Origin of the sequence: Halorubrum amylolyticum, assembly GCF_004114995.1 — an archaeon.
GTDB lineage: Archaea > Halobacteriota > Halobacteria > Halobacteriales > Haloferacaceae > Halorubrum > Halorubrum amylolyticum.
The window spans coordinates 1-54846 of record NZ_SDJP01000004.1; the positions used below are offsets into that span (position 1 = coordinate 1).

Below are 54846 nucleotides of genomic sequence, written 5' to 3' on the forward strand. Positions count from 1 at the left end.
GGCGGATGTCATTCTCGTGCAGAACAACCCGATGGATGTAGTGCGACTCGTGAAACTCAGTAAGGCGAGCTACCGGAAGATGCAGGAGAACATCGTGTGGGCCGCCGGATACAACGTCTTCGCACTTCCGCTTGCAGCAGGCGTCTTGGCACCGATCGGGATTCTGCTCTCCCCCGCTGTGGGTGCGCTCCTGATGTCGTTGAGCACGGTCATCGTCGCCATCAACGCACAGCTGCTCCGCCGCGTGGACCTGTCCATCCCCGAGCTTCCAAGCGGGACACCAGCGACTGACGCACAACCTGCAGACTGAAACGCTCCCGATCGCTTCGGAGCTTCTTTCAATTGAATTCGGTTGCTGGACAGCAGATGGCGACCTGCGTAATTTCGGTGGGTATCGCAATGCGGTCACCGGTTCCACAGTTTTCCCGAAGGGTGTATAGTTCGGTATACACAAACGCTTCCTCTGATGGGCGACACTGCTGCGTCAGCACTAGGTTTATACCGTTAGACGGACTTTATTCCGATATGAGCCTCGAAGAGACGGTTGACTACCTCGCCGAGGAACTCGACCTCGAGCGAAGTGAACACGTCCGTGAGGTTGGTCAGTCGGTCGCCGAGCTTCGCGACTGATCAAAACATTTCTCTGAAGTCTCGTTCGACCAGTCCGTTCTCCAGATACGTGATGAACTCTTGTTTCGTTGGTCCTTGACGGTCAAGTAGATCGTCCCGTCCTGCTCGTTCGAGAACTGCCTGCGCGAAGTCCGTACAGTGAGATTCGTGCTGCCCAGCATACTCTGTGAGGGCTTCTCGCCAGTGCATATCCAGCTCGAACTCGGCTAATCGGATTTGGATCCCGTCTTTCCGTTCGACGAGGTCGACGTCCAGCTCTTCGAGTTGCTTGAAACGGAGGTTGTTCCGGCGGACCGTGATGAGCCGCTTGGAATCGACGATATAGGGATCGACCCACTCTCGCCAGGAATCGTCGTCGACGTGCGTTCGTGGCATCTCAAAATCTGGGTCCACACTCTCAATACAGAACTGCAGCATCGCGATGCCAGTTCGATGATTCGCATTCGGGAGGGAATGTCGGAGGATCAAATTCGACATCACTTCGCCGGCGACTTCAGGAACTGATGCTCCCCACGTGACGTGGTCGAGTGCCTGTTGTATCTTCTGCGGTTCGAACTCCTTGTAGAGCCGGAACTCATCCGCGTCCCGAACATCGACAGCGGCCTCAAGCAATTCCACCAGTCGGAATGCGACAACTTGCCCAGCACGAGGGAGGTCACGAATACGGTCACTCAGTCACTCCCTGTCGAAGTCAATATCTTGGGCAGATTCGATCTCTGTATCGCCCTCATAGAGTACATAGACCAATGTTTCAAACGGGTAACCAATCAGCTTGGTCGACTCGTCAGACTGCTCTCGTCGAGACCGGATATCTGCTAGTGATGCCGAGCTATATCTGAGTGAGAAATTTTCGGCTTGTGGATGATGATAGAAGACGAGCCGGTCCATTTCACTCTACCTTTGTGAGGAATCGGTAAAGCAGTCTTGCTTCTTCTACCCTAATCTACTGACTCGGCTCTACGATGTCGTGGCTGCTTGCTCATCCTCAAGATACTGGTCTTCCCACTCTCGTCGCGCCTCGATCTCCCGTAATCCACGTTTCGTGACCGTATACACGTTCGTCCGTTTGTCGAGTTCGCCTTTCTCTAGGAGCCCTTTGTCGACGAGGTCGTCCAGATTTGGATAGAGCCGCCCATGATTGATCTCTTGTTCGTAGTAGTCGTCGAGTTCGTCCTTGACTGCGAGCCCGTGTGGCTCTTCGAGCCCCGTAATCACGTACAAGATATCTCGCTGGAATCCGGTTAAATCGTGCATCCGTCTGTTTCCCTACTTTTGACGGGGTGATTAAGTGCTCTCTGGTATCCTGAGTGCGTCTCGGCAGCACTATGGCCGAAATCCCGGCGAGAAACTTCGAACCTTTATATGGTGGACAAGAGAATCCTGTGATGGAATGTCTGACCTGATTGTCAAAGCAGCTGTGAAGGATGCACTGTCGGATCACAACGTCTCGGCCGATTTCTACGACGCCCTCAACGAAGAGGCCGCCGAACTCCTCGACGACGCTGCCGAGCGTGCCGAAGCGAACGATCGGAAGACGGTCCAGCCCCGCGACCTGTAGTCCGGGGTACCACAGTCGACCTCATCACTCGAACGTAGCTTTTTGAAGTTGCTCTTCAGTATTAGAAGACGCACATGGCGGAAGCACCGGATACTGAACGGCAGGCGGTCAACCCCGATTCGAGAGCGGTCCTCAGCGTTTCACAGCTGAACGACCGAATCGCGTCTGTCGTCGAGGAGACGCCTGCCCTCCACGGTGTCCGCTGTATCGGAGAAGTCACAGACCTCCACCAGAACAGTACGGCACTCTATTTCACGCTCACCGACGGTAACGCCGAGCTCCCCTGTATGCTCTGGGCGAACCGTTACCGCAACATGGACGTCGACCTCGGGGACGGGACCGAGGTCATCCTCGAAGGCGACATCGACTACTGGGTCGAAGGCGGGAAAATCGACCTCAAGCCGTGGGAGGTGATCGTCGTCGGCGACGGCGATCAAGCAGCTGCCGTCGAGCGACTGCGAAGCGAACTCGAAGAGCGTGGGTGGTTTGACGACGAGCAGAAACAGCGCCCGCCGGCGTTCCCAGAGCGGGTTGGGGTCGTAACCTCCCTCCGTGGCGATGCCCGCTATGACATCCAGAACGCGATCCACGAACAGGACCCTACCGTCGACATCCTGGTGAAGGACGCCACCGTCCAAGGGTCTGAGGCGCCCACGTCCATCGCGAACGGCCTCCACCATCTGGACCGCTCCGAGGAGGTCGACTCGATCATCGTCGGCCGTGGCGGCGGGAGTGATTCGAACCTCCAGGCGTTCAACACCGAGCGGGTCGCGGAAGCTATCTTCACCGCGAACACCCCGACCGTCACGGCGATCGGGCATACTGACGACCGGTTAATCGCCGATCAAGTCGCGGATGTGGCGACGATCACGCCGACGGCCGCTGGCGAGTATATCGTGAATTCCAGCGAGGAGTTCTTCGCGGGCGAGGTCAAGCCGTTGGCCCAGCAACTCGACGCCGCGTACGAAACCTTCCAGCAGGAGCACGAACACGAACAGGAACTCGCCGAAGCAGTCGACGAGGCGGCCGCATCCGAGGGGCTCCCGCCGGTCTACTACAAGGCCGCAATCGCTGTGCTGCTGTTGCTGTTGTTGGCCATCACTGGGCTTTGGTTGGGGGTGATCTAAACGTGGCAAACGACCAAGAGATCCACGACCGGCTGGCCCGTGTCGAAGAAATCATTAAACAGCTCGATGCGGACGAGTGTGACCTCGATGAAGGAACAAGGCTCCACGAGGAAGGTCAGGAACTCTTGGCCGAGGTGCGAGAAATCCTCGACAACGGGCGTGGAGAGGTCGTGGAACTCGAGTAGAGCGCGATTTCAGTCTTAACCAACAGTCAACGGAATCTAACCCCATTGTTGGTTAACGGTGCCTTTGCGAGGTGAACGAACTCTCCGGTTATAATTTACTTTAGATTTTTGCGCCAGTTGGTGGCCAGAAAGCATATACCGATCTTCTAGCTATCGCACCACCATGGACCGGGGCTCAACCGGTGCATACCCACCCCGCACATATGATCACACGGGCAGTCACCATCGAAGACATCGATGATCTGTACCTGACGTGGAACAGCCATATCAACGGTTCCGCCCTCTATCGCCGCGCCCTCCGAGATGAGATGGAGCTTCGCGACGTCGACCCCGACGAGCTTCGAGATCTCTTCGAACGGGCCCGCGAACAGGGCTACACGAAAGACGAGATCGTCGACGAGACCAACCGCTACGCTGATCTGAAAGCACTCGTCGACGACGCAGAGGAGTAACCCGCTATGTCACAGGACAATACGCCCTCCGAGACGGCTTCGAATCGCCCCGACAGCCAGTCCACGGCATCGAGTAGGCTTCCCAGGCAAGCTGTGTTCATCGTCGTCGTCCTGAGCCTGTTCGCTGTGGAACCCGCCGCCGCACAGACGAACGCTGTCTGTAGCGCAGACAACCTTCCCAGCATGATCGAGGGCTTCTTCCAGCTTACCACGGCGCTGGGCATTGTCGGCCTCGCAGTCGTGTGGCAGGCTGACTCCCTTATCGAGATGTTCACGATTACGCCCGAGCAGAAGAAGGGCCTCAAGCGCCACAAACGGTCGGCGATGAAGTCCGCGGTCGTCCTCGTCGCCCTCGGGCCACTCTACACCGTCGCTGGGTCGATGATGAACCTCCCGCTGGCGCAGTGCGTCGACCTCGCCCCCTGGTAGGTGACTACCACCCCCGTCGCGAGCCCCCATGACACAACGAGAGCTCTCCGTGCTAATGGCCGCCCTGTTCGTGACGAGTTTAGTCACGGGTCTCGTCACTGCAAGCCCGCCACGGCCAGGCACGGAGGGGAATGGGCTCACTGAGAATGAATCAGCGACGCTGTGGTCTCGCGACGCGGACAACTACATCACCCAGGAGGAGTACCAGCAGCGCTACGGCGAGAGCCGGACCGCGATGCACCAACTCGCAAACGGGACGGACATCACGTTCACGCGCCCGCCGGCGACAGCTGCAACGTGGACGCGAAACGATTTCGCTGATCTCGAACCCGGTGGGTCGGATACGTCTGTGTATCCGCGCCACGCGTCGCTCGAAGACGGGGTGTTCATCGAGGACGCCCACGCCACGGTGTTCGCAGTGCAGCCGTCGACGCGAGGTCACTTGGAGTCGGGTGACACGCCGCTCTATATCGCGCCGAACGGCACGATGCGGGGGTTCGTCGACTATCGCGTTCGCGTCCCGAACGGGAGCTCTTCGGGGAACACGACGATCGAGTGGTCGCTCGCGAGCAACGAGGTTGAGGAGGTTCGATTGCAGAAGGACGGCGAAACCATCGTCGAGCGCGACGGCTCGCACACGCCGGCCCTCGACTACCAGATCGAGGATGACTGGAGTGCAAACCTCACGCTTGAAGCCGAGATCAGCGTCCGGTTGAAGAAGACCACGCGAATCGACCGAGGCGACGAGACTGATGTCGAGGTCACGTACCGAACCGAATCGCTCAACGTCTCGGATTCGATCGCCGTCGAGATCTACGACCTCTCGGCGTACCCCTACTACGCCGAGTATCCCAATGGTGACGCCGGTGTGGCCATTTTCCAGTCCAGACCGTGGCAGGGGTACACGCTGACGGAGAATGGAAGCGCACGAGTGCGTGGCGTCTGGCGGTTCTACACCGCTCGGAACACCAACTGGGATACACTCGTCAGGTCGAACCGAACCGACAGCGCCACCGTCGAGTCGGATGCGATTCCGGTCTATATTCACGCGTACCCGTCGCGAATCGGCCCGCGTGCTGAACCAGTTCGCGATGGCCCAGAGATTATCGACACCTGGGGCACTGACCGACCGTCTCCGGACGGAACGCTCGGTGAGAACATCAACATCGACATCGTCAACCAGTCGTACACGACGACGTACGGTGTTGCGGTTCGCGCGGAGAACGTCGACCGCGACGCGCTCCAGGTGGCGGGGATCGTACGGGGCGTGAACGCCTCGATTGTGGCACCTGACGCTAGCTCAGAGCGGCAGCTCCGGCGCAGTAATCTGACGGTTGAGGTGCTCCAGCAGAACGAAAGTCAGGCCACACTCCGCATCGAACTCCGAGACAACGAGACCGGCGCACCGATCGTGCTCAGCGATCCCGACCGACGATATCCAATTGGCGGGAACACTCGCAACGGCTACATCACCATCGCGGAGCAACGCGTCGAGACCAACGCCTCCGGGGTGGCGATTGTGACGATCGACGAGCCGGGTATCTACACGGCACGGTACCATCCGGGTTCGTGGCTCGGGCACAACCCCGCATATGTGAGTGCGACGGCTACTGCTCGCTGGCATCCGCTCGGCACCATCGACGGTTGGTTCGCATTTATTTTCGAGGTCGGCTGGCAGCTCATCCCGTTTCTTGTGATGTTCTACGCAGGCAAGCGGCTCCTCCGAATGCTCGGTCCAGAAGACATCTTCCAACGGAACCCATAGTCCATGACTAGAAACCACCCACACATCAGTCGGCGAACCGCCCTCCGAACAGTCGCAGGTGCTGCGCTCGTAAGCGTCGCTGGCTGTCTGAACGACAATGGCGGTTCTGGGACGCCTGGTGATGGAACGACCTCTCCAGATGGCAACGGCCCACTCACGCGCATCGCTGTCGAGGAGACAACACTCGTCGTCGAACTCTCCGAAGAGGCCGACGTCGACCAAGTCAACCTCATCCAACCGAACGGCGAGTTATTCGGGAAGCGTGACGTAGCCGCAGGTGCTCAGCAGGTCTCATTCGAGATCGGCACCGCATATGCGCCCGGTGAGTACCGCGTACTCGCGTTGAAAGGCGAGGAGACAGTAGTTGAGACCACGACTGAACTGCGTCCAGAGATTCAGATACAGGATGTCGGACTCTATCGGAATAACCCAGATAAGCCGTGGGACGAAGTCTATGGTGAGAGCGAGACGGACCGGATCAAGAATGGCGAGGCATTCGTTACGGTAGAGAACACAGGAAGCGGTCCGGAAGCGATAACTGAACTAATCTTCTCCGGGGACGTTCCCAATCCAATTGAGAACCCCAGAGGCAGTGGAATGCACGAAACCGACCGGGTAGTAGTTTCCCCCGGCGAGACGGCCGACCTGTTCAGTAGTTCGTTTCCGTTCGGTACAGAAACTGAGGACGGGATGGGATGCTCCCCAGACGGGAATAGTGGCCAGTTTACTGTTATCGTTGAGACACGGGTCGGTGGAAATCAGGTCTCAAGCACCTACAACGTTCAATACACTGGTTCCGACGATATGACTGATTGTGAGGTCACGATCACTGAGGTATAACGATGGTCGATCTCATTGATGTCGTCCTTGAGGGTATCAAGGGCGTCGTTGAGTGGTTCATTGGGCTGTTCATGGACGGTCTCAGATCAGGGTATGAAACTCTGACTGAGGGAATGTTCGGGACACCTACTCCAGAGACGAACGGAGCTTTTGTCTTCGGTGAACCAACCAATGCACCCTGGCCAGCGATTCACGATGCTCTCATCGGCGGCGAAATCATGCTGGTTGCCCTCTTGCTCCTCGTGATGAGCGTTCAGGGCCGTCACACGGTTCGGATATTCAATATTGGAAGTACCTACGAAGCCCGAAAAACGAAGAAGACGGCCTGGGTCGGTGCTTTTCTAATCATTACGTGGTATTGGGTTGGAACTCTTGCACTCTACCTCGTTGACGGATTCACTATCGCCCTGATGCCGGAGCTTTCCTCGGTTACGGAGGCGATGATTGGATTCTTGGAGGTATCTATCACAAACCCAGGGCTGGGACTATTGTTCGCCGTGATTGGTGGAATCTCGATGTGGGCGCTGGAGGCGCTGTTCTACATCCGGATGATTCTGCTGTATGTCTACCTGTACGGAATGCCGATTGCATTTGCACTGGCCTACGGAAACATTCCGGTCGTATCCGATATCGCGATGGGGTTCTGCAAACGGTTTGTCCCGTTGGCTGTCCTCCCGCTCCCAGCAGCGATGGTCCTCAAGGGGTACGATTTGATCTACGGCGGTGGAACGCTCACACCCGGAACAGCGTTCCTCAAATATCTCGTCGCGGCGTCGCTTCCACTGGTCGCCCTCTACATCACGTGGAAGACGTTCAAATACGCGACGCCGCTGACGGCCAAAGTCGTCGGCGGTGCGACGAAAGGCGCAGCACTCGTTGGTGGTGTCGCCGCCGGTGCCTATGTCGGTGGCGCCGGCGTCGCGACGACCGCCGCTCGGTGGGGGCCGAAAGCCGCCGCTGGCCACGCCGTCGCACAAAAGGCAGCTGCCCGCGGTGGGCATGGAGGAGACGATGGCGGGACGCCATCGTACCGTCGAACAGAGAATGACCCTGGTGGAGCGACAGCGGAATCGGCGAGTGACGACCGTGGGATGGAGTTTGATCGAGGAATCCACTAACAATGTCAGCAGATCAAGACGCGGCCGCACGGCGCATCATGGATCAGTTCGGCGAGGAGAGTCGCATCCCGTATCTCAATATCGAGGAAGGAGACGTCGGCATGCTCATCGCCTTCCCCATTATTGGGCTGTTTATCGCTGGCCTCACCGGGATCGAGTCGCTTGCCCTCCCGTTCGTCGCTGGCGGGCTTGGCTTTGGCGTTGCCGTCATCTACGTCTCACCAACCCACCTGAACGCTTGGACGTGGACCAAAGACGTCTATCGATACCTCAAACGGCCTCAGATCACGTTCAGTGCGCCCGCCGAAGCCGACACGAGTACCAACGAGTCAGAGCGCAACGAAGGCGGACTCGCGAACTACACGCCGTTCAAGCCGGACGAGCGGACACAGGACCTCACGAACATCAAGCGGGCGTGGCCGGGTGCTGGTGCCATCCAGCGTGAAGACGGCGCGATGGAGGCGTTCATCGAGATCGATCCGGCCAACATGGACTTCGCGATGTCCGACGACTGGGCGCAGCTGCAAGACGCCGGCGAAGAGTTCGCCAACAAAGAGCTGGACTCGAAGCTCAAACTCCACGCCACAACTCGTTCCTTCCCGGTCGAGCAGATCACCGAGACTATCGAGGATCGGCTCACGGACGAAGACGTCACGGAGAACCCGATCTTCCGGGAACTCCTCGAAGAATATCGGGAAACACGGCCGAAGGAGATGCGTGACCGGGGCATTCAGCAGGTCCGGTACTACATCGGCGTTGAAGTCAGCCCGATAGAAGTGTACGACCGCTTCCGCGACGAGGGCACCCCCGCCGAGAAGCTGACCCAGTTCCCCGTCATCGGGTTCCTGTTCAACCCGTTCGTCACCCGCCGCGAGGACCTCACCGACGTCGAACGTCGTGCGCAGATGTTCGAGAAGCTCGACAGTCGCGTGAACGACGTTCGCTCCGAGTTTATCCAGCAGGCGTCGGGGTGGTCCGCACGTCGACTCAGCACGGTCGAGCTGTTCGTTCTGAATATGGACTTTTGGAACGGCCGCGAACATGACTACGACGAGGCGGAACGTGTCGTTCGCGACCAATCGATCATCGGCCACTCGCGCCGGGAGGACCCACACGATGCGTAACGTGATCCTCCAGACTGGTGGTGGCGCGCTTGGCTCCGTCGCCGGGTGGCTCCAGAATCTGACACCAGCAGAGAGTGCAGTACTTGCCCTTGCAGTGGGTCTCGGCCTTGGCGTCGGCAGTAAGTACCTGTGGGACCGCTTCACTGCGGATGATGAACCAGACGTGGACTTTACCGATGTCCTCGACGAGGAGACACTCGAAGAAGGCGAGGCCGAACGCAAGCTCCTCGACGACATCTCCGAGTCGCACAAGACCGTCACCGCTCCCGGAGCTGTCGAGTGGGAAACGCGAGCCGCACGGGTCGGCGAACAGTGGACGACGACACTCTACATCGCTAACTATGCCGACTATCCCAACGACGGGTATCTGAGCGACCTCTTCGAGATGACCGATGTCCAGTTCGATTTGACGGCCCACATCACGCCGAAAAATCAGGAGCGGGCCCGGAACGAACTGCAGGACATCGCTGACGACCTCCAGGTCGATGCTGACCTCGAACAGAGTATCCGGAGCGCCTATCTCCAAGAGCGCGCCAACGAGGCCGCAGCGACGTACAAGGCCGTCGAGAACGGCGCGAACGTCTTCGACCAAGGGATGTTCATCACCGTGCGGGCCGACGAGAAAGACGAACTCAGAGATGCCGTCCAGACGGTCAAGAGCGCGCTCCGCGACGACCCGGCGAACCTCACGCCGAAGACGGCTATCTGTCGGCAGGATCTCGCCCTCCAATCCGCCGCGCCCATTGGTGACAACGAATTCGGGCGGACATCGATTGCGCTCGGCGGCGCCGTCGGCGCGTTGCTGTCCTCGCCGCACAACGCGACGATTCTCGAGGAGGGCGGCGTCGAGTTCGGGATTCACAAAGATAACCAGAGTCCCGTGGTCATCGACCCGTTCGCGCGGGACAACGGGTACGCGATGTTCACCGTGGGCGACACGGGGTCGGGGAAGTCGTTCAGTTCGAAGCAGAACTTCATCCGCTCCATCGAGCAGAGTAAGGACCGTATCGGCATCATCCTCGAGCCGCTGAACAACTGGGCCGGTGTCTCGGAGGCGCTCGACGCCAAGCGGATCACAGTCGGCGGGACGCTCGGGCTGAACCCCTTGGAGATTCGGGAGACGCCCGAACACGTCCAGCGGGCGATGGGCGAGGACGCGAGCCCGTTCAACGAGAAACTCGACGACGCGATGAGCTTCCTGACGAACTTCTTTGCCCTCCGGGGCATCTCACTGGGAGACCGGCGCACTACGCTCGAACTCGCCCTCAAACGTGCCTACCAGCGCAACGGCATCACCGACGACATCTCGACGCACAGCAATCCGAGTCCGACCATCCGTGATATGATGGACGTCTTCGAGGACATGGTCGACGACCCTGAGGAGTTCGTCGTTCGATCCGACGAAGAGGCAGGGAAGATCAAAGAGGACGCGACGTGGCTCCTCGATCAGCTGCGCCCCTTCGAGGACGACGGTCGCCACGCCAACCTCGGCCAAGAATCGGATTTCGACATCCGGGACGAGAAGGTCATCTACCTCGATCTGGCCCAGCAGGAGGGCAGCGTCGACAGCAGCACGGCACTGACGATGCAGCTACTCATCTCGCTGGTGTACGAACGGGCGAAGGTCTCGGAGAAGGAGGTCGTGTTCTACATCGACGAGGCGCGCTACATCATGCAGGACGCCGCGAGCCTGGCGTTCCTCGAGACGGTGTTCCGCCACCACCGCCATCACGACCTCTCGATTCGACTGGTCACGCAGACCGTCGACGAGTTCTTCGAGCACGCCGAGAGCGAGGCCATTCTGGACCAGTGTGCAGTCAAGCAGTTCCATCGGCTGGACGGAATGGACAAGGAGTGGGCCGACGAGTTCGGGCTGAACTACGCGCAGATGCGGTTCGTCCAGGACGCCGTCCCCGGCAACGAGGACGCCGGCTTCTCCGAGGCGCTCGTCGGCGTCGACGGCGAGTGGCGCGGCATCCAAGTCAAAGCGATGCCCAAAGAGAAGCAAGTCATCGACTTCGAGCCAACCGAGCAACGGCGATCCTCACTCCCCGGGACTGGTGAGAACGCCGTGAACGCGGACGTGCAGGCGTTCCAAGACGAGATTGAACGCCGAGGGACTGACAACGGACAACTCCAATCTGAGCGGGCGCCAACAGAGACTGATGGCGGTGAAACGGGAGGTGGAGACGATGCGTGAGTATCTTCGCGTGACGCCAACCTCCGAACGCCTCAATCCGGAGCGTCTGCCGCAGGCACTGGAGAGCCTCCACAAACTGACCTCAACGGACTCGACAGGGCTAGCTGACAAACTCAATCCGCTACATAGCGACACACCGCTACGCTTCGAATTTCTCGCGCTGAGCGAGGGGAAAGATGACCCCGTCGAATTCTACTACGGTGCCGACGACCATCTGGATACCCTGGAGAAACGGCTCCGGTCGATCTATCCAGAGACGTTCGACATCGAGCGTACCGAGGTCGACGTCGCATCCCGACTCGTGCAGCCTGTCGAATTCGACCGCGAGACATTCGTCGAGCACTATGAGTCAGGCGAGCTCACGTACGAGTTTGGCCCTGACGAGCACTACGAGCTCGAGACTGATGACGACAGTCAAGCGGAACTAACGGAAGCTGAATCAGCTGCGGATGGAGGGACGGTCACCGACCTGTCTGCCGACCACGTCATCGAAGCTGGGGATACTGCCCTCGAACTCGCTCCACCAGATGCGATTCTCGAGGATGAGCCACTCACGGCGCTAGCGAAACCAACGATGACGTCAGAGGGAACGATACTCGCCCGGCCAGCGACCGATACCGTCTCCCCACTCGGCGTGCGGTGGCAGGGCTCGGCGACCCGAAAGCAGGACTGGATGACCTCACTCTCGCCATTCACTGCCGACGACGTCGACGATAGCCCCGACGCTGTCGACCAGCCTGGCGGTGCGCTCGCATCACTCGTCGATGACTTGACGGAGGCGAGTGCGCCAATCGCGTTCCAGGTCGTCTTCCAGCAGCGAGATAGCTGGCAGGGCGATGCTGAACTTCGCAAGGAAGACATCATCGATGGCCGGGATACCTGGGCTCAGCGAGTTTTCGGGTCACTCTTCGAGTTTGACGACGAATCTGACCACCGAAGCCGGGAGGAGTTGAGTGGCCCACAAGCAAAACGCGTCGGGGCCATCGAGGCCAAAAACCCGAAGCGCTCGTTCACCGCGAATATTCGAGCACTCAGCGTTCCATCCAGTGACGGCGAGCGTGAAGCGCTCGACAAGCACCTGCAGTCACTCGCGCCAGTTTTCGATCCACTCGACGGGCCGTATTACGAGGTGGAGGCCGAACGGATACGCGACAGCGGCTTCCGGGCAGCCACGAAAGAACGGAACGCACGAGCGGCGCTGCAGCGGCTCTTGGATCGTGAGATCACGACCGGTCGTGGGACGACCCGACCAGAGTTCGTCCTGAGTGGTCGAGAACTCGCGCACTTCGTACTCGTCCCCTCCTCGGAGCAGCTTACTGTCGAGGGGGCACGTGGGACGCGTGCGGAACAGCAGAGTCGGAATCCGTTGCCCCGTCCGCACCAGGACCTTATGGGTGAGTTCCGAGACGGGATGGCAATCGGGTATGCCCTCGACGACACCGGCGAGGCCGAAGACGTGCCGACACACATTCCACCCGGACTGCTGCCCACACATTACGGCCGGTTCGGAACAACCGGCTCTGGGAAGTCGAAAGCCCTGATCAACGATATGCTGTCGCTGTACGACAACACCGAGGGGCCGACGATCCTCATCATCCCGAAGAACGACGACATGGCCCAGAATTATATGCGGGCTCACGCGCGTCGGTTCGGAATGACCGACCTCGAAGAGAACGTCGTCCACTTCCCGATCCCGGACGTGCTCCCCGGGTTCTCGTTTTTCGATCTCGGACCGTCGATGGAGAGCGGACGGCGCCGCGAAGACGCCGTCCAACGGAAGGCCGACCACTACGAAGAGATTTTGAAGCTCGTGATGGGAACCGACCGCTACGAGCGGGCGACTGTGGCCCCGACTCTCATCAAGACACTCATCAAGGCCCTGTTCGACGAGGAATACGGGCGTGAGAACGGGCTGTACCGAGCGTCGACGGACTACTTCGCCCACCGACAGCTCGAACACGTCGTCGACCAGCTCTGGGAGGCCGGGCCACCGAACGAAAACATCGGCGACGCCCCACGGTCGAGCGACGAGGAAGTCACGCGGACGATTCGACGGCAGCTCCAGTTAGATTCGAACACCTTCGCGAACGTGATGGGCGGTGTCGGAAACCGCCTTGCGTACATTTCACAGGATACGCACCTGCGGCAGATCTTCAACAATACCGAGAACCAGTTCGACTTTCGGGATGTCCTCGACGAGGATACGGTCATCCTCTTCGACCTCGGAGATCTCCGCGACGACGCTGCCCGGATTATGACCGGTGTGATCCTGACCAATCTCGATGCAGCTCTCAAGGACCGCAAACAGGCCCTCTCCCAGCACTCGGACGACTACGTCGTGAACTTGCTCGTCGACGAGGCAGCATCGGTTGTGGTCTCCGACATCATGAACGATCTCCTCGAGAAAGGCCGGGGATTCCGGCTCTCTGTTGGCCTGTCGATGCAGTTCCCCGAACAGATGGAGGCCGAAGGCGGGCGGAAGATCTACCTGAACGCTCTGAACAACATCGGTAGTTCGCTCATCGGGAAAATCAACGTCGACCGGGAACTGGCACGTGCGATGGCCCACGAAGAGATGGACCCTGCGGATTTCGCCAATCGGATCCGTTCGTTGCCGCGCGGAGAGTGGATCGCCAGCTTGCCAAGCCCGACGTTCGGTGAAACGGGGCCGTATCCGTTCAGTCTCGAACCACTCCCGATTCCACCGGGCCACCCCGAGAGCGAATCCCCGCTCACAGAGCGTGAAGAGGAGCAGTTCACTGAGACACTCTCCTCGATGCACGAGGACATCAATGACGAACACGGCGTGCCGGCCGCAACAGACGCCTCAACAACGAGAACACCGACCGACGGACACGGGGTGCTCGATATCGGGAGCGACGACCTGGACGTCGCGATTGCGAACGTGGTTCGGAGTCTGCAGCTTCGAGAGGGCTGCCGTGAGGAAAACGGCTGGGTGGCCGTCGAAGCAGTTGACGACGAACTCAGACGGCTCTTCGACGACGTCGACGCCGAGCCGCCATCGTATGATGCCCTCGCGGACATCCGAGAACGATCACGATACCTCGATACGACCGTCGATATCGACGCCGACGAGCTCCGCATCCGGCTCACTGAAGCCGGAGAGGATGTCTCGACACCCGATACTGGTGGCGTGCAGGCCGCTGGTGGGAGTGCCCACGACGCAGCACTCCTTCAGATCGAAGAAGAGCTCACCGCACTCGGCTTCACTGTCTCGATCCTCGCACAGGATGGCAGCGAGAAACCTGACGCGAGGGCGAGCCACCCCGACGTTGCCGACCGATTCGCCATCGAAGTCGAAACGACGACACCCGAGAATCCCGCAAAGGTGCTCACGAATCTCCGGAAAGCCCAAGAAGCAGGGGATATCCCGCTGTTTGTCGTTCGCCCAGGAAACGACGAAACTGAGTGGGCCGAGCGTGTCGACGGCATTCTCACACCACCCGTCCGTACCCTCCAGAATGGTGAGACACGGTTCTACACGACTGACTCGAATCTCACGTTCAACGGTGGAGCGACCGAAGAAGGTGGAGTGACGGCCGTGCGACCGGCGACCGACGACGAGAACGGGACCCAGAACATCTGGCAGCGTGATGGCGACGAGATCGTCCTTCGTGATGCCAGCGGGACGGAACACATCCGTCTCCCATCGCTTGGAAAACTCTCGAAAGATCGTGTTCCAGCCATCTACAGCTACGACCACGCTGCCGACGAGTACGTCGTTTATGAGCATGGTGAGCAACACATCTACGAGACGAAATCGGCGTTCGAGGATGACTGGGTGCGTATCAAGAAGCCATTCGTCCCCGAAGCCGGACTCCCCGTACCAGACTACACACGTTCGACGTACGGCATCGTCATCCTTCACGATGAGGCGAAATCGGTCGTGTATGAAGACGGTGGGAAGCGGCCACTCTCGGCAATCACTGACGGGGCATTCCGTCCCGCATCGCCTGAATCAGCGGCCGCTGACGAACCACCCAGTCAGAACGACCAGGCCGATGAGAAAGTCGAGGAAGACCAATCGCCACCGTCGTTCGAAGCGTTTGTCGACGAATATCTCGTCGAAGACGCGGATGAAGCCGTGCCGAAAGACGATGTATTCGGTCTCTACAACGACTGGGCAGAGGCACACGTCATCGACGATCCGCTGAATAAGAGTTGGTTCACCCGGAAGCTCAACACCCACATCAAGGTGGACTCCACGAAGAAGCGAATCGACGGGGAACCCGTCCCGCATTACACTGGTGTCCGCATCCGGTCTGAAGAGGACTTTCAGCCATGAAATGGACGTACACGGTCCAATTCCCGATATCATCGGGACTTCTTGAGACCTGTTCCACCCAAGCTGAATCATGACCTCATCCAATCAAACTCGAAGGTCGGAAATCACCCGACAGCGGTATGTTCCACCCAAATTCCCAATGGGTGGAACACCAACGAACCGAGCGAAATGGGTGGAACACGCTCACGTCCAGCGATTTTTAACCTGCTATAGCGGGTGTTCCACCCAACAACCAACTAAGATAGAACGGGGGGTCCCCGTTGGGACCAAGGGATTGGATCGCGACGTACAGCAGAGAGCGTTCTGTGCTGGCTCAGAGCCAGTGAGAGCCATGCGAGGTGCTACGTGAGGATGAGTGACCCTATCGTCAACGAGCCGGAGGCGATTCCGGAGACGTTACGCGAACGCGACCAGTGGGTGTGCTGGCGCGAGGAGGAGCGAGACGGCAAACCGACGAAGATTCCGGTGACGCCAGGGGCTGGGGGGTTCGCGTCAGCAACAGAGTCGGAGACCTGGGCGAGTTTCGAGGCAGCACTCGACTACAGCGAGACAGAGCACGCCGATGGTATTGGGTTCGTGTTTACTGACGACGATCCCATCGTCGGCGTCGATCTGGACGACTGCCGCGACCCGGAAACCGGCGACGTCGACGACGCAGCGCTGGACATCATTGAGCGACTCGACTCCTACACCGAGGTGTCACCGTCCGGTACCGGCTATCACGTCCTGATCACTGGCGCACTCCCCGAGGGGCGGAACCGGCGCGGGAGCGTCGAATTGTACGACACAGCACGCTTTTTCACCGTCACTGGCGACCACGTCGAGTGGACACCAACGCGCGTTGCACGCCGGCAGGACGCGCTCACAGCGATTCACCGCGAGTACGTCCAGGACACAGAGCGTGACACAGCCTCCGAGTCCGAACAGCGTGATGGCACTGACGCCCGGTCACCGACGACCGACGCAGCTGACGTCGACGTCGACCTCGAAGACGAGGACCTCCTCGAAAAAGCGCGAAACGCATCGAACGGCGAGAAGTTCGAGCGGCTCTGGAACGGGAATACGGTCGGCTACGACAGTCAGTCCGAGGCCGACATGGCTCTGTGCTGTTTGCTTGCATTCTGGACCGGCGGCGACCAGACGCAGATGGATCACCTGTTCCGCCAGTCGGGACTCCACCGCGAGAAATGGGACGAGGTTCACTACGCTGACGGGTCGACCTACGGCGAGAAGACCATCGAGCGAGCGATTGCGACCACATCGGAGTTCTACAACCCGGACGCCGGCGACGACGCCGCAGATCCCCACGGCACACCTGACGAGGTCACAGCTGGCGGGACACCTGACGAGGCAGACCGGAGTCGTGCATACCTGACGGAGAAAAACCGACTGTTGAGCGAGCGCGTCGACGAGATCGAAGCAACACTCGAACAGAAGACGGAGCGGATCGAGACTCTCGAAGCAGAGGTCGAGCGGCTCACCGGCGAACTCGCAACCCGTGACCGGGAGACTGCGCAGTCTCACGAGGAAGACTCCGGTACTGCGAGAGAGACCGATGACGATTCAGAATCACCCTCTATGTTGAGTCGATTCTTCGGTGGCCAGTCCGAGTATTAGCGCCGCGTCACCTTCATCCGAGAAGTCCTCCCTCGAGCCTTCTGATTCTGCGAGCCGAGACGGTTTAACCAACAGACTCGCTATATCACGCTATTTGTTGGTTAACTACGCTCAATCCCGCCACAAACCGGGGACTACCGCAGGATCCGGTAGTTCAGGAAACTATTCCTCGAAGTAAGAAATATATCCTTCGCGCTGCAATCCTGAATATGTCCGAGACAGACGCCCCCGATGGGCCGCCCCCCTTCGAGGAGCCGTTCAGCAGCGACGACGTCGAACAACGCATCTACGGCACCATCCTGCAGACCCGCGAGCCGACGACGGCGAGCGCGATCGCCGACACCGCCGACTGTGACCCCAAGACCGCCCGGAAGTATCTGGGGTGGTTCGACGACCTCGGCATCGTCACCCAACACGATGGCCATCCAGCCACGTACGAACGCAATGACGCGTATTTCGAGTGGCGACGCATCAACCAGCTCGCAGCCGACCACTCCGTCGAGGACCTGCAGAATTGCGTTCGTGAACTCACGACGCGCATCACCGAGTATGAGGAGGCGTACGACGCCGCGTCACCGGCTGCCGTCGACGCCGTTACCGCCGCGGAAGGCAGCGACGAGCGAACCATCGACGACGTGTACAGCGACCTCGGCGACTGGGCGACCGCCCGCGAAGAGCGAGACCGCTACGAACGGGCGCGCCAGCAACGCACGGGTAGCGAACGCGAACAGGCATCCGGGTAGCCCGCTCGATGGTGCCACCGACAGGCGATGGCGGGAGCCCGGCCCCCCATCGATCGCCCAATCCTCGAGTTCCTTCAGCAGTTTCGAGGCGGAGCCTCCGGCCTTAATGAGTGAGCGAAGCGAACGAGTAGGCCGGAGAGGAAGCCGACAACTCTGCAATAGACCACGGACTGTTGTCGCCCTTTCTCCCCAGCACTAATAAACCATCAACCATACATCTGACGTATGGAGGTGCGGCGCACTGTCCCGGTCAAACTCGACGTGGACAGCGACGATGCCGTACTTCTCCGCGAAACTGTTGACGAGTTTTTGTGGGCCGCTAACTACGTTGTGGACCACGCTTGGCGGGGCGACTACAAGACGACGAGCAAGGCCCAGTTGCAGGAAGAAACCTACGACGATGTACGCGACCAGACACGGTTGCACGCGAATCTCGTCCAGAACGCCCGCAACAAGGCCGCCAACGCCGTACAGAGCGTCGTCGCCCGCTGGAAGCAAGGTGAGTACGCTGGTAAACCACACTTCTCGAAGCCCACCATCGTCTACGACAAACGGTGCGCGACCTTCCACGACGAATACGTGTCGCTGGCAACCGTAGAGGGACGCATCGAAGTCCAGTACGCCCTTCCCGACGAGGGCCGCGACACGCCCCACAGCCGGTACCTTGACAGCGACGACTACGAGGAGACGGGGGCAGAACTCCATCACAAACATGGCGAGTGGTTCCTTCATCTCCGCACAAAGGCGGAGGTGGAGTCTGACACGCTGGAACAAGCAACGACCGGGCACAGCACAGTCCTCGGCGTTGACCTCGGCGTGAACCAACTCGCGGTCACGTCGATGGGCACGTTCTGGAGCGGTCACGAGTTCGACCACTGGCGGCGCGAGTACGAGAAGCGTCGGGCTTCACTCCAGCAGTGTGGGTCGCGCCACGCCCACGAGAACATCCAGTCGGTCGGTCGCAAGGAGACGGGTCGGTTCAAGATGATGCTCCACCGGATTGCGAACGGTATCATCGAGGAAGCCGTTGAGAACGGCTGTACGGTTATCGCCTTCGAGAAGTTGACCGGCATCCGCGACCGCCTCTCCGGTGCCTCGTGGGGTCACAAATGGGCCTTCGAGCGGTTGTACGAGTACGTCGAATACAAGGCCGAACTCCACGGTATCAACGTGGAGCAGGTGGACCCGGAGAACACGTCACGTCGTTGCTCACACTGTGGGTTCACCCACCCGGACAACCGCGACGGCGAGGACTTCGAGTGCCTGAAGTGCGGCTACGAGAACCACGCTGACTACAACGCCGCCAAAAACGTCGGACTGCGGTATCTCCGTCGTAACCAAACTGGGGACGGCGGAGGTGCACCCGTAGGCGTGCGCTTGAATCGCGGGATGTTGAACGCGAACGGAGAGTATGAGCCTCCTGCCGGGGATTCCGGCCAGAGCGGGAGTCCACGCGAAAGCCCCACCCGCAACGAAGCGAACGGCGAAGCCGTGAGCGAGTAGGGTGGGGTAGTTTACACACGGCTCCAAGCGACGAGGCAGGTCTCCGAAGCGGCCATCACGGATGCAAGCGGCCATCTCGAGCTTCAGGTCGTCTTTGCATCGTCATACTACCCTGCGCCCGTCGACGACGCAACCCTGACTGTCCGCTGGTACACGAACGACGACTTCACAATCCACTATCGAGAGGTCCATTCGGAGCACACCTGGAAATGCCGATGGGATCGGCATCCGAACCCCCACAATACGCGCGACCACTTCCATCCCCCGCCCACCGCCCCGACGCCCGGTGACGATGACTCCTGGCCGACCGATCATCGTGATGTCCTGCGACTCGTCCTCGACGAGATCGAAGACCGGATCGCAGTACTGTGGGACGACTAGACGACTCCCCCGCAGTGGCGTTTATCGCGCCGACCAAGGGTGACGGCGCTCAGCGCGATGGGCACCACCAGGAGAGCCGTCGTGGTGTCCAGCCTGGTGTCAGCTGAGTGCAGTCACAGGTGAATCCATGTCTACGTTCAGTAACTCCGAGACAGCGAGTGCATCGCCGTCAGAAAACCACACGAGGCCACCCCGAGAGACCGAGGACACAGAGCCACAGACATCCTGGCCAGACGATACGAGCAGCGAGGATGGAACACCAGCGCTCAGAATGAACCAATGTCCGGAGTGCGGTGCCCGTCGCTTCGTCTCAAAACTCCTCGTGTACGAGATCACCGGCTACGACGAGGGCGGCGAGCAAGAATTCCGCCGCCAGCATGTCCGTGCAGAGTTCGAATACACCTGCAGTGAGTGCCAGACGACACTCCGGACGCTTCCCGCAGAGCGCCGCGATTACTACGACGAAGTCGCGGTTCTCGAAACAGAACGGCGGGCAGCCCTCCGTGATCAACTCCGCCAGCTGGGGAGGCGGGTTTGGCAGCGCCTTGCACCGCGGACGACGTGGCTGGCACTCGGACTCGTGACACTCGTGACCGGCCTCGTGATCTGGCTCTAACGGCCCGCGAGAATAATGCACCCCCGCTATGGGCGTCCCCTCCGTGTCGCCTCAGTCCGCAAGTGACTCGAGTTTCTGAATGATCTTCGCATAGACGTCGGGGGCGCAGTACCACCCCTCGTCAATTATCGCATCAATCACGGTTCGGGCCTCGTCGACACTGATCGTCCCCTCGCTAGCGAGTTTCAGCACGAGATATGCCGTTCCCCGGGTTGTGATTCCCTCGGCCGCTGCGACGTCACGGCCGTACGTCTCATCCATCACGGCCACGCCATCGTGGGCGTCTGCGCAGGCGAGAACAGCGACGTCGGCGTCGCTGAGGTTGCTATTCTCTTGGAGGCGGGACAGCAGCGGGGTGGTCTCAACCGACACGATATCTAATCTGTCGGCGTCGACGCTGCGCTCGATGCGACGGGCGTCCGGATATCCCTGCTCAAGTCCAGTTTCGACGACCTCCTGGTAGACGCGCTCCGGGAGTACGCACGACGCTTCGAGATGCTGGACGAGCGCGAGACGGTCGACCTTCGCAAGGTAGATGAGCGGCGTGGCGTCGAAGACCCACATTCACAGTGCCTCGAGATCCGCGTCGAGATGATCGTCCGCTACCCAGGTGATATCACGCTCTTTGGCGAGCTGTGCAAAGTCCCAGACGGACATCCCTGCCAGCTCAGCCGCCTTGCTAAACGTGACAGTGCCTGCCGCAAGCTGGTCGAGGGCCCGTTCGCGACGCCACTCTTCGAGTCCCTCGGAGAGGAGTTTCCGAACGGCTGTGCTCCGGTCGAGCCTCTCGTCTTCGAGATACGCCTCGAGTTCGGCCTCCAACTCGTCGGGCACGCGTGTCGAGATCGTTCCCATACTGTTTACTTCGTGTGCAATGTATACAAACGCTTCGGTGCTTCCGATGGAGTGGCTCCAGCACGGTGAGGCCCCTCCACAGGGACGGAAAGAGGGCGGGAGGATACGAGAAATACTAACCAACAGAGCCGGAAGAGTTCGGCGATTGTTGGTTAATATAGAGAAAACTCGAGTCAGTCATCCGGCTGTCGGCACGCTCCAGCCAGTGAGTTTGTCTGCGCCGGAGGGCGTGAGGCGCGCTCGAAGCGCGTCCAGAGCGTGAGCTTCCATGACTGGACCTGATATCCTCGACGACACGACAGGCGACTACGACCGGCTCGAAACCGAACTCGTTGCACAGGACCGGGATGCGGCCCGGGTCGCGGCGGCGGACGTCGACGAGCGGAGTGCCCGCCGTCTCGTTGATGAACTCATTGAGGGCGATGTGGTGACGCCGATCCCTGACCACCGCATTCTCGTCCACGAGCCCAGTAGCAAGCCCTTCGAGTCGATCACCCAGCTCGCCGTGTTCCATCGTGGCTGGCAGGCCGCCACCGACGCCGACGCGGAGGACGACTGATGCAACAGACGCTTTCTGGGTGTGCGTTCTGCGATTCACCGCCCGGTGCAGAGATGGGCGAGGCGCATACGTGGAAAGACGAACGGGTGACGCACCCAATCTGTGTCGACTGCGCCACCCAGACGCGGTCGGATCCCGACGAGCGCGACCACCACGCCTGCGACGGGTGCGGACTGGTCGTCGACGCCCTCGCGACACTAACCCGGTTCCGTGTCGAACTCGGCCATCTCGAGGGGCCGGTCCAACTGTGTGCTCGCTGTAGCCCTGGTGGGCTCGCGACGTACTGGACGCGTGACCTCGAGGAACACCTCGTGGACGGGTGACGCTTGGCCGAGTGAGGCTCACATCGTACACACGAAAACGGCTAAGTGCGTTGGCTCACAATGTACACATCATGAGTACCGATAAGAAGCGCGTGCAGTTTCGGGCCCCCAATCGGCTCATCGACCGGGCCGACGCACTGGCCGCAGTCCTCGGGGAAGACCGAACAGACGTCCTCGTGACCGCGCTTCGGGAGTACCTCCAAGACGCCGCTCACGACGACGCACTCACCCAGGAGATCGCTGCCGCCTATTACGACGATGAGATCACCTTCGAGCAACTCAAAGCGCTCGTCGGCGCCGAGGAGGCGGCAAACCTCCGAGTGTTGAAACAGCAGTTGGACGAGGACTTCATCGACGAGGTCGCCGACGCTTAGATGTCGCGGCTTATCGCAGACGCCTCCGCTCTCGTGAGTCTCGGGATCGTTACTGACGACGATCCTGATCCACTCGCACTCTGTCTCTCCCGGTACGAGGTCGTCGTCCCAACGGCGGTCATCGATGAACTCCGAGAGATCGCCTCCTACGATGACGTCCATGGCCACGCCGCGTCCGCCGTCCTCGATCGAGTGGATGCATTCACGACACAGTCAGTGGACCTCGATACCGAGTTTCCGCTCGATGACGGTGAAAACGCGGCGGTCACGCTCGCGAATAATCTCGATGCTGCGCTCTTCCTCTGCGACGAGTTCAACCAACTTGGCTTGATCCACGCCTCCCTCGCTGATACCAGGCTCGTCACAACACCGACACTGCTCTCGGTTCTCGTTCGAACTGAACACCTATCAGCTGCTGATGCGCGGCTGCTCCTCGATGCGATCAGCGACGCCCGTAGCTGGGGAGCGAACAGCTACGTGCAGCGAGCTCGCTCGTTGCTCGAGGAGACCTAACACCGTGGAGGATCCTTCGAAGTGATTTGGAATGCCCGATAACGACGCTCTCTACGACGTTCGTGAACGAACGAAGAATCCCGAGCACGCATCAGTTGATGACGTGGTCGAACTCATCCTCGAACGCGCACAGCAACCCCGGACGGAGCACCGGGATGCACATCTCGACGAGATGATGGCGACTGTCGTCGACAGGTACGGGACCGATCCCATCCGCACCGTCGTTCACCGCGTCCTCGTCGACGGCACGCCTTTCCGGACCGCTACTCAAGGCCTCGAAATGTCCAACGTTGACGGTGTTCGTGTCGGGACGACCGCTGGCCAGTTCCTCAACGAACTGAACGCACAGGACGACGGCTGAAACCGACGTGAGCGAGTCCCGTCTCCCGAGCACTGATGTGCAAGCTCTGCGCAAACGCCGAAACGGTTATGCGTCTATGTGCAGAACTTGCACATAGAATGAGCGCAAGTGACGATCCCCGGCGGGTTCACTTCCAGTCGCCGGAGTACCTCGTCGACCGGCTGGATGCCATCGCCGACCTCTTCGACAAGGACCGGACAGATCTCCTCGTGGAGGCCATCCGCGAGTACATCGAAGACACGGCCGACAGCGAGACGTTCCAAGAGCTGGTCGCGACGAAATACTACGACGACCAGCTCGAGTTCGAGACGGTCAAGCAACTGGTCGGCGCCGAGACCGCCCAGCGACTCTGTCTCCTCAAAGCGGATCTCGAGGACGAACCTCTCGATCTTGCTGCGCCCGACGACGTCGACGTCTACGATGGGGATGTGACGACGGTCGACACCGCGGTCGACGACGATCGATGAGCGGTCCACGGCTGCGAACAGTCGTCGCCGATACGAGTGCGCTCGTTAGTCTCGCGGTGCCCCGTGCGGATGCAGCCATCGGTACCGATGTTCCGGACCCGTTCCAGTACCTGCTCACCTCCTGTGACGTGGTCGTCCCTCCGGAAGTGATCGCAGAACTCCGCGATATCACGCAGTATCAGGATATCCACGCCGCTGCGGCGAGTAACGTCCTCGCGGCCCGTGGCCACTATACGGTCGAAGATCCGTATGCGCGCGACGACACCCCGGATGCGCGACCGACGTTCGGCCTCGACGACGGCGAAACTGATGGCATCGTCCTCGCGAACGCGCTCGACGGCGACGGCTTTCTCACCGACGAATTTGGCGGCACGAACTTCCCGCTCATCCACGCGGTGCTCCAGGGCCCACGAATCGTCCCGACACCGCGGCTTATCTGCGACTACGCCCGGAACGGCCACATGACCCACGAGGAGGCGCGAACGCTACTGAGCGTGATCAGCCCCCACCGGAGCTGGGACAATAGCCCGTACGTCGCCCAGTTAGTCACGCTTCTGGAAGGGTAGATTCAGTCAGCTTCGAGGTCACGAGCGTCAAATTCGCCGGCGAGATACTGCTCTCCCGTTCGCGTGATGTCGTAGACGCCGTTTCCGAGGTGGACGAGGAGGCCGTATTCGACCAGCGTCTTGCACCGGGCGTTGATGTGCTGGCGAGAGAAGCGGACGCGATCGCTGTCCGCCATTTCCTTCGGGGTGTCGGGGCCGTCGTCAGAGAGATGCTCCAGAATGCGGTCATCGGCGCGAGACATCCAGTCGGCGTCAAAGCGCATAATCGCTTGTGGTTGCGCCGACGCTATCCCGAACGCGCTAAGTCAAGTAGCGGAGCGATAAGCTTCTATGGTTGACTCCCAACGTTTTAACGGCTACCCACCCTACTCCACGAGTATTGAAATGGATCAGTCCTCACCACAAACCCTCACTGTAGAGATTATCGAGACGTTGGAATCATGTGGAGTGGACCGCGACCAGTACCAGTTACACGACTATCTCGACGTCGAAGCATTCGAGCAGCTGGTAGCGGGATCCAGTGGAGCAGTCGAGGTTCGTGTCACTGTCGAGGGGATTCAGCTCGCCGTTACAGGTGATGCTGTCGAAATCGTCGATCCCCAAGGCGGACATTCGGAGGCCCAATAGCATGCTATTCGTGGAATATCGACTTCCGAACGTTCCAATTCCCGTTGTAGCTGATGTGAGGCGTGGAATTACGTCCGTTCCCCAATCAGGCAAATTATGAAGCTAGAATCTACTATATCTTTCAGATGAGGGATTGGTCTCGGGCGGTGAGTCAATGGTCGGTCACCATCCTTGGAGTGGTGCTTCTCCTGGTCACGCTCGCCCGAGCCGCGACAGACACCGACGAGCCACTTATCGACTTCATCGAGGTCGCGGCCCCGTTCGCCGTCGGCATCGGACTCATCGTCGGCGGGATATGGCTCGCTAGAACGTCACCAGTAGCCCGTGTCAGACAACTTTCGAAGTGGACGCTGGGTGGTGGCCTCGTCGGCGTGGCTGTCAATCTCTGGTTCGTCTTCATCATCTCGCTCGAACAGGTTCCATCCGGGGAACCGGTCGTGTTGAATCTCAATGGCGCTGGCATCTTCATGGCTGCCGGTGTGCTTCTCGGCTACTATGCCACAGGACTCCAAACGCGGGAGCATCAACTTGAACTCTCAGAAAATCGCTTCCGGGCACTCACGGAGAACTCGTCGTTCGCGGTCATCTCGATCGACGAGACGAGTACGATTCGCTACGCGAACGACGCGACCGAAGCCCTCTTCGGCTATCCCACGACGGACCTCGTCGGCGAACCGCTGACGAAGCTGATGCCGGCCCGCTTCCGTGAGGCGCATCTCGAGGGGCTGTCTCAGTACCTCTCTAACGATAGGCGAACTGTCGACTTGGATGGCCTCGAATTGGCCGGGTTGCGCGCCGACGGCGAGGAATTCCCTGTCGAAGTCAGTTTTGGCGAATACGTCGTAGGCGACGACCACCTCTTTACGGGCGTTATTCAGGACATTTCCGACCGAAAAGCAGCCGAGGAGCAGCTTCGTGACCACACGTCGAAAGTCACGCAGCTGCACGAGGTCGCGACCGAGATCACCAGGGCAGCATCCAAAGAACAGGTGTACCAACGCACTGCCGACGGGGCTGTTGACGTCTTTCCGGCCGCTGTCGCCCGCGTGGCGATCGCGGACGGGGACCAGCTCGTGCCGGCCGCCAGTTCGGACCACGAATCCCTCGAGGAGTGTGAGCCGGTGTCTGCAACCCTCGGCTACGCGGGGCAGAGCTACCAGTCAGGCGAGGTGCTCCGACTGGAGGATCTAACGGATACGCGCTCGGCAGCGCGATCCTCGCTCCAGGACGGGGGATCACTGCCGGACGCGGACCCAACGGAACCACGGTCGCTGTTGAGCATTCCTCTCGGGGAGTATGGGGTGGTGCAGGCGTTTGCGCCAGAGCCAGCAGCATTCACCGACCGCGATGAAGAGGTCGCCGAGATGCTCGCAACGCACGTCACGACGGCCCTCCAGCGAATCGAGGCCGAGTCGACTATCCGACGCGAACGCGACCGACTCGAAGAGTTCGCCAGCATCCTCTCGCACGACCTCCGAAATCCCCTGAACGTCGCCCAGGGTCGCCTGGAGCTCATACAGATGACCGGCGAGATAGACCACGTCGACGCCATCGACAGCGCGCTCGATCGGATGGAACGGCTCATCAAGGATATGTTGACACTCGCTCGCGAAGGCGATGCCGTCGGTGAGACGGAACCGGTTGAGCTTCGTGCGATCGCTAATCAAGCCTGGAACAACGTCGCAACGGAATCCGCTGCCCTCGAGATCGAATCGAGCGTCCGGATCGACGCTGACCACAGTCGGCTCATCCAGGTGTTCGAGAACCTGTACCGGAACGCCATCGAACACGGCGGCGGCGGGGTCACAATTCGCGTCGGCTCCCTCGACGGCGGCTTCTACATCGAGGATACAGGCCCCGGTATCCCGGAGGACGAACGAGACGATATCTTCGAGAGCGGATACACGACCCATCAAGAGGGTACCGGGTTCGGGCTCGCGATCGTCAAACGAATCGTCGAAGCCCACGGCTGGGAGATCGACGTCACCACCGGTCGCGATGGTGGCGCTCGCTTCGAGATCTCAGACGTTTGATTCAGCTCGGCATCAGGAGCGTGAGGAGACGATCTGAACGCCAGGTCCCTCCCGACATCCCACGATCCCTGCTACGTCTTCCGGGTCGCTTGCGACTGTTCGGCTATCAGGTAGCTAAGCTCCGGAGTGACGCTCGTGAGACAGCTGTAGAATATCGTCTTGACTGTGCTGAGACTACTCGTCAGCGGTTCCGAGCTCTTGGCTGACCTCATACGCTTCGTTGAGCGGCTCCATATTCCACGACGCCCAGTTATCTTCGGCAACCCACCGGTAGCGCACAGTGCGGTCGCCGTCAAGTAGGACGATCCCTCGTTTCTGGTTTCGTTTGCCCTCAATCGTCTCCTCGAGCATTCCGTACTGGTCATACACCTGCTTTTCCTCATCCGTCAAGAGCGGATACGAGAGGTTGTTTTGGTTGATGAACTGTTGGTGACTGTATGGGCCGTCGGGCGAGATACCGAGCACTGCGATCTCGTCGTTGAACGTTAACATCTCCATATCGTTCAGCTCGCACAGCTGGTCAGCACACACGGGACTGAAATCGTAGACGTAAAACACCAGCATAGCAGGTCGTCCAGCAGCGAACTCAGACAGCGAGAACTCCCGAACTTCGTCACCTTGGGTTCCTGTCAGTGTGAAGTCTGGCGCTGTGTCCCCTACTTGAACCATATTTGTATAACGGATGCGAGTCTGAAATCAGTTGTCACGCTTTTGTCGCACAGATTTTCAGAAACGTCTCTGTAACGGGCAAGTTGCCCACTACCGAGTCAACTCGGCGGAGTAGTGCGAGGATAGAGCCTTCGTTCGTCGGACGCGACCTCACCAGCTATCGAACCATCGCTTTTAACTGCTGTTCGTCCTTTGATTGGCTGAGATCAGGATGGATTCATCATCCCCGAGTGATACGGACCGGTGTTCGAATCTCCTTATCGAAATCGTCGAAACCCTGGAAGTCCACGGCCTGCCGAGCGATTCGTATCAGCTCCACGATGTCGTCGACATCGAGGCACTCGAACGACTTCTCGCATCGTCCTCCGGCGATGTCGAGGTTCGATTCACTGTCGAGGGGGTTGAGGTCGTCGTCACGAAGGACGGCGTCGACATCCCTCTCGACGAGCCGGTCGGCTCACCGAACTAGTAACGCGCTCGGATTCGTCCACAGAGACGACTTCTGAAAGCCCTCGGCCGCTCGGCATCCCGCGACCACCGCTGCGCGCCTCGTGCCTGCGGTGCTTGCGGGGTCGGGGGACGGCCGAGGCGGCCTCGCCCTTTCTGAGTCCACCAGGAGAGTAGCTGGATCGCCGAGTGTCGCGGCCGGCTAGACTGGTGTGTCCGTTATGGCCCGCCCCGCTCGCCGCGTTCCGCCCTCCGCGTCGCTCGCGACCGACCATTCCGGGCGTGCGGGCGCTCTCCGCACCGCCCGCGCCCGTTCCGGGCTAAAATGGATGTGCCCTCGGCGCCAGCGGGTATCCCCGTCGGTTGCGCCCCTTGCGGGCTTTCGCGTTCCAGCGCTTTGTGCCGCCTGCGCTGTCGCGCGCCACACCGCGGCGCGCGTTCTCGGCGACAGTCGCCCTGGACACGGACCCGCACATCGGGCCGGACACGAGCGGGCATATCCCGCTGGCCGCTCGCTCCGGGCGGGTCGGCGCGCGGTGCTGGATGATCGTCCGCCTCGGGCGCGCTCTCGCTCGCGCCCACAGGGCGCTCGCGAAGGCGCGAGCGAGAGCGCGCAGATGGTTCTGTCGGTTGTTGTCGTCGAGGAAATCCGCGATGTTGTAGCATCGCGGTGTCGGGCGCGTGAGCGCCTTCAGGAACCAGTGAGTTCCAATGTCAAGTAAGAACGTCTCCAGTGAAGTAGTTTCGGTCGATGAACAGGCTTTCGAGAAACACGATGAAGTTGAGGTCGACGAGGATGGGTTCGAAGTCGTCGACGAGACCCCGGAGTTCCGGGCGACGGTCGACATGGAAGTGCAGGCGAAAGTCGATTCCAACCACCCAGATGCGCGGGTCAAGGAAGGCCCGGATCACATGTTCGGGAAGACTCTCGAACAGGAGGAACGCATCGAGGCACGGGAGGCCGAGTTGGAGCACATCAGTGCCCAGGCGGAACTCAGTGAGCAGGAGGGACGCGCGAAGCGGACGCGGGAGGTCGTCGTAGAGCAGTGTGGCCGAGACGAGCCCGAACCGGTGGAGCGCACGGATCCCCGAGAAAAGCTGACGCAGGAGGAACTCGCGGCGGTGAACAAGCAGGCGATGCGGATCAGCGACGAAGTGCAGGGCGGCTGGTCGAGAGCGGTCGTCGCGAAGCAGTTGGCCGAGAAGGTGCAGCGCGGCCAGGACGTGACGAAGGCGGTGCTGGAGACGTTGGAGGAACTGAAGGCGGTCCCCGGTGCAATCGTGCCCATCGCGGATGTGCCGGACGTCCCAGTCGGGGAGGTGACGGTCCAGGGTGAAATCACCGAGCTCTGGACTCCAAGTGACAACTCGATTCAACAAGTCGGGCTCATCGAGGACGAGAGCGGGCGAACGAAATTCACGATCTGGGAGAAGAGCGGGAAAACGGTGGTTCGAGAGGGGCAAACGGTCAGATTCAGAGCGGTCAAGAAGAACTGGTATCAGGGCCGGTGCAGTCTCGCGATCACGGGCTGGTCGAGGATCGAATTCCCAGATCGCGGCCGCTGGTGGGAATAGCCGGGGCGACGCGCCCCTTTTTTGCTGGTGTGTAGCGGTCACCGCCACCTCCCACCACCTCCACGGTCCGGGCTGCTCACGGCGCTACGCGCCGTTGCGCGGCCGGGCTTTCGCCACCGCAGTCCATCGGTGTCAGCGCCGTCCTCCGTGGTGTGTATTTGCCCCCCTGATGGGTGAGGGGCATTCCGAGAGGCGCGATTTGCGTGTATCCCCTCGTGTGTATTCATGGCAACCAGAGACATCTACGAGACGGCGTTCGACGAAGACGTCCAGACGGAATCGAGTGCGAACCAGTGTCCCGAGTGCGACGGCCGGGTCACCACCAATGCGATTGAAACCATTTGCGAGGACTGTGGCCTGGTCATCGACGAACAGCGTATCGATCACGGGCCGGAGTGGCGAGGGTTCGACGAAGACGAACGGGAGCGCACGGGCGCTCCGTTGACGGCGGCACGACACGATCGAGGGTTGTCGACGGAGATCGGCCGCGGGACCGATGCGAACGGGAACGAACTCTCAGGACAGAAGCGACGGCGGCTCGCTCGGATGCGGCGTGAACAGACCCGTGGAAGGTTTCAGTCGAAAGCCGAACGCAACCTTGCACACGGGCTTAGTGAAGTCCGCCGGATCAGTAGTGCGCTCGAACTATCCGAGACGATCCGTGACCAGGCCTGCCAGCTATTCCGCAGCGCTCAGAACGAGGACCTCCTGCAGGGCCGGTCGATCGAGGCGATGGCCGCCGCGAGTGTCTACGGCGCGTGTCGGTGTAATGGGCGGCCGCGAACGCTCGACGACATCACCGAGTCGGCGCGCGTCGAGCAATCGCGGGTGACGAACGCATACACGACGCTGAATACGGAACTTGGCCTGCCAGCCCAACCCGTGACGCCGAGTGCGTTCGTTCCGCGGTTGGCCTCGGAGCTCGACGTCTCCGATCAGATCCGGCAGCGGGCTCGGCAGTTGGCGGAAGCATCCGAATCGACCGGAGCAATCACGGGGGTTCGGCCATCCGGATTCGCCGCAGCCTGTCTGTACAAGGCCGGACGCGAAGACGGGAGGTGGCTCACCCAATCGGACGTCGCTGACGTTGCGAACGTCTCGGTAGTCACCGTGCGGACCCACCGCGACGCGCTGGACGAACTGGCTGTCTAACGCCCACACTGCTGATTTCGGTTGTATGTCTGTAGGCTGATTGATGTGAGAGCCATTGTTTAAATCCGAAGACGAAGCATGATACGGCCAGATCACTCTATGACCGACCAGTACGCCGACTACGAAGCCCTCCGACCGCTCGGTGAAGCGACCCAAGTTCCCGACGACCAACTCGCCAGTAGTAGTGGCGAGCCCCGGCGGCAACGCTCTGGTGGCGTCGATACGGACTATCCAGACGGCCCGACAGCAGACGAGACCGAGTGCGCTTCCTGTGGAGCGTCGATCCCCGCTGGCCAGTCGAAGTGCCGGTTCTGTCTCACGAACCATCTCGAAGGAGCCGACGACCAGGACACATCGAATGCCGAACGGACTCTCCTCCACGTCATCCAGCTGCTCGTAGAGGCGTCGACGTTCTACTGCGCCGTCGGGAGGGGATCTGCTGCGGCCACCCTCCTCGCGAAGGGAGATGATGACCCAGTAGTCGATGACTGCAAGCTAATCTACGATCTCGACGAGGAACCGGCCCCACAGCTTGTTGATCAGTGGCCCTCGCTCCCCTCGGCGACACGGGTCACGTCTGAATGTGGTAATCAGCTGCTCGCGGCTGCTCGTGAGCGGACGGCGTGGACAGAGACGACGCAGTCCCGTCACGACGGCGAGCACGCGACGTTTCTCTACGACGAAACCGGGAGCGAGGTTCGCACCGAAGCTCGTCTTGCAAGCCTACGTGAGGACGCAGACGACGACCTCTGGCTGGTGCCAGCGATTGCGCTCCAGGAATCCGTTGACAAGACCGATACCGAACAGCCACTACGTGAGCGTCCAAACAGAACTCACCTCGAGTGTCGGGAGTGTGGTCGGGAGACTAAGCATCGATTTCGCGAATTCGAGACCGTCCACGATGACGAGTGGACCGGGCAGCCCATGTGGGAGTGTCAGCGATGCGGGACACCCCGCTATGGGCCCGAACCCGAAGCCAGTCAGTAGAGACGGCGTCAGTTTAACCAACGGATCCTGATATCGATTCGTTCTGTTGGTTAACTGGAGGTCAGTTCGTGATCACTCCCGAACCGCCCCGCTGACTGCCCGCCGGTGTTTTTTCGCGCCGTAAATTGGCGGAGGCGCACACATGGACCCACGAGACACCCCCGGCTATCGACTCCACCGCGCGCTCAGTAGCCTCACCAGTATCGACAGCGACCAATTGGAGCCCGCTGATCAAGAGCGAATTAGCACCGCGACGACGCTCCTCGAGCAGGTAGATTTTCTCACCCAACCGAATACGACGAGGGACGGTGACGTCAACAGAGAATCCTGACAGCTCGACGCGTCGGCAGCGCAACGTCATGTGGCCGTCACAGCGTGAGCAGTTGCTCGCCCCCTGAAGGGGTGCGGGGGCGCGAGACAGCTCCCGAGAACAATCCATGGCAACACTCCAAGCCGCAACGACATCGACCGGCGCGCTCGTATCGGATCCACAGGCAGTCCGCGAGCTCTGTGAGAACCACTGCTTCGGGACGCTCAACTGGGAGGTGGACGACGACGGCGAACTGATCATCTGGGGCTACGACAGCTTCGACGTGTACGAGGCTCGTGAGAACGGGCTTCCTGACTACGACGGTGGCATCGTCACCCACGAGTTCCTCCGGTCGCTCGCAGAATATCTCGAACCGGACGAAGAATTCGACATTCAGACAGCCGGATTTACCAAGTGCCGATTTCCCGTGCTGGCGAAACGGTACGTCGTCCGCGACGGTGAGGTCCTGTACGCGGACCTCAGTTCCCCCGAACCGATCGACGAGTAGCGTTGTTCGTCCCCCGGGAGGGGTGCGGGGCGATCCAGTCGTGGGTCGTCCTGCGAGGTGATTGTTCAATGGGCCACCGCGCACTCGTTGCGTACGAACGAACTGACGGACAGTACACGCTCCACTACTCTCATTGGGGTGCAGCAAATCTCAAGCTCAAGCACCGAATCTCGGCCGAAACACCGTTCGGTGGCGACGACACCGACTCAAAGTGGGCGAAACAGCTGCTGGCGGAACTGGCCGATGGCCTCGAGGTAGATGCCGTCGACGGCTACCTCGCCGGTGAAGATCGCCCGTCGACGGTCGTCGAGCCGAAGCCCCGCGCCACCGGGCTCACGCTCGAGGAGATCATCACCGACCATCTCGACTACCTCCATCACGAGGCGTTCTACGTGGTGTCACCGACCTTCGAGGTGACTGCCTACCGGACGCTGTGGTTCGGCCTGCAGTATGACTCGGAGACATTCGACCACGGTGAGACGGTCGGGAACGGCGCGCTCGCGACCGTCCGATGGCACGACGGCGAGCCGGTCGGCGACGGGCACCTGAAGGGACAGTTCCAGGCACTGAAGGACGTCGTCGGCGATATGGTCGACAAGGGTGTGTTCACCCAGTCGACCGCTCGCCAGTACCTCACACAGAAGCTCGGCGAGTGGGTCGGCGAGCGCCAGGAACTGCGCATCCCTGGTGGTGAATCACCGTCGAAAACTGCGTCAGTCGACCGATTATAACGCCAATCCCTTTCTGAGTCCCCACGAACGTCTGGATATGTCAGATCGGGCTGATGACGAGGTGCGAGTATGGCTCGTCGAACGTACCTACTCCGATGATGAACAGAACCTAATCATCCTCACCTACGCGACACCCGACGGCAAACAGTATTATCGGAAAGAGCGGGCACTCACGTCCTTCACCGATATTCGAGATACGACAGCGGCAGTCGATGCGGGGCCCGGCAATCTCGGCACGGTTGATGACCCCGATCTCCAGGACCAATACGCGGCCGAAGCGCAGCGAATGCAGGAGGTCCACGACCCGAACGACGTGATCTGATGCTCACCAGTAGACGTAGTCCCGTGCCATTGGTTATGTCGGAGGAGGCCGTAGACGGGGTATGCGCGAACTCGTCTTCGCCCTCGAATACGAGCCGGGGTGCAATAGGGTGGCGGATGCCCTTGCCGACTACCCCGACGCCCGTGTCCGCTCGCTTTCGTTGCACGCGACTGCCGACCAACTTTGGCGAGTCGACCATGCCACCGGCACTCCGGACGCACTCGACGCCATCGAGGACGCGTTTCGAAACAGCGACTACTACGCCGACTGTCTCGCCACCGAGGACTGCGGCGCCACCCAGACCACCCGCGTCCTTGACCGCACGGACGACACGCTCGTCCTCTACTCCGACTGGGAGCGAACCCCCACCTGCGCCTCGGTTCCCCACATCGCCCGCGACCATCTCGGGGACGGCGTGCTGTTCGAGACCCGTCATGAGGGCCGCCACTACACGTGGCGACTCATCCACTCGGGCGACGGCGACGTGGCGGCATTCTTCGACTCCCTCGAGGTTGCCGTCGAAGAATGCGCTCAGATGGAGATGCTCCGCACCGCGGACACGACGACAGCAGCTGGAGGAAGCGACGAAACACCGAGCGGATTACCCCCGGCGCAGGAAGCCGCCCTCCAAGCCGCCGTCGAACACGGCTACTACGAGTCGCCCCGCGAGGTCGATGTCGGCGAGTTGGCCGAGCATCTCGACGTGCCTCGGTCAACACTTACCTACCGGCTCCGTCGGGCGGAAGAACATTTGGCGAAGCAACACGTCGCCGGCGAGCGGGTAGCGGAAGAACGGCTGGCATCGCACTGACACCGCGGTTGGAATATTCCAACAAAGACATATCGAACTCCCGCTCCTACCGTGAGGTGATGACAGAGAATTCCGATGTGGATACAGCGGGACCACCGAACGGCGGCGGGCAGCGGGAGTTGACTGCCCGTCTCACGGTCCCCGAGATGGACTGTCCGTCGTGTGCGCAAAAAGTCGACAAGAGCCTCCAGCGCGTCGACGGCGTCGTTGAGGCCACGCTCCAGCCGACCACCGGGACAGCTACCATCAAGTACGATCCGGACCGGACTACCAAAGCCGACGTCGTCGCGGCGATCGAAGCCGCCGGCTATGACGTGATCGGCGGAGCAGACGACGAAACCGACGAGTCTGCCGACGGCGTCGATATCGCGCCACCTTCGGAGGTCTGGACGAGTTCTCGCGCGAAGAAGACGTGGCTCGGCGCAGCGTTCGTCATCCTTGGTCTAGTCTTCGAGTTCCTTCTCACCGGCCAGAACGTCGCGATAGCGAGCATCCTCGACTACCCGCTACACATCGCAGATGTCCTGTTCCTCGGTGCCGTCGCGGCCAGTGGCATCCCGGTCGTCCGCAGCGGGTACTACTCCGCGAAGAACCGAAGCCTCGACATCGACCTCCTGATGGGGACAGCGATCATCGCCGCAACCGGCATCGGCTACTTCGTCGAGGCCGCGACGCTGGCCGTCCTGTTCAGCATCGCCGAACTGCTCGAGGACTATGCGATGGACAGGGCACGGGATTCTCTGCGCGAGCTGATGGAACTCTCGCCCGACGAGGCGACCGTCCGTCGCGATGGTGAGGAAGTGACCGTTTCCGTCGAGGAGGTCGACGTTGGCGAGACCGTCGTCGTCCGCCCTGGCGACAAGATTCCGCTCGACGGGACGGTCATCGAAGGCGAGAGTGCAGTCGACCAGTCGCCGATCACGGGCGAGAGCGTCCCCGTCGACAAGACCACCGGCGACGAGGTGTACGCCGGCGCGATCAACGAAGAGGGGTACCTCGAGGTAGAGGTCACCTCGACCGCTGGCGATTCGACGCTCTCGCGTATTATCGAAATGGTACAGGGCGCACAGGCGAAGAAGACCGAGTCTGAGCAGTTCGTCGACAGCTTCTCCGGCTACTACACACCCCTCGTCGTCGTGCTGGCAATCCTGACCGCCGCTATCCCGCCGCTGGTTATCGCTGATCCGGTGGCGGTGGACCTAGCCGGTTACGGGTTCACCTTCGCGGGCGACTGGCAGACGTGGTTCATCCGTGGGCTCACGCTGCTGGTGATCGCCTGCCCGTGTGCGTTCGTCATCTCCACACCCGTCTCGGTGGTGTCGGGCATCACGAGCGCCGCGAAGAACGGCGTCCTGATCAAGGGCGGAAATTACCTGGAAGCGATGGGCGAGGTCGACGCCGTCGCCGTCGACAAGACCGGGACGCTCACCAAGGGCGAACTCGCCGTCACCGACGTCGTTCCGGTGGGTGACACTACGGAGGACGATCTGCTCCGTCGCGCCGCTGGGCTGGAGCAGCGCAGTGAGCATCCCATTGCTACGGCGATTCTCGCCCGTGCTGAGGAGGCGGGCGTGGGCAACCTGCCCGACCCGACGGGTTTCGAGAGCCTCACTGGGAAGGGCATCCGCGGCGAGATCGGCGGCGAGACGTACTATGCGGGCAAGCCCGCGCTCTTCGAGGAACTGGGCTTCGACCTCGCTCGGGCACGCCGCGAGACGGACGGCGGCGTTATGACGGAAGAGGCGACCGAGGGCGAGAACGGGGCGTTCGCCGAGGATGCCCTCTCCGCGCTGGAGCGGGAGGGCAAGACTGTCGTTATCGTCGGGACGGAGTCGAAACTGCTGGGTGCGATCGCCATCGCCGACGAGGTTCGCCCGGCCTCGAAGCGGGCCGTCGAACGCCTGCACGAGCTGGGCGTCGAGCGCGTGGTGATGCTCACCGGCGACAACGAGGGCACCGCCCGCGCAATCGCCGAGCAGGTCGGGGTCGACGAGTATCGCGCAGAACTCCTGCCCGACGAGAAGGTCGACGCTGTCGAGGAGTTACAGGCAGAGTACGGTGATGTCGCGATGGTCGGTGACGGCATCAACGACGCGCCCGCGCTCGCCACCGCGGAGGTCGGCATCGCGATGGGCGCGGCCGGCACCGACACCGCTCTCGAGACGGCCGATATTGCGTTGATGGGCGACGACGTCGGGAAACTCCCGTACCTGTACGACCTGTCGCATACGGCCAACGGGGTGATCCGGCAGAACATCTGGGCGAGTCTCGGCGTGAAGTTCCTGCTCGCGCTGGGCGTGCCACTGGGGCTGGTCAGCGTTGCGTTGGCGGTCGTTGTCGGTGATATGGGGATGAGCCTCGGTGTCACCGGGAACGCGATGCGGTTGTCGCGAATCGAGCCCGATCGGTTCTCCGACACCTGACTCTGCGGCGGGAAGTGCGGGCAGGACGCTCCTCTTTCGCGACTTTCCTGCGCTCTATCGAGACAATTTGCAGTTTGTCTGGGGCAGTAGAGACTGAGCCCCACCGCAGGCTCTGATTTGATGCCCGAGAATCCAGACGACGATCCACTCCACGATTGCGAGTTAAGTCCCGACGCAGTCCTCGGGACGCGCACCTTCCACGATGTCCTGTTCACTGACGATACCGAGACGCCGGTAAACGTGCTCACCGGCGAGACACCCGCACATTCGCAGGCGACCGTCGAGGAAGCGAAGGCGTTCGCTACGAGTATCGATACGGACACACCACAAATCGCGCTCCCGGCCTCTGTCGAGACGCAGATCGAAACCCAGAGCCAACCCTACACGGCGGCCGCGTTCTTCCACTTCAAGGCGACCGGGTCGCTCGAACTGCACCGTGCCTACCACGCCGCCTACGACTCCGACGCGTTCAGCACCGACTTCGAGGCCGACTACGAGTCGGGCGACCTGACGATCACCGTCGAGCAGACTGCCGATTCCTGAACGCGGTCTCCCGAAGCGAGGTTTTTCGAGCGCCGGCGATGGGTGCCGGCGCACCGAGCAGACAGCGCCGAGCGGCGCCCGGTGAGTCGGCACTCCGAGGTGAACCAGATGCATATGGTCATCTACGCGCTGGTGGAAGCACCGACACAGCACGACGCCCTGGTCGAGGGGAAAGCAGTCTTCGACCGTCTCGTCGGCGCGAATCCCCACGGCTGCGCCGTGTTTGATTACTACGTCACGTTCGATGAAGACGACACGACGGTCGCCGGGAAGGCCCGCTGGGGTGACCTGCCGACGGCGGCCCCCATCAACTCAGAGGAGGGCGGTGAACTGCTCGACCGGGCTTGGAAGGCCACGAAAGAGGAGTTTCAGCGGAATCTCGACCGCGTGAAGGAGGCGCTCGACGAGCTCAGCGACGAGGCGATCATGCGCGACGAGGACCTCGCCCGCCACGCGTTCCACCAGGTCGGCGCGTACGAAGGGCCCTCAATCCCGATGTACGACCAGCACGCCCAGGGGATTCGGCATCGAGGCCAGCTCGACCGAGTCCTCGAGGAAGACGAGGACAGCCAGACGCTCTGGATCGTCCCCGCAGACGTTCATTTCTGACCAACGATGCCACGAATCACCAACTGGTCACGAGAGAGTCGCTCACCAACACTCGCGTATCGAAACACCGAGACTGGAGCGCGAGCTGTTCTACACCGGGCGCCGGATTCATACCGGTACAAGTGGCGCGGAGCGATCCTCGTCGACGGCTACCCGATCTGGTCGCGAGGCTTCGAGACGAAGGAGGCGACAACGTTCCGGGATGCGCTTCGGGAGCGGCCAGCGCCCGAACTGAACTGTCCGGAGTGTCCAAACGACGACGTCCTCGTCGGTGAGAAGACAGCTGATGGAGCGACGGTACAGCGCTGGTACGACTGTCCGGACTGTGGGTACGAAGCCCCCTCGCGCATCGTCTACGGCCCTGAACGCTGAGGACGTACACACGCAGGGTGTTTTTCGGCCGGGGCGGAGAGAGTGACCCGGTCGAACCGGGTCGGTCCAACAATGAGTCTCGAAGTACTCGACCGACACAGCGAGGCACTGTTCGAGTTCCTCTGGTGTCCCGTCTGCGGGCAGGAAGTGTTCACCCACATTCCCTTCGAGGGAGTGTTCTGCAAGAACTGTAACACGCAGGTCGTCCTCCAAGAGTCTCGAGAAGACCGTGGCTACGAGGAGGCTGTGCTCGCGTGCTTCGACACCGACTCAACGTGGAACCTTCACGTCGACGAGAAGCTCCGCCGCGACCTGCCTGACGGCTCGGCACGGGCAAAAATCCTCGGTGCACCGGGTGCCTATGAGATCGACTGGTGGAGTCCAGCACCTGGGGAGGATTGGGAGCCGGTCGAGCGTGGTGAATTCGACGACGTGGAGGAACCAGACGAGGTGTCACATCTCGCGTAGCGGATTGCAATCCCGCTACGACTGTGTGGTGTTGTTTCAGCGCCGGCGATGGGTGCCGGCGCACACGCGCCGGCGAGTACCGATGTCGACACGGAGCCAACTCCGATTCGTCCAACGAGTCGAACAGACCGGTGAGACAGATGGCAGCGCCGACCGCGTCGCGCAGGTGTACCGGCATTCGGACGGGTATCCCGGGAGCGTCCTCCGGGATCTCGCACAACTGAAAGAGCTTCTCGATGCGACCCGCGCAGAGCGGGGACCGGGCTACACGGCGGCGACCTTCGTGTTCCTCGACAAGCTCTCGACGGTCGACCTCTACCTGGATGGCGACCCAGAGCGAACGATCGACGCGGCTCAGCCAGCGGATCTCCTCGAGCCGTCCAATATGGAGCACCTGGACCAGCCGCTGTTCCTGCTGGGCCACGGCGTCGAGAATCCGGCCGACGGCATCCACGGCGACGAGGAGTACCTCTACGTCGTCGAACTCCCGACGGAGAACCCGTTCGACGAGCCGACCGAGTGGACAGTCAAAGTGAGCGGTCATTCCGCATTCCCGCGCTGGGATGGGCCGACCGAGGAAGCCTTCGAGCGGGCTAGCTGGCAGTTCCACGGCCCGCTTGAGCACGCGCTCGAAGAGCTGGTCGCTGAGCCGGCGTGAACACCGAGGCCGCTTAGATGATGCCGCCGATGACGAGTAGTCCGACGATGAGCAGCAGCGTCGCGACCACGCTCCCCCCGGCCAGCCACTTGTTCTCCATCGCCTTTTCGTGAAGCGGCATTTCGGCGTACTCCTCGCGGAACGCCTCGAGATTCTCCTCGTCGTAGAAGTACTTCGTCTTCAGCGCGAACCGTTCCGTCACCGCACAGCCCGTACAGATCGACTCACCTTCCAGCCGCTCCGTTTTCGTGTGGCTGGTGCAGGCGATCGCCCCGCAGTTCGGACAGTACGTGTACGTTTCGTCGATGCCGCTCGTGTCACAGTGGACGCACCGATGGATGCCGTCCTCGGCGGTCATTCGTGAGGGGCCCGCCGCGTAGTACTCATAGGGATAGGTGTACTTCTGGTGGTCGGTGGTGTGCCGAACCTCGGGAAGGTACACCGGCTCGATCGACTGGACGGAGATGTCCGAGCGGTTCGGCTCGCAGGTCTTGTTGTAGGTGACGTTGTTGTCGCCGGTGTAGGTGACCGTTTTCGTGTGGTGCTGCTGGAGGCGCTCGACGGCCCACTCCTTGTACTCCGTCTGAGTCTGGCCGAACCGCCGCTCCTCGACGTCGTCGAACACCTCTCCGAACTGCTCGGCGTCGAGATCGACCGTCGCGTGGAGGTTCTCGGTGACCAGCGTCGCGACGTCCTCGTCGACGACCTGCGGCTGCCCGCGTTCGGCGTGGGCAACGAATCGCGTCCGATCGTTAATCCGGTGGATGACGCCCACCGACGTCTCGAAGACGACGTTCGTGTCCGCGGTGACCGCCACCACCGGCCGGAACGTCACCGATGAGTGTGGGTCTGGGAGGTCGGCGGCCTCGATGTTCTCGACGTCGCGGAACGCCTCTTCGACGGCCGCGTCGACGTCGGCGGCCGGGTCGTAGGGACGTAGCGTTTCGTCGCAGAGAATCTCGATGCGACCGTTGTAGAGGTCGAGGCCGATCTCGTCGGCGATCTCCCGGAGGTCCTCGCCATCGAGCAGCTCGATTGGATGGGGGTCGTCGTTCTGCTGGAGGCGGTCGGCGTACTCCTGAGCCGGGTTCGTGAACCGGCCGGTCGTGACGACCATCCCGCGTTTGGGGCCGTCGAAGTCGAAGGTCGCGATTGCTGAGTGGAGCTTCTGGACGACCGGCCGTCCGACCGTCCCCGTGTGCTTGCACTCCACGATGATCGCGCGCCGGGTGCCGTCGACGACCTCCTCCATAATAACGTCGCGACCCTCGTCGGCGGTTCGGTCGGCCTGACGGACGTTCTCGTAGCCGAGATTGCGGAAGACATCCTCTATTACGTCCTCGAACTCGAACCCTGAGAGGTCGTCCAGTACAGCCATTCCGATATACCTGGACAGTACGTTGCAACTGTCAAATACGTTGCCGAACGCTTCGCCGTCCTGTTTATGAACCCCCGAGAGGGGTGCGGGGGTGATCAAACGAGCCTCCCGCGAACCAACCTATGAGTGGAATCAGCGACCCACGCTCACACGTACAGTCACGGACCACGGCTGATCCCGACGTCATTTACGTCGGTTACCGTCGTCGAGGCCGCGCCATCGTCGAGAAGCAATCAGACCAACAACAGCTCACGCCAGAGCGGAGTCTCGAGCTGGCAAATCACAGTCCTTCGGGCTTCGAATGGGGATATGGTGGCAGCGGGCCGGCCCAACTCGCACTCGCCCTCCTGCTCGATTACACCGACGATGAGGAGGTAGCGCTTTCGGAGTACAAGGCGTTCAAGACCGAAGTAGTGAGCCAGCTAGAGTGTACAGGACCCGACGGCTGCTGGCGACTCACCGGACGCGAGATAGATGCTACCCTTCATGAGATAGTCGACGACCCAGTTGCACCGTCCGTCAACTAACGATCACAGAGCGCAATCAATGTCAGAACACACTCAGCAGCCTCGTGTGGACTCAGAATCGCAACAGAACCGTGAGCGTCAGGTGCCAACCGAGTACGTCGAGCGAAGCGATGTCGGCGTCTCACTCACCGTCAAACTCACTCGCGGTACTGGCACCCGCGATCAAGACAAGATCACGGCCAAAGTGAAGGGTAAGACGCTCGAAGACGCCCGCGAGGATATGGAAACCCTCCGCGAGTATATCCACGACCTCGCTGAGGACACTCGCCAGATCCAGCCAGCCGACCCACACGAATAGTACTTTTTTGACTATTGCACAGAATTGTGTAGCCGCAGGATGTACGAAGTGTGCGGTGAGAAGGAACTCAAGGTTATCCTCGCGCTTGATCCAGGCGATTCCATCTCAGGCGTCGCGCGGAAGATCGACGAGAACCGGGAGACGATCCGTCGCGTCGTGAATAGCCTCGAGGAGGCGGGATACGTCGCGTACGACGATGGGCTTCATCTCATCGATCAGACGCTCCGAGACGCCGGTCTCGAGTTCCTGACAGCGTCAGCGGACATCTCGCCGCCGTCAATCTCAGAAGCCTATGTCCTCCCGCAGTTCACGGGGATGGAGTATGCATACACTGGCATCGATGCGGTCTACGTCTGGACTCGCGGTGGCTACCAGGTCGCTCGCGACCCAGAGGACTATCCGCTGTTCATCGCCGTCCACGAGTCTGACCTCGATGCCTGGACGGCGTTCTTCGATCGGTTCGAAATCCCGACTGCGGAAGAACGCCTGCCTGCTGCCGACCTCGATGGTTCGATACAGGTGGTACTCAAGCCGCGGCCACAGATCGAGGCCGAGATGGTCGACGGACGGCCTGTCATCCCACTCGAAGAAACTGTGGCGTTCGCAAACGAGCACTACGCGCACTTCCAGTCAGCGCTCGACATGCTCGGCCGTATGTACGACAGCGTCGACACTGACGCGAACTACCGCCAAACTGACGTGGAGTTCTGACAGGAGATTTCTTCGACTGGGAGGGGCCTGGCCGCTGTTTGTTGCCGCCTTGAGAGAGCGGAGGCGAACAAAAATGAGCGATTCGTCAGATCTATCCGTCGAATCAGACGCTCTCACACCGAAACAGCGTCTCGAACCGCCAAATACCCGTCTCATCAATGCTGGTATCGCGACGATTCATGACATGGAGACGCTGCGAGCCTGCGTCGCCTACGAGAATGCGAATCAGCAACGGATCCCGATTCTTCGCCGGCTCAAAGATCGGGCCAGCGAAATTCGCGCAGAAGACAATTGACGCAGCACTCGGGGATGTCTGTCGGAGCCTCGGTGGGTGGAGGCTCGAATGAGATGAGCGATCAAGCCGAGATCGAAATTCAACGACAGACCGCATTCGGCGACGATGGCCAACTCGAAGTAACTGAAACGAGCGTCGAGACCTCACTCGAGGACTTCGGTGCTGACGTGGATCATCGCGACCGGGATTCACGTCTTGATCGGCCCGAGGCCAGTGTGTTCGGCGTCGACGATCGACCCGCAGTTGAGCAATCAACCGAAGGAGATCAGTCAACACTCTTCGCTGATACGGACGAGGATCAGCAGACCCTCGCTGGCGACGATGCAGCCGCTCGCTGTCTATTCGAAGAATAAACAGTCCCTATTGATTAGTTATCTGTAGAAATGTTATAGTTTGAACTATAATAGTCTGAGTTCTAACTTTGAAGCGACGCTGAGGGGTTAATAGCCGGTGGTAGTTTTTCGACCCCCAGCAGGGTGCGGGGAATCCGAACGCCCGCATGCAACCGATGGAGATGAATTCGACTACCGACCCACGAGCAGTCGTACAGGATGCGAGTGAGCGATGGCAGGCGAGTGCAGACTGCGTTGAGTACGTCGGAATGCGTGTCGACGGAACGCCAGTGGTCCTGAACCTCACCGCACACGAACGCCTCTCCCCAAATCGAAGTCTCGGTCTCGTGCGGCATAGCCCGGCGGAATTCGACTGGGGCTATACGGGAAGCGGACCGGCACAGCTCGCCTGTGTGCTCCTCCTCGATTACACCGACAACGAAACTGTCGCCCAGCAACACTACATCCAGTTCCGCAACGACGTGGTCAGTCAGCTGGTGTGTGATGGCCCGGCCGACTGCTGGCACCTCACCGGGGAGGATATCGAGGCGGCACTCGCCGAATTCGAAGAGTACCGAGCACTCACGCCAGATGGTGGGGCGCCGTCATCGTCACTGCCGGCGAATTGGAGTGCGGTGAGCCGGACAGATCGGACAGTCTTCCAACGTCGAGATATCGACCACTACGTCGTCCGCGCCAAAGGGAGCGAAGAGTGGTTGATCATACTTTGTGCGCAGGGGGACCGGGCGTATCCCGCCCCGCTTGACCATCGAACACTTCCGGTCGAGAACGACCCTGTCTCTGCCGTTCAGGCACTCGTCGCTGAGAGTAACGACCTCGTCGAGCCAGAGGAGGCCAACTGATGGAGAAATTCCGACTTTCGCGAGCAACGTACCAGCTCATCGAACGCGCTGTCACGGCGCTGGAGTGCATCGGCCGAGAACTCAAGCGATACAACGACCGGCACGAGCGAATAGCTGGGAAAGACACAGACGAGACGAATCCCGGCGAATCATGACTGGCGAAGCGACGCTTGATGACTTCGAGAGCGAGACATCATCCGGAGAGTCCGGCTCGCTCTCACTGGAAGAGCGACTCCTCACCCCGATCTCGCCGTCAGTGGGACTTCGGCTGATTCCCGGTCGTGGTGATCCGCTCTATCTCCAGAACCGGGGCACTGAGCGGTATCTGTTCCGCGACGAGCACAACCGATGGTTCATCCTTCAACCCTCGGCGAAGGACTCAGAAGAGGCGTTCGTCCGCTGGGTGTATCTCCCAGCAGACCGGCCCGAACGGCTGGCACAGTCGGCGCTTCGTCGACGGACAGTGATCGGCTATGATTACGTTCAGCGGTCGGCCGCACCAGATCCAGTCAGATCGACGGTGACGGCGATGTTCGTCACGGAACCGTGGTCCGACACCGCCTACGAGTGTGGGTCGTGTGAGGCGCTGTTCGACACGGCACAAGAGCACGCCCTGCACTGCTGGGACGCACATCCGTGGGTGCCGAATCCTGAACAGGTGCGCCGTCGACGCCACGCCGACGAGTGAATTGAAGAGCCGAAGCCAGGTGTCGAGACCGTCCAGATGTTTAACCAACAGTACTGGATTCGTGGGCGGGGCGTTGGTTAAGAGTGGTTGTTTTTGCGCCCGTGAGAGGGGCGCAGGGCGCGTGATGAGAGCGCCGTCGCGAGCGACGAATTCGATTTCGAGGTGACTGCAATGAAAGACCCAGAATCCAGAACCGTGTTCGCTGGCGTCGACGGACGAACCGATACAGAACTACCCGACTGGTACCGCCGGAAGAAAACGGTCGACGAACCGAAGTCCTTCGCCGAGACGATTCGTGACCTCCCGCAGGCCGTCGAGACGACAGTCGCATACCGGAATCCCTACTCCGACGAGTGGGTCGAAACGGAGCGCTTCAACGCCCTGGTCGAGCCGACAAGAGCGCGCGACCACGCGACAGACGGCGAGCCCGACGCAGACCCACTATTTCACGTCCCCACGGACAGTTACGCGATCATCAACCCGGTGGATGTGTACAGGCCCTTGGAAGAGGTCCTTCGCGAGGAGACCATCGACGGGTCGCCGCTCGGGAACGTGATGTTCGGCGAGATCCGGCGCTACCGGGGCGGCGGCGAGGTCCATATGGACGTGATGTTCGACGGCCTCGAAGTCCGGCTGCCCGGGCGGTCAGACCCGATCACGATGGGCGTGACCTCCGGCTACGACTTCTTCGGTGAGCACGCCGTCTACGTCGAGGGATTCGCTCAGGACGGGTACTGCTCGAATTCGATGCGCTCGCTCACCGACAAGGAAGTCATCAAGCACGTCGGGGACGTTCGGGACTTCCGGACCTGGTGGGAGGAGATTCTCGCCCAGGTCGAACTCGTCGCCGACGACCTCTTCGAATTCATCCGAGATGCGCAGGAGATCGATCTCGAGTTCTCCGAGCTCCCGTTCACCGTCACCGAGTTTTACAGCCTGCTGGGATTCCCGGACTATCTCGCAGAGCGTGCTGCCGAGGATGCCGAGGCGAACGCTGCGTCGCCGTTCGAGATCGATATGTGGACGCTGCACTCCGGCGCGACGTACGCGCTCACTCACTTCTTCCAGGGCAAGGAGGGTGCGTCGCTGGACGGCTACGTCCGCACGGCCAACGACATCCTGTTCAACCCCGAGGGTACCATCGAGCGCGTCGAGCGAGCCTACGAGGAGCAGCTCGAGGCGGACGGCGACGACGGGTCGCAGGCGTCGCTCGCCGGCGAGCGTGCGCTCGCGAGCATCGAGCGCGTCAGCGATGATCTACAGGAGAAGGTCGACCAGTTCGAGGAGCGTGAAGATGCGCTGCGTGAGCGGTTCCAAGAGGCGATGGGCTGATTGTCGGAGCGGCGTTCACTGAAACTGTCCTCAAACAGCCGTTTACGTGAGCGGTTCCGGTTCCTCGTTATATTCGACGACTAATTCGACATCATCAGGACCGAATTCATCGCGTTCCGCTTCCAGCGTATCAAGAGCGTCTTTAACCGGGAAGAAATCCGGCTTCTCGAGTGCATCTTCTGTGGCCCAAGCGTATCGAATCGTTTGCTCCGAATCGATGAGGAACACGGCACGCTGTGGAACGCGCTCGTGGTTCTCCCATTCGTCATAACAGACATCATATGACTCGGCAACCCGCCCGGAACTATCACTAAGTAACGGGAAATTGATGCCGTATTCCTCGGCGAATGCTCGGTGGGCGTAGACGCTGTCCCCAGAAATTGCCCAGACATCGAGCGCCGGCGTCAGCTGAAACCACTCTGCATCGCGGATCGCACACAGTTCGTTTGTACAAACAGGACTGAAATCAAATGGGTAAAAAACTAGCAACGCAGCCCGATCATCCGCAGTTGTCTCATCCAAGCTGTACTCGGTTTGTTCTCCGTCACGGAGACCTGGAAGAGTGAATGACGGTGCAGACGCTCCCTCGTTTATCATGCGTCACAGTAGCACACGAAGAAAGGATAGTCTTGGGGCTAACACCCCCACCTGAATGGAGTAGCCTCAAATGTGGGATGAAATTCACTGGAATCCGTACGTCAGGAGTTCGCCGTCGCCCACTCAAGAAGGGGTTCTAATCTCGAACGAATCTCATCCCCTTCGTCAGTTAGCGCGTATTCGACGCGTGGCGGAATTTCGTTGTACTGCGTCCGTGAGACGATCCCTGCCTCCTCGAATTCGTCGAGGCGTTTCGAGATTGTCGACGTGCTCGCTGTAGGGAGGTGCGCCTCGATCTCCGCGAACCGCAGCGAATCGTGTGCGCCGATGATACTGACGAGTTGCATCGCGTATTTTCGGCTCAACGTGTCGATAACTCCTGTGAGCGGACAATAGCACGTCCCCTCAACATCGCACGTTGGCGCCGGTGAAGTAGTATCTGCCATAGCTTCGTGGCCTCCAACCTACTCTATAGCTTCGGACTCTGGAGTATAAGAACTTCCCGTCGTAAAGTTTCGGTATAGATGACTCACACATCCGACTATGATCTCGTGATTCTCGGCGGTGGCGCCGCAGCTTTCGCCGCGATCACTGAAGCGAGCCGACGGGACCTCTCGACGGCGATGGTGAACACCGGCTTGCCCATCGGCGGAACCTGCGTGAACGTCGGCTGTGTCCCGAGTAAGCATCTGCTTGCCGTCGCCGAGAGCGGCGCTGCAGCGTCGGAGAATCCCTTCGACGCCGTTCGATACCCTGAGGAACCGACTGTCGACTGGGCCGACGCACCCGACGGGACCGACGACCTCGTCGAGGGATTCCGGCGGGAGAATTACGTCGATGTCGCCGAGCACTTCGAGACCGACATCTACGAGGGGTACGGCCAGCTGGTCGACGACACAACCATCGAGGTCGTCGACGGCGCCGACGAGGGCGCGCGCATTACTGGAGAGAAGGCGCTCGTCGCGACTGGCAGTTCACCGTGGGCGCCGCCCATCGACGGCCTCGAGGAGGTCGATTACTACACGAGCGAAACCATCCTCGAGGAGCGCGACCTCCCCGAGAGTATCCTAATGCTCGGTGGTGGGTACATCGCGCTGGAGTGGGGCCAGATCCTCCACCGTGTCGGCGTCGACGTGACGATTCTCCAGCGCTCCGAGCGCGTCCTCTCGGACATGGAAGGCCAACTTGGTCGCGAGATGCAGCGTGCATTCGATGAGGAAGGCATCGAGATACTCACCGATAACGACTTCCGGCGCGTCCGCAGGCCAGCAGCTGACGGCGGCGCCGAAGCGATCCAGTCGGGCGTCGCCGTCGAAACAACCGTCGACGGCACTGAGCGAACGGTCACCGGCGACGCGCTGTTCGTCGCGACCGGGGTCCAGCCCAACAGCGAGGAGATCAGTCTCGAAACGGTAGGGGTCGAAACGAACCCCGATGGAACGATTCGTGTCGACGAGTACTTCCAGACGACGAATCCCGACATCTACGCGGCGGGCGACGTGATCGGCGAGCCCGAACTGGAGACGGTCGCCGCCAAGGAGGGCAATCACGCCGTCAAGAATGCCTTCGGCAACGAGGGCGTCAGCATCGACTACGATGCAGTCCCCGCAGTCGTGTTCACCAGCCCCGAAGTCGCCGCCGTCGGGACGACCGAACTCGAGTATATGGACGAGCACGGCACCTGTTCGTGCCGGACCGTCCAGATGGCGGACGTGCCGCGGGCGAAAGCCGTGAAGAATACTGACGGCCTCGTCCAGGTCGTCAAACACCACGAGACCGACGAAATCGTCGGTGTCCACATGGTCGGGCCGCGTGCCGCCGACATGATTATGGAAGCCACGCTGGCTGTGAGGTTCGGACTGACCGTCGACGACATCATCGATACTGTCCACCCGTTCCCGACGTTCTCCGAGGCGTTCAAGCAGGCCTGTCAGGCGTTCCGTCGGGATACGTCCAAAATGAGCTGCTGTATCGAGTGAGGTCAGTCGTCGGTCGAGAACACGTCCTCGAGCGTGCCGCTCTCGCCCAGTTCGATGAGGGCACGGTTCAAAAGTTCGCGAACGATGAACTCCTCGTAGTGCTGGGTATCGCAGTATTCACAGGGTTTCATCTCGCGGGCGACCGCCTCGATCTCAGTACCGTGGTCCGCGTACAACGTCTCGATGAGGGATGTCAGCTCCTCGGATGCGGTGGACTGCGCCCCTGCAAGGGTTTCGTCGGCACCCTCCGGGAGCTCGTACGAGAAGACTCGCGTGTTCGACTTGTAGTACTTCCGCGTCCCCCCACCAGCTTCCTCGAGACGGGCGATCTCAACCATCCCCGCGTCCTTCAGGACATTCACGTGGTGGCGGACCGTTGTTTCCGCCTTCTCCTCGCCGCGACGATGCAGTTCGTCGTGAATCTCCTCGATCGTCAGTTCATCGGTCGCGAGCATATCGAGGATCTTCGCCCGGACGTCGTTCTCCAGCGCCTTCGCTTTTTCCGGGTCTGTCGTCACGACTTCGCGGATCGGCACATCAGATTCGAGGAGCGCCATTCTTGTGAGGAGATAGGCGAACAACGACAGTAAGAGTAACGCCACTCTCCCGACATCGGTATTAGGACTTTGATACCGCTATAATTATTGTCGTAATGATTTTCCGCGTCGCGCGATAACCACCACTCACGATGGGAACGACACACGAACAATTCAACGTCGGGGGAATGTCCTGCTCGTTCTGTGCCGAGAGCATCGAGAAGGCCTACGCCCGGACCGACGGCGTCGAGGACGTCGACGTGAGTCTCGCCCACGAGGAGGTACTCGTCCAGTACGACGATGACCGCCTGAGCGAGGTGGCGGTGAAGGACACACTCCGGGACCTCGGCTACACCATCCGAGATCCGGACAAGGCAAAACGATACGAGCAGCAGCAGGCCGAACTCACCGACGGGAAGCGGCGTCTCCTCATCGCTGGCGGCGCATCTCTCGTTGTCGCAGCCCTGATGGGGTGGATGATTCTCGTAATGGGACGCTTCGAGTCGGCATCGCTCGCGATGGACCTGGTGACGCTGGGGCTAGCGCTCGGGACGATGTTCGGTCCCGGGCGCTACATCAAACAGAAGGCGTTCCAGAGCCTTCGTCGGAGGATCTTCAACCAGCACGTCCTCCTAGAAGCGGGCGCCTTCGCCGGGCTCCTCGGGGGGTTACTCGGCCTGTTTGTCTTCCCGAGCTTCCCGACCGTCCACTTCTTCGCCGTCGCCGTGTTCATCACCACCTACCACATCCTCTCGGAGTACACCAGCCTCATCGTCCGCACGCGGGCTTCCCAAGCCGTCCAAGGCCTTCTCGACCTCCAGCCCGACACGGCACGCCGCGTCAGTGATGACGGTGACGTCGAGGAAGTCCCCCTCGACGACCTCAACGTCGGCGACTACGTCCGGGTCAAGCCTGGCGAGAACATCCCCGTCGATGGGATGGTCGTCGAGGGAGAGTCCACGGTCGACGAGTCGGTTGCCACCGGTGAGTCCATCCCCGAGGAGAAAACGGTCGGCGACACGGTGATCGGTGGCAGCGTCAACGAGACCGGGACGCTGCTTATCGAGGTGACTGCAACCGGGGAGGACGCGTTCCTGAATCAGGTGGCACGCGAGATCGAGGAGGCGCGGGCGATGAAACCCGGCATTATCCAGCTCGCCGACCGCGTCCTCAAGTACTTCGTCCCAGGCGTCTTGACGATTGCCGCGCTCTCGTTCCTCTTCTGGGTGGTCGCACCGCTCGCGTGGGGGGCAGACCCCAATGTCCAGCGAGGGGCGTTCGCAGCGCTGGCGGTCCTCGTCCTCGGCTATCCGTGTGCGCTTGGGATGGCAACACCGCTCGCCCTGATTCGGGGTGGCGGGAAGGCAGCGAACCGTGGCATCTTGATGCGCTCCGGCGACGCCTTCCAGATTTTCCCCGACGTCGACCACATCGTGCTGGACAAGACCGGCACGATCACCGTCGGCGAACCCGCCGTCAGTGCGGTCGTCGGGTTCAACGCCGACGAGGAAGACGTACTCGCGACGGCGGCCAGCGCGGAGGCCTTCTCCGAACACCCGCTCGCCGATGCGATCCTCGAGTTCGCTGACGAGCGAGATGTCGAGTACGCGGATCCCGACGTCTTTGACTCGGTGACCGGCAAGGGCGTCCGAGCGATCGTCGGCAGCGACGACGTGTTGGTCGGGAAACCCGGATGGCTCAGCGATGAGGGGATTGACCTTTCGAAGAGGAGCGACGATATTGAGCGACTTCAGGGCCGCGGCCTCACCGTTGCCGGAGTTGTTCGTCACGGTGACCTACTCGGCCTGATCGGCATCGGTGACGAAATCAAAGCAGACGCCGCCGAGACCATCCGGCGGATTCGCGACGCCGGCATTACGCCCGTGATGATCACCGGGGACAACGAGCGCACCGCGAACGCGGTCGCCGAGGAGGTCAGTATCGACCGCGTCATGGCCGACGTGTTGCCCGACGAGAAACGCGAGGAGATCGGTCGCCTGCAGGAAGCCGGCCACCGCGTGGCGATGGTCGGCGACGGCATCAACGACGCGCCGGCACTCACACAGGCGGACATCGGCATCGCCATCGGCGCCGGGACCGACATCGCCATCGAATCGGCGGACATCGTCCTGATGGGTGACCGGCTCGGCGGCGTGATGGACGCCTATGAGATCGGGAACGAGAGCTATCGAAAGACTCGCCAGAATCTCGTGACGGCCTTTGCGTTCAACGGCATCGGCGTCGCCGCCGCGACCACGGGGCTCGTTCACCCGGTGTTCGCGATGCTTGCGATGGTGTTGTCCGTCTCGGCCGTCCTCGCCAACAGCTTCGCTGGTCAGCTCCTCTCCGGTGAGGGTGTCAACACCGAATTCGCTCTCAAAGAACGCACCGACGGCGAGCGTGGAGACGGCCGAGTGACAGCCGATTAAGCCTTTACGTCATAGCCAGCCTGTTCGATTGCCGCGTTCACGTCGTCGTCTGAGACTCCATCCTTGAGGACGACGTCGACCGTGTCAGCGTCGTGGTCGGCCTCGACCCGATTTACACCATCGAGGTTTCGCAGGGCGGTCTCCACGTTCTGTTCGCACCCGTTGCACGACATCCCGATGACGGCGATCGTCTTTCGCTCCATACGGGCCTGTAAACACTCGCGGGGGATGACCATTACGGTAACTGTTGTATCGGTTTTATCTCTATTAGAGGCGGGGCGTCATCGTCCGGAGAGTTGTTTGTGTCGGCCCCAAAGGGGTGGAGGCTCTTCGAGAGGAGGGGACCACTGACGACGAAGAGTAAGTCCTGTCCTTAACCAACAATCCCCGCATAAGTTTCCCTGTTGTTGGTTAACAGACTGTACCTCGGTTTGTCAGGCCCCCAGAAGGGGCGCGGGGCGGCCAACAGCGGCCTCGTAACTCCAATCATGTCCCTCGAGCTGAGCTCCAGCGCCAGCACGGCGAGCGACATCGCTGCCGCCAGACAAGCCGACATCGTGGCGTTCCTCCATCGAGCGCCGTTCACTCTGGATGCCTATGAGCTCGGTTTCCTTCCCGGCTTTCGGGAGGACTGCGGGTATCAGGAGACCCAATATCAGAATCTCACCCTCCCCGTCGGGATGCTCGACAACGACTTCCAGAACCCCGATCTGGATCGATTCGTCGAGCGGTTCTTCGAGTACGAGCCACAGGTCGGTGTCATCGGCGACATCTACGAACCTACTGACGTTGACGCCCACATCGCTGCTGCTCGTGAGATTCAGGACAGCTTTCCCGATGCCGAGGTCATCATCGTCCCGAAATCCCAAGCGGTGATTGACACGATCCCAGATGATATCATCCTCGGCTATTCGCGAGGGTACGCCGATCGCCTGGCGCACGAGTTCTCCGACCCAACCGATTGGAGAGGGCGGCGCGTCCACATCCTCGGTGGGAGTCCGCCCAAGCAGCTCGACGCCATTCGACAGCTGACCAGGCCGACACTCACCGACGAGCCACCAGCCGACATCGTCGGCCTCGATTGGAACGGGCTGCATCGCGGCGCGCAGTTCGGGGAGTTCTGGACGGCTGACGGCTGGGATGATAGCGGTCGTGACGCCTCCCACGTCACAGTTCGGAAGACGGTGCGACACAGTCTCGCCCGCATCAAGGCCTTCTGGCAGTCCCACGGCGTCTGGCCTGACTCAGCGCCACATAGCGACATCCTCGAAATCGAGTACGAGGGGCCGTCACCAACCGACCTCGATAGTGCTGCGTGTACCGAATGTGAAGCGAACGTCTGGACGACTCGGCGCGGTCCCTTCATCGCGGAGTATGATACCGGCGTGCTCTGTGGCTACTGCAGCTACGAGTGCTACTTCTCGCATCGCCATCGGAACAACCTCGAGGAGATCGCCGGCGAGCAGAGCGTGTACATTCCACCGGCGTGACGCTACGAGTGGTTTTTCGCGCCCCGGAGGGGGCGAGGGCTCGATCCAAAAAGTCCTCCGAGAAGGTGATTTTCCGTGAGTCAACAACAGCGTCCGAACGATGTCTCGATCGACGATATTCCAGTCGACGTATCGAACACCCAATCAGGCGAGGTCGACCCCGCTGAGGTACCCGAGGAAATCCGATCGATCACTCGTGGACTCGCAAGCGAGCAACCGCCGACGAATCCGCTCGTCGTCCTGAAGGCCGCCCGCTGGTGGTATATACATGGCAAGGGCGGAACCGATCCCGCGTTCCAGTGGGCGATCGAGTGGGTTCGACACCTCGCGACGGACACGCCGAGCGATGTCGACCAGTTCGACGCGTTCCTCGAGTACCTCGTCACGGTCGGCTTCGCTGACGAGAAAGCAGCGCTCCGATAGCAGCCCCGATCTAAACCCCCCGAAGTCGCGCCGATGTTTATCGTGCGCCCCCGAGGGGCGCGGCGCGTCCTGACTTCTCGGAGACGTCGTCGTACTCGATGTGATGCAATCCATGATGACAGCCAGTGAGTCGGGAGTCTCGTTCGAGGAGACCGACACCCGACACGACGAGATGCACAGTACCATCGAAGACTGGATCGACGAGCTCGTCGCAGACGTCGACGAGGCAAAAGCCAGCCAACAGTTCCAGGAGTGGCTCGATGTCCAGTCCCGATTCCACGACTACTCCCATCGCAACACCCTCTTGATCAAGCTCCAGTGTCCCGAGGCAACCCGCGTAGCGGGCTACAATACGTGGCGATCGGAGTTCGACCGGCACGTCCAAGAGGGCGAACAGGCGATCTGGATCTGGGCACCCATTATTACGAAGCAGTGCCCCGAGTGCGAGAACTCACCGAGCTACCACGAGCAAAGCGACTGTGACTACGACGAGACACCGGCCGAGGAGTGGTCCAAAGGACTGGTTGGATTCAAACCAACTGCAGTCTTCGATGTGTCTCAAACCGAGGGCGAACCGCTCCCCGAGCTGGAAACCGAGGCCACTGGTAACGCCGACGACCTGGTGCCAGCGCTCCTTGATGCGGCAGCTACTCTCGATGTCGACGTCCGTGTCGTCGACGCTGCTGAGTGGGAGCATGACGACGCGAAAGGCGTCTGCAAACACCGGAATCTCGACGAGTGCCAACCCGTCGTCGAAGCGAAAGATAGAGCGAATCAGGCCGACCTCGCGGTGACGCTGATTCACGAGTACGCCCACGCACTGCTCCATTTCGATGTCAACGACGAACCCGAGCGCGCAAAACGCGAGGTCGAAGCCGAAGCCGTTGCGTACATCGTCGGGCGGTATTTCAACCTGGATACGAGCGGGTCAGCGTTCTATCTTGCCGCGTGGCAGGACGACGATGCGGAGAGCATTCAGGAGCGTCTCGGCCGGATCAGTTCCACCGCGCAAGAGATAATCGGGACGGTCGCCGAGGACTGAACACGCCTTCTCCAGCTGTTAACCAACGGCTTGGGGTACTATCCCACTCTGTTGGTTAATTCGTTCGGC

Annotated in this window: 64 protein-coding genes and 2 pseudogenes; 55 read left to right on the forward strand and 11 right to left on the reverse strand. The window is 60.9% G+C overall.

Annotation, left to right across the window (positions count from 1 at the left end; genetic code table 11):
* A pseudogene (locus ESO89_RS05265) lies at positions 1-310 on the forward strand (heavy metal translocating P-type ATPase); the annotation flags it as partial.
* A gap of 320 nt (positions 311-630) precedes the next feature.
* Here the strand turns inward: ESO89_RS05265 and ESO89_RS05270 are convergent.
* Positions 631-1518: pseudogene (locus ESO89_RS05270) on the reverse strand (hypothetical protein).
* Positions 1519-1587: 69 nt separating this feature from the next.
* Positions 1588-1884, reverse strand: a complete 297-nt coding sequence (locus ESO89_RS05275; RefSeq protein ID WP_096396450.1) for a helix-turn-helix transcriptional regulator — start codon at positions 1882-1884, stop codon at positions 1588-1590.
* A 136-nt stretch (positions 1885-2020) separates the two neighbouring features.
* Between ESO89_RS05275 and ESO89_RS05280 the strand changes: the two genes are divergently transcribed.
* The 16 genes from ESO89_RS05280 (at position 2021) to ESO89_RS05355 (ending at position 20594) form a co-directional block, all read left to right on the forward strand.
* Positions 2021-2188, forward strand: coding sequence for a DNA-binding protein (locus ESO89_RS05280; protein WP_009488216.1), 168 nt, complete (start codon positions 2021-2023; stop codon positions 2186-2188).
* Between the two features lie 74 nt (positions 2189-2262).
* Positions 2263-3315: an exodeoxyribonuclease VII large subunit gene (xseA, locus tag ESO89_RS05285; protein ID WP_096396451.1), complete on the forward strand. Its 1053-nt coding sequence runs from the start codon at positions 2263-2265 to the stop codon at positions 3313-3315.
* 2 nt (positions 3316-3317) lie between these two features.
* Positions 3318-3500, forward strand: coding sequence for an exodeoxyribonuclease VII small subunit (gene xseB, locus ESO89_RS05290; protein ID WP_096396452.1), 183 nt, complete (start codon positions 3318-3320; stop codon positions 3498-3500).
* Between the two features lie 203 nt (positions 3501-3703).
* Entirely contained in the window at positions 3704-3952 is a 249-nt protein-coding gene (locus tag ESO89_RS05295; protein WP_049987855.1) for a hypothetical protein, read from the forward strand.
* A 6-nt stretch (positions 3953-3958) separates the two neighbouring features.
* Entirely contained in the window at positions 3959-4381 is a 423-nt protein-coding gene (locus tag ESO89_RS05300) for a hypothetical protein (protein WP_096396453.1), read from the forward strand.
* Positions 4382-4409: 28 nt separating this feature from the next.
* The gene (locus ESO89_RS05305; protein WP_128904626.1) at positions 4410-6146 is read left to right on the forward strand and encodes a hypothetical protein; all 1737 of its coding nucleotides are present in this window, start codon (positions 4410-4412) and stop codon (positions 6144-6146) included.
* A gap of 3 nt (positions 6147-6149) precedes the next feature.
* On the forward strand, positions 6150-6986 hold the full coding sequence (locus tag ESO89_RS05310) for a hypothetical protein (RefSeq protein WP_096396455.1): 837 nt from the start codon (positions 6150-6152) through the stop codon (positions 6984-6986).
* 2 nt (positions 6987-6988) lie between these two features.
* Entirely contained in the window at positions 6989-8104 is a 1116-nt protein-coding gene (locus ESO89_RS05315; RefSeq protein ID WP_096396456.1) for a hypothetical protein, read from the forward strand.
* Between the two features lie 2 nt (positions 8105-8106).
* Entirely contained in the window at positions 8107-9228 is a 1122-nt protein-coding gene (locus tag ESO89_RS05320; RefSeq protein WP_096396457.1) for a hypothetical protein, read from the forward strand.
* On the forward strand, positions 9221-11428 hold the full coding sequence (locus tag ESO89_RS05325; protein ID WP_128904627.1) for a VirB4 family type IV secretion system protein: 2208 nt from the start codon (positions 9221-9223) through the stop codon (positions 11426-11428). Before ESO89_RS05320 ends, ESO89_RS05325 begins: the two co-directional genes overlap by 8 nt.
* On the forward strand, positions 11394-15734 hold the full coding sequence (locus ESO89_RS05330) for a primase-like DNA-binding domain-containing protein (protein WP_241686128.1): 4341 nt from the start codon (positions 11394-11396) through the stop codon (positions 15732-15734). The genes ESO89_RS05325 and ESO89_RS05330 overlap by 35 nt, the downstream gene beginning before the upstream one ends.
* A gap of 351 nt (positions 15735-16085) precedes the next feature.
* On the forward strand, positions 16086-17351 hold the full coding sequence (locus ESO89_RS18430) for a phage NrS-1 polymerase family protein (RefSeq protein WP_164932743.1): 1266 nt from the start codon (positions 16086-16088) through the stop codon (positions 17349-17351).
* Between the two features lie 209 nt (positions 17352-17560).
* Positions 17561-18094, forward strand: coding sequence for a DUF7342 family protein (locus ESO89_RS05340; RefSeq protein WP_128904628.1), 534 nt, complete (start codon positions 17561-17563; stop codon positions 18092-18094).
* Positions 18095-18319: 225 nt separating this feature from the next.
* Positions 18320-19597, forward strand: coding sequence for an RNA-guided endonuclease InsQ/TnpB family protein (locus ESO89_RS05345; RefSeq protein WP_128904629.1), 1278 nt, complete (start codon positions 18320-18322; stop codon positions 19595-19597).
* 54 nt (positions 19598-19651) lie between these two features.
* Positions 19652-19978, forward strand: coding sequence for a hypothetical protein (locus ESO89_RS19345; RefSeq protein ID WP_128904724.1), 327 nt, complete (start codon positions 19652-19654; stop codon positions 19976-19978).
* Between the two features lie 127 nt (positions 19979-20105).
* Positions 20106-20594, forward strand: coding sequence for a hypothetical protein (locus ESO89_RS05355; protein ID WP_241686130.1), 489 nt, complete (start codon positions 20106-20108; stop codon positions 20592-20594).
* Between the two features lie 51 nt (positions 20595-20645).
* Here the strand turns inward: ESO89_RS05355 and ESO89_RS05360 are convergent, their stop codons facing one another.
* Together ESO89_RS05360 and ESO89_RS05365 are read right to left on the reverse strand one after the other, a co-directional pair.
* Positions 20646-21158: a DUF3368 domain-containing protein gene (locus tag ESO89_RS05360; RefSeq protein ID WP_128904630.1), complete on the reverse strand. Its 513-nt coding sequence runs from the start codon at positions 21156-21158 to the stop codon at positions 20646-20648.
* Complete coding sequence (locus tag ESO89_RS05365; RefSeq protein WP_128904631.1) at positions 21159-21449, reverse strand: UPF0175 family protein; 291 nt, start codon at positions 21447-21449, stop codon at positions 21159-21161.
* 268 nt (positions 21450-21717) lie between these two features.
* Here ESO89_RS05365 and ESO89_RS05370 point away from each other — a divergent pair, with 268 nt between their 5' ends.
* From ESO89_RS05370 to ESO89_RS05400, 7 genes are all read left to right on the forward strand, one after another.
* On the forward strand, positions 21718-22008 hold the full coding sequence (locus tag ESO89_RS05370; protein WP_128904632.1) for a hypothetical protein: 291 nt from the start codon (positions 21718-21720) through the stop codon (positions 22006-22008).
* Positions 22008-22331 carry a DUF7558 family protein gene (locus tag ESO89_RS05375; RefSeq protein WP_128904633.1) on the forward strand — a complete coding sequence of 108 codons (324 nt, stop codon included), beginning with the start codon at positions 22008-22010 and terminating at the stop codon, positions 22329-22331. The genes ESO89_RS05370 and ESO89_RS05375 overlap by 1 nt, the downstream gene beginning before the upstream one ends.
* 71 nt (positions 22332-22402) lie before the next feature.
* Positions 22403-22705 carry a hypothetical protein gene (locus tag ESO89_RS05380; RefSeq protein ID WP_066419238.1) on the forward strand — a complete coding sequence of 101 codons (303 nt, stop codon included), beginning with the start codon at positions 22403-22405 and terminating at the stop codon, positions 22703-22705.
* Entirely contained in the window at positions 22706-23218 is a 513-nt protein-coding gene (locus ESO89_RS05385) for a hypothetical protein (RefSeq protein ID WP_128904634.1), read from the forward strand.
* A 31-nt stretch (positions 23219-23249) separates the two neighbouring features.
* On the forward strand, positions 23250-23579 hold the full coding sequence (locus tag ESO89_RS05390) for a hypothetical protein (protein WP_128904635.1): 330 nt from the start codon (positions 23250-23252) through the stop codon (positions 23577-23579).
* Positions 23580-23677: 98 nt separating this feature from the next.
* Positions 23678-24046, forward strand: coding sequence for a hypothetical protein (locus ESO89_RS05395; protein WP_128904636.1), 369 nt, complete (start codon positions 23678-23680; stop codon positions 24044-24046).
* Entirely contained in the window at positions 24043-24612 is a 570-nt protein-coding gene (locus tag ESO89_RS05400; protein ID WP_128904637.1) for a hypothetical protein, read from the forward strand. The genes ESO89_RS05395 and ESO89_RS05400 overlap by 4 nt, the downstream gene beginning before the upstream one ends.
* A gap of 2 nt (positions 24613-24614) precedes the next feature.
* Here ESO89_RS05400 and ESO89_RS05405 read toward each other — a convergent pair whose 3' ends face one another.
* The gene (locus tag ESO89_RS05405) at positions 24615-24875 is read right to left on the reverse strand and encodes a helix-turn-helix domain-containing protein (RefSeq protein WP_128904638.1); all 261 of its coding nucleotides are present in this window, start codon (positions 24873-24875) and stop codon (positions 24615-24617) included.
* 67 nt (positions 24876-24942) lie between these two features.
* On the opposite strand from ESO89_RS05405, the gene ESO89_RS05410 reads away from it, so the two are divergent.
* Positions 24943-25239: a hypothetical protein gene (locus tag ESO89_RS05410; RefSeq protein WP_241686132.1), complete on the forward strand. Its 297-nt coding sequence runs from the start codon at positions 24943-24945 to the stop codon at positions 25237-25239.
* Positions 25240-25385: 146 nt separating this feature from the next.
* Positions 25386-27272, forward strand: coding sequence for a sensor histidine kinase (locus ESO89_RS05415; RefSeq protein ID WP_164932744.1), 1887 nt, complete (start codon positions 25386-25388; stop codon positions 27270-27272).
* A 174-nt stretch (positions 27273-27446) separates the two neighbouring features.
* Here the strand turns inward: ESO89_RS05415 and ESO89_RS05420 are convergent, their stop codons facing one another.
* A complete protein-coding gene (locus ESO89_RS05420) occupies positions 27447-27941 on the reverse strand; it encodes a redoxin domain-containing protein (RefSeq protein ID WP_128904640.1) in 495 nt (164 codons plus the stop codon).
* Between the two features lie 196 nt (positions 27942-28137).
* Between ESO89_RS05420 and ESO89_RS05425 the strand changes: the two genes are divergently transcribed.
* The 15 genes from ESO89_RS05425 (at position 28138) to ESO89_RS05500 (ending at position 39857) form a co-directional block, all read left to right on the forward strand.
* On the forward strand, positions 28138-28410 hold the full coding sequence (locus ESO89_RS05425) for a HalOD1 output domain-containing protein (protein ID WP_241686134.1): 273 nt from the start codon (positions 28138-28140) through the stop codon (positions 28408-28410).
* Positions 28411-29099: 689 nt separating this feature from the next.
* Positions 29100-29963: a DNA-binding protein gene (locus tag ESO89_RS05435; RefSeq protein WP_128904641.1), complete on the forward strand. Its 864-nt coding sequence runs from the start codon at positions 29100-29102 to the stop codon at positions 29961-29963.
* A 225-nt stretch (positions 29964-30188) separates the two neighbouring features.
* Positions 30189-31115 (forward strand): transcription initiation factor IIB, encoded by a 927-nt coding sequence (locus ESO89_RS05440; protein ID WP_128904642.1) that lies wholly within the window; start codon positions 30189-30191, stop codon positions 31113-31115.
* A gap of 99 nt (positions 31116-31214) precedes the next feature.
* On the forward strand, positions 31215-32102 hold the full coding sequence (locus ESO89_RS05445) for a biosurfactant protein 1 (protein WP_128904643.1): 888 nt from the start codon (positions 31215-31217) through the stop codon (positions 32100-32102).
* A 142-nt stretch (positions 32103-32244) separates the two neighbouring features.
* A complete protein-coding gene (locus ESO89_RS19350; protein ID WP_049987720.1) occupies positions 32245-32433 on the forward strand; it encodes a hypothetical protein in 189 nt (62 codons plus the stop codon).
* 106 nt (positions 32434-32539) lie between these two features.
* Positions 32540-32920 (forward strand): hypothetical protein, encoded by a 381-nt coding sequence (locus ESO89_RS05455; protein ID WP_128904644.1) that lies wholly within the window; start codon positions 32540-32542, stop codon positions 32918-32920.
* 68 nt (positions 32921-32988) lie between these two features.
* A complete protein-coding gene (locus ESO89_RS05460) occupies positions 32989-33651 on the forward strand; it encodes a DUF6735 family protein (RefSeq protein ID WP_128904645.1) in 663 nt (220 codons plus the stop codon).
* A 37-nt stretch (positions 33652-33688) separates the two neighbouring features.
* Positions 33689-33973, forward strand: a complete 285-nt coding sequence (locus ESO89_RS05465) for a hypothetical protein (RefSeq protein WP_004594503.1) — start codon at positions 33689-33691, stop codon at positions 33971-33973.
* A 61-nt stretch (positions 33974-34034) separates the two neighbouring features.
* On the forward strand, positions 34035-34784 hold the full coding sequence (locus ESO89_RS05470) for a helix-turn-helix domain-containing protein (RefSeq protein ID WP_004594502.1): 750 nt from the start codon (positions 34035-34037) through the stop codon (positions 34782-34784).
* Between the two features lie 59 nt (positions 34785-34843).
* Positions 34844-37207 (forward strand): heavy metal translocating P-type ATPase, encoded by a 2364-nt coding sequence (locus ESO89_RS05475; protein ID WP_011222451.1) that lies wholly within the window; start codon positions 34844-34846, stop codon positions 37205-37207.
* 120 nt (positions 37208-37327) lie between these two features.
* Positions 37328-37750: a hypothetical protein gene (locus ESO89_RS05480; protein ID WP_011222452.1), complete on the forward strand. Its 423-nt coding sequence runs from the start codon at positions 37328-37330 to the stop codon at positions 37748-37750.
* 108 nt (positions 37751-37858) lie between these two features.
* Positions 37859-38359, forward strand: coding sequence for a PX domain-containing protein (locus ESO89_RS05485; RefSeq protein WP_011222453.1), 501 nt, complete (start codon positions 37859-37861; stop codon positions 38357-38359).
* 6 nt (positions 38360-38365) lie between these two features.
* Positions 38366-38731: a DUF7568 family protein gene (locus ESO89_RS05490; protein ID WP_011222454.1), complete on the forward strand. Its 366-nt coding sequence runs from the start codon at positions 38366-38368 to the stop codon at positions 38729-38731.
* A 72-nt stretch (positions 38732-38803) separates the two neighbouring features.
* Positions 38804-39199 (forward strand): DUF7567 family protein, encoded by a 396-nt coding sequence (locus tag ESO89_RS05495; RefSeq protein ID WP_011222455.1) that lies wholly within the window; start codon positions 38804-38806, stop codon positions 39197-39199.
* 82 nt (positions 39200-39281) lie between these two features.
* Positions 39282-39857 (forward strand): hypothetical protein, encoded by a 576-nt coding sequence (locus ESO89_RS05500; RefSeq protein ID WP_128904646.1) that lies wholly within the window; start codon positions 39282-39284, stop codon positions 39855-39857.
* 13 nt (positions 39858-39870) lie between these two features.
* Here ESO89_RS05500 and ESO89_RS05505 read toward each other — a convergent pair whose 3' ends face one another.
* Positions 39871-41235, reverse strand: coding sequence for a restriction endonuclease (locus tag ESO89_RS05505; protein ID WP_128904647.1), 1365 nt, complete (start codon positions 41233-41235; stop codon positions 39871-39873).
* 122 nt (positions 41236-41357) lie between these two features.
* Between ESO89_RS05505 and ESO89_RS05510 the strand changes: the two genes are divergently transcribed.
* The 9 genes from ESO89_RS05510 to ESO89_RS05545 all read left to right on the forward strand — a co-directional run bounded on the left by ESO89_RS05510 (position 41358) and on the right by ESO89_RS05545 (position 46281).
* The gene (locus tag ESO89_RS05510; protein ID WP_128904648.1) at positions 41358-41762 is read left to right on the forward strand and encodes a DUF6166 domain-containing protein; all 405 of its coding nucleotides are present in this window, start codon (positions 41358-41360) and stop codon (positions 41760-41762) included.
* A gap of 19 nt (positions 41763-41781) precedes the next feature.
* Positions 41782-42060, forward strand: coding sequence for a DUF7389 domain-containing protein (locus tag ESO89_RS05515; RefSeq protein ID WP_128904649.1), 279 nt, complete (start codon positions 41782-41784; stop codon positions 42058-42060).
* A gap of 39 nt (positions 42061-42099) precedes the next feature.
* Positions 42100-42771, forward strand: coding sequence for an IclR family transcriptional regulator (locus ESO89_RS05520; RefSeq protein WP_128904650.1), 672 nt, complete (start codon positions 42100-42102; stop codon positions 42769-42771).
* A 73-nt stretch (positions 42772-42844) separates the two neighbouring features.
* Entirely contained in the window at positions 42845-43066 is a 222-nt protein-coding gene (locus ESO89_RS05525) for a hypothetical protein (protein WP_128904651.1), read from the forward strand.
* Positions 43067-43119: 53 nt separating this feature from the next.
* On the forward strand, positions 43120-43419 hold the full coding sequence (locus ESO89_RS05530) for a hypothetical protein (RefSeq protein WP_128904652.1): 300 nt from the start codon (positions 43120-43122) through the stop codon (positions 43417-43419).
* A gap of 155 nt (positions 43420-43574) precedes the next feature.
* Complete coding sequence (locus ESO89_RS05535) at positions 43575-44261, forward strand: DUF6166 domain-containing protein (RefSeq protein ID WP_128904728.1); 687 nt, start codon at positions 43575-43577, stop codon at positions 44259-44261.
* On the forward strand, positions 44261-44416 hold the full coding sequence (locus tag ESO89_RS18435; RefSeq protein ID WP_164932745.1) for a hypothetical protein: 156 nt from the start codon (positions 44261-44263) through the stop codon (positions 44414-44416). Before ESO89_RS05535 ends, ESO89_RS18435 begins: the two co-directional genes overlap by 1 nt.
* Positions 44413-44949: a hypothetical protein gene (locus ESO89_RS05540; RefSeq protein ID WP_128904653.1), complete on the forward strand. Its 537-nt coding sequence runs from the start codon at positions 44413-44415 to the stop codon at positions 44947-44949. The genes ESO89_RS18435 and ESO89_RS05540 overlap by 4 nt, the downstream gene beginning before the upstream one ends.
* Positions 44950-45120: 171 nt before the next feature.
* A complete protein-coding gene (locus ESO89_RS05545) occupies positions 45121-46281 on the forward strand; it encodes a hypothetical protein (protein ID WP_128904654.1) in 1161 nt (386 codons plus the stop codon).
* Between the two features lie 42 nt (positions 46282-46323).
* Here the strand turns inward: ESO89_RS05545 and ESO89_RS05550 are convergent, their stop codons facing one another.
* Together ESO89_RS05550 and ESO89_RS05555 are read right to left on the reverse strand one after the other, a co-directional pair.
* Positions 46324-46878 (reverse strand): peroxiredoxin, encoded by a 555-nt coding sequence (locus ESO89_RS05550; RefSeq protein WP_128904655.1) that lies wholly within the window; start codon positions 46876-46878, stop codon positions 46324-46326.
* Positions 46879-46979: 101 nt separating this feature from the next.
* Positions 46980-47324, reverse strand: a complete 345-nt coding sequence (locus ESO89_RS05555) for a winged helix-turn-helix transcriptional regulator (protein WP_128904656.1) — start codon at positions 47322-47324, stop codon at positions 46980-46982.
* 78 nt (positions 47325-47402) lie between these two features.
* Between ESO89_RS05555 and merA the strand changes: the two genes are divergently transcribed.
* The gene (merA, locus tag ESO89_RS05560; RefSeq protein WP_128904657.1) at positions 47403-48857 is read left to right on the forward strand and encodes a mercury(II) reductase; all 1455 of its coding nucleotides are present in this window, start codon (positions 47403-47405) and stop codon (positions 48855-48857) included.
* 2 nt (positions 48858-48859) lie between these two features.
* Here the strand turns inward: merA and ESO89_RS05565 are convergent, their stop codons facing one another.
* The gene (locus tag ESO89_RS05565) at positions 48860-49414 is read right to left on the reverse strand and encodes an ArsR/SmtB family transcription factor (protein ID WP_128904658.1); all 555 of its coding nucleotides are present in this window, start codon (positions 49412-49414) and stop codon (positions 48860-48862) included.
* A 131-nt stretch (positions 49415-49545) separates the two neighbouring features.
* Between ESO89_RS05565 and ESO89_RS05570 the strand changes: the two genes are divergently transcribed.
* On the forward strand, positions 49546-51822 hold the full coding sequence (locus ESO89_RS05570; protein ID WP_128904659.1) for a heavy metal translocating P-type ATPase: 2277 nt from the start codon (positions 49546-49548) through the stop codon (positions 51820-51822).
* On the opposite strand, the gene ESO89_RS05575 is transcribed toward ESO89_RS05570, so the two are convergent.
* Positions 51819-52025: a heavy-metal-associated domain-containing protein gene (locus ESO89_RS05575; RefSeq protein WP_128904660.1), complete on the reverse strand. Its 207-nt coding sequence runs from the start codon at positions 52023-52025 to the stop codon at positions 51819-51821. The two genes, ESO89_RS05570 and ESO89_RS05575, sit on opposite strands and share 4 nt — an antisense overlap.
* A 285-nt stretch (positions 52026-52310) precedes the next feature.
* Here ESO89_RS05575 and ESO89_RS05580 point away from each other — a divergent pair, with 285 nt between their 5' ends.
* From ESO89_RS05580 to ESO89_RS05590, 3 genes are all read left to right on the forward strand, one after another.
* Positions 52311-53312, forward strand: a complete 1002-nt coding sequence (locus ESO89_RS05580) for a DUF6610 family protein (RefSeq protein ID WP_128904729.1) — start codon at positions 52311-52313, stop codon at positions 53310-53312.
* A gap of 75 nt (positions 53313-53387) precedes the next feature.
* On the forward strand, positions 53388-53735 hold the full coding sequence (locus ESO89_RS05585; protein ID WP_128904661.1) for a hypothetical protein: 348 nt from the start codon (positions 53388-53390) through the stop codon (positions 53733-53735).
* A gap of 112 nt (positions 53736-53847) precedes the next feature.
* Entirely contained in the window at positions 53848-54777 is a 930-nt protein-coding gene (locus ESO89_RS05590) for an ArdC-like ssDNA-binding domain-containing protein (RefSeq protein ID WP_128904662.1), read from the forward strand.
* Positions 54778-54846: the final 69 nt, after the last annotated feature.

What these genes read in the sequence shown, in the direction of transcription:
- ESO89_RS05340 (WP_128904628.1), top strand. Translation starts at nt 17,561, where the DNA reads ATGTCCGAGACAGACGCCCCCGATGGGCCGCCCCCCTTCGAGGAGCCG.
- ESO89_RS05420 (WP_128904640.1), bottom strand. Translation starts at nt 27,941, where the DNA reads ATGGTTCAAGTAGGGGACACAGCGCCAGACTTCACACTGACAGGAACC.
- ESO89_RS05445 (WP_128904643.1), top strand. Translation starts at nt 31,215, where the DNA reads ATGACCGACCAGTACGCCGACTACGAAGCCCTCCGACCGCTCGGTGAA.
- xseA (WP_096396451.1), top strand. Translation starts at nt 2,263, where the DNA reads ATGGCGGAAGCACCGGATACTGAACGGCAGGCGGTCAACCCCGATTCG.
- ESO89_RS05305 (WP_128904626.1), top strand. Translation starts at nt 4,410, where the DNA reads ATGACACAACGAGAGCTCTCCGTGCTAATGGCCGCCCTGTTCGTGACG.
- ESO89_RS05345 (WP_128904629.1), top strand. Translation starts at nt 18,320, where the DNA reads ATGGAGGTGCGGCGCACTGTCCCGGTCAAACTCGACGTGGACAGCGAC.
- ESO89_RS05410 (WP_241686132.1), top strand. Translation starts at nt 24,943, where the DNA reads ATGGTTGACTCCCAACGTTTTAACGGCTACCCACCCTACTCCACGAGT.
- ESO89_RS05525 (WP_128904651.1), top strand. Translation starts at nt 42,845, where the DNA reads ATGAGCGATTCGTCAGATCTATCCGTCGAATCAGACGCTCTCACACCG.
- ESO89_RS05300 (WP_096396453.1), top strand. Translation starts at nt 3,959, where the DNA reads ATGTCACAGGACAATACGCCCTCCGAGACGGCTTCGAATCGCCCCGAC.
- ESO89_RS05545 (WP_128904654.1), top strand. Translation starts at nt 45,121, where the DNA reads ATGAAAGACCCAGAATCCAGAACCGTGTTCGCTGGCGTCGACGGACGA.
- ESO89_RS18430 (WP_164932743.1), top strand. Translation starts at nt 16,086, where the DNA reads ATGAGTGACCCTATCGTCAACGAGCCGGAGGCGATTCCGGAGACGTTA.
- ESO89_RS05505 (WP_128904647.1), bottom strand. Translation starts at nt 41,235, where the DNA reads ATGGCTGTACTGGACGACCTCTCAGGGTTCGAGTTCGAGGACGTAATA.
- ESO89_RS05555 (WP_128904656.1), bottom strand. Translation starts at nt 47,324, where the DNA reads ATGGCAGATACTACTTCACCGGCGCCAACGTGCGATGTTGAGGGGACG.
- ESO89_RS05295 (WP_049987855.1), top strand. Translation starts at nt 3,704, where the DNA reads ATGATCACACGGGCAGTCACCATCGAAGACATCGATGATCTGTACCTG.
- ESO89_RS05480 (WP_011222452.1), top strand. Translation starts at nt 37,328, where the DNA reads ATGCCCGAGAATCCAGACGACGATCCACTCCACGATTGCGAGTTAAGT.
- ESO89_RS05280 (WP_009488216.1), top strand. Translation starts at nt 2,021, where the DNA reads ATGTCTGACCTGATTGTCAAAGCAGCTGTGAAGGATGCACTGTCGGAT.
- ESO89_RS05495 (WP_011222455.1), top strand. Translation starts at nt 38,804, where the DNA reads ATGAGTCTCGAAGTACTCGACCGACACAGCGAGGCACTGTTCGAGTTC.
- ESO89_RS05315 (WP_096396456.1), top strand. Translation starts at nt 6,989, where the DNA reads ATGGTCGATCTCATTGATGTCGTCCTTGAGGGTATCAAGGGCGTCGTT.
- ESO89_RS05590 (WP_128904662.1), top strand. Translation starts at nt 53,848, where the DNA reads ATGATGACAGCCAGTGAGTCGGGAGTCTCGTTCGAGGAGACCGACACC.
- ESO89_RS05385 (WP_128904634.1), top strand. Translation starts at nt 22,706, where the DNA reads ATGTCGCGGCTTATCGCAGACGCCTCCGCTCTCGTGAGTCTCGGGATC.
- ESO89_RS05370 (WP_128904632.1), top strand. Translation starts at nt 21,718, where the DNA reads ATGACTGGACCTGATATCCTCGACGACACGACAGGCGACTACGACCGG.
- ESO89_RS05365 (WP_128904631.1), bottom strand. Translation starts at nt 21,449, where the DNA reads ATGGGAACGATCTCGACACGCGTGCCCGACGAGTTGGAGGCCGAACTC.
- ESO89_RS05435 (WP_128904641.1), top strand. Translation starts at nt 29,100, where the DNA reads ATGTCAAGTAAGAACGTCTCCAGTGAAGTAGTTTCGGTCGATGAACAG.
- ESO89_RS05320 (WP_096396457.1), top strand. Translation starts at nt 8,107, where the DNA reads ATGTCAGCAGATCAAGACGCGGCCGCACGGCGCATCATGGATCAGTTC.
- ESO89_RS05400 (WP_128904637.1), top strand. Translation starts at nt 24,043, where the DNA reads ATGAGCGGTCCACGGCTGCGAACAGTCGTCGCCGATACGAGTGCGCTC.
- ESO89_RS05405 (WP_128904638.1), bottom strand. Translation starts at nt 24,875, where the DNA reads ATGCGCTTTGACGCCGACTGGATGTCTCGCGCCGATGACCGCATTCTG.
- ESO89_RS05310 (WP_096396455.1), top strand. Translation starts at nt 6,150, where the DNA reads ATGACTAGAAACCACCCACACATCAGTCGGCGAACCGCCCTCCGAACA.
- ESO89_RS05395 (WP_128904636.1), top strand. Translation starts at nt 23,678, where the DNA reads ATGAGCGCAAGTGACGATCCCCGGCGGGTTCACTTCCAGTCGCCGGAG.
- ESO89_RS18435 (WP_164932745.1), top strand. Translation starts at nt 44,261, where the DNA reads ATGGAGAAATTCCGACTTTCGCGAGCAACGTACCAGCTCATCGAACGC.
- ESO89_RS05580 (WP_128904729.1), top strand. Translation starts at nt 52,311, where the DNA reads ATGTCCCTCGAGCTGAGCTCCAGCGCCAGCACGGCGAGCGACATCGCT.
- ESO89_RS05550 (WP_128904655.1), bottom strand. Translation starts at nt 46,878, where the DNA reads ATGATAAACGAGGGAGCGTCTGCACCGTCATTCACTCTTCCAGGTCTC.
- ESO89_RS05565 (WP_128904658.1), bottom strand. Translation starts at nt 49,414, where the DNA reads ATGGCGCTCCTCGAATCTGATGTGCCGATCCGCGAAGTCGTGACGACA.
- ESO89_RS05275 (WP_096396450.1), bottom strand. Translation starts at nt 1,884, where the DNA reads ATGCACGATTTAACCGGATTCCAGCGAGATATCTTGTACGTGATTACG.
- ESO89_RS05455 (WP_128904644.1), top strand. Translation starts at nt 32,540, where the DNA reads ATGGCAACACTCCAAGCCGCAACGACATCGACCGGCGCGCTCGTATCG.
- ESO89_RS05520 (WP_128904650.1), top strand. Translation starts at nt 42,100, where the DNA reads ATGTACGAAGTGTGCGGTGAGAAGGAACTCAAGGTTATCCTCGCGCTT.
- ESO89_RS05475 (WP_011222451.1), top strand. Translation starts at nt 34,844, where the DNA reads ATGACAGAGAATTCCGATGTGGATACAGCGGGACCACCGAACGGCGGC.
- ESO89_RS05535 (WP_128904728.1), top strand. Translation starts at nt 43,575, where the DNA reads ATGGAGATGAATTCGACTACCGACCCACGAGCAGTCGTACAGGATGCG.
- ESO89_RS05515 (WP_128904649.1), top strand. Translation starts at nt 41,782, where the DNA reads ATGTCAGAACACACTCAGCAGCCTCGTGTGGACTCAGAATCGCAACAG.
- ESO89_RS05390 (WP_128904635.1), top strand. Translation starts at nt 23,250, where the DNA reads ATGCCCGATAACGACGCTCTCTACGACGTTCGTGAACGAACGAAGAAT.
- ESO89_RS05510 (WP_128904648.1), top strand. Translation starts at nt 41,358, where the DNA reads ATGAGTGGAATCAGCGACCCACGCTCACACGTACAGTCACGGACCACG.
- ESO89_RS05530 (WP_128904652.1), top strand. Translation starts at nt 43,120, where the DNA reads ATGAGCGATCAAGCCGAGATCGAAATTCAACGACAGACCGCATTCGGC.
- ESO89_RS05460 (WP_128904645.1), top strand. Translation starts at nt 32,989, where the DNA reads ATGGGCCACCGCGCACTCGTTGCGTACGAACGAACTGACGGACAGTAC.
- ESO89_RS05485 (WP_011222453.1), top strand. Translation starts at nt 37,859, where the DNA reads ATGCATATGGTCATCTACGCGCTGGTGGAAGCACCGACACAGCACGAC.
- ESO89_RS05440 (WP_128904642.1), top strand. Translation starts at nt 30,189, where the DNA reads ATGGCAACCAGAGACATCTACGAGACGGCGTTCGACGAAGACGTCCAG.
- ESO89_RS05570 (WP_128904659.1), top strand. Translation starts at nt 49,546, where the DNA reads ATGGGAACGACACACGAACAATTCAACGTCGGGGGAATGTCCTGCTCG.
- ESO89_RS19350 (WP_049987720.1), top strand. Translation starts at nt 32,245, where the DNA reads ATGGACCCACGAGACACCCCCGGCTATCGACTCCACCGCGCGCTCAGT.
- ESO89_RS05490 (WP_011222454.1), top strand. Translation starts at nt 38,366, where the DNA reads ATGCCACGAATCACCAACTGGTCACGAGAGAGTCGCTCACCAACACTC.
- ESO89_RS05355 (WP_241686130.1), top strand. Translation starts at nt 20,106, where the DNA reads ATGTCTACGTTCAGTAACTCCGAGACAGCGAGTGCATCGCCGTCAGAA.
- ESO89_RS05500 (WP_128904646.1), top strand. Translation starts at nt 39,282, where the DNA reads ATGTCGACACGGAGCCAACTCCGATTCGTCCAACGAGTCGAACAGACC.
- ESO89_RS05470 (WP_004594502.1), top strand. Translation starts at nt 34,035, where the DNA reads ATGCGCGAACTCGTCTTCGCCCTCGAATACGAGCCGGGGTGCAATAGG.
- ESO89_RS05540 (WP_128904653.1), top strand. Translation starts at nt 44,413, where the DNA reads ATGACTGGCGAAGCGACGCTTGATGACTTCGAGAGCGAGACATCATCC.
- ESO89_RS05330 (WP_241686128.1), top strand. Translation starts at nt 11,394, where the DNA reads ATGGCGGTGAAACGGGAGGTGGAGACGATGCGTGAGTATCTTCGCGTG.
- ESO89_RS05380 (WP_066419238.1), top strand. Translation starts at nt 22,403, where the DNA reads ATGAGTACCGATAAGAAGCGCGTGCAGTTTCGGGCCCCCAATCGGCTC.
- ESO89_RS05575 (WP_128904660.1), bottom strand. Translation starts at nt 52,025, where the DNA reads ATGGAGCGAAAGACGATCGCCGTCATCGGGATGTCGTGCAACGGGTGC.
- ESO89_RS05465 (WP_004594503.1), top strand. Translation starts at nt 33,689, where the DNA reads ATGTCAGATCGGGCTGATGACGAGGTGCGAGTATGGCTCGTCGAACGT.
- ESO89_RS05325 (WP_128904627.1), top strand. Translation starts at nt 9,221, where the DNA reads ATGCGTAACGTGATCCTCCAGACTGGTGGTGGCGCGCTTGGCTCCGTC.
- ESO89_RS05375 (WP_128904633.1), top strand. Translation starts at nt 22,008, where the DNA reads ATGCAACAGACGCTTTCTGGGTGTGCGTTCTGCGATTCACCGCCCGGT.
- merA (WP_128904657.1), top strand. Translation starts at nt 47,403, where the DNA reads ATGACTCACACATCCGACTATGATCTCGTGATTCTCGGCGGTGGCGCC.
- ESO89_RS05360 (WP_128904630.1), bottom strand. Translation starts at nt 21,158, where the DNA reads ATGTGGGTCTTCGACGCCACGCCGCTCATCTACCTTGCGAAGGTCGAC.